At 36.2% G+C, this 57,671-nt stretch carries 60 protein-coding genes, 2 pseudogenes, 1 riboswitch and 1 other annotated feature (2 of these 64 cut by a window edge); of the genes and pseudogenes, 19 read left to right on the top strand and 43 right to left on the bottom strand.

Features of this window, described 5'->3' with window-relative positions:
• From CD003_RS18090 to CD003_RS18075, 4 genes are all read right to left on the bottom strand, one after another.
• On the bottom strand, positions 1–2,114 hold the 5' portion of the coding sequence (locus CD003_RS18090) for a DNA translocase FtsK (RefSeq protein WP_096202643.1). The gene continues 442 nt to the left of window position 1, outside the view; only the first 2,114 of its 2,556 coding nucleotides appear in the window; its start codon is at positions 2,112–2,114; its stop codon lies beyond the left edge, outside the window.
• A gap of 173 nt (positions 2,115–2,287) precedes the next feature.
• Positions 2,288–3,085, bottom strand: coding sequence for a DUF1444 domain-containing protein (locus CD003_RS18085; RefSeq protein ID WP_096202642.1), 798 nt, complete (start codon positions 3,083–3,085; stop codon positions 2,288–2,290).
• 209 nt (positions 3,086–3,294) lie between these two features.
• Positions 3,295–3,615: a thioredoxin family protein gene (locus CD003_RS18080; RefSeq protein ID WP_096202641.1), complete on the bottom strand. Its 321-nt coding sequence runs from the start codon at positions 3,613–3,615 to the stop codon at positions 3,295–3,297.
• A 23-nt stretch (positions 3,616–3,638) separates the two neighbouring features.
• Entirely contained in the window at positions 3,639–4,145 is a 507-nt protein-coding gene (locus tag CD003_RS18075; protein WP_096202640.1) for a hypothetical protein, read from the bottom strand.
• A gap of 188 nt (positions 4,146–4,333) precedes the next feature.
• Here CD003_RS18075 and CD003_RS18070 point away from each other — a divergent pair.
• Positions 4,334–4,463, top strand: a pseudogene (locus CD003_RS18070) (YtoQ family protein); the annotation flags it as partial.
• 118 nt (positions 4,464–4,581) lie between these two features.
• Here CD003_RS18070 and CD003_RS18065 read toward each other — a convergent pair.
• From CD003_RS18065 to CD003_RS18050, 4 genes are all read right to left on the bottom strand, one after another.
• A complete protein-coding gene (locus CD003_RS18065) occupies positions 4,582–5,097 on the bottom strand; it encodes a DUF84 family protein (protein ID WP_096202639.1) in 516 nt (171 codons plus the stop codon).
• A gap of 18 nt (positions 5,098–5,115) precedes the next feature.
• A complete protein-coding gene (locus CD003_RS18060) occupies positions 5,116–6,189 on the bottom strand; it encodes a M42 family metallopeptidase (RefSeq protein ID WP_096202638.1) in 1,074 nt (357 codons plus the stop codon).
• Between the two features lie 177 nt (positions 6,190–6,366).
• Positions 6,367–7,053 carry a 7-cyano-7-deazaguanine synthase QueC gene (queC, locus tag CD003_RS18055; protein WP_096202637.1) on the bottom strand — a complete coding sequence of 229 codons (687 nt, stop codon included), beginning with the start codon at positions 7,051–7,053 and terminating at the stop codon, positions 6,367–6,369.
• Positions 7,054–7,056: 3 nt separating this feature from the next.
• Entirely contained in the window at positions 7,057–7,797 is a 741-nt protein-coding gene (locus CD003_RS18050; protein WP_096202636.1) for a 7-carboxy-7-deazaguanine synthase QueE, read from the bottom strand.
• A 223-nt stretch (positions 7,798–8,020) separates the two neighbouring features.
• Between CD003_RS18050 and CD003_RS18045 the strand changes: the two genes are divergently transcribed.
• Positions 8,021–8,329, top strand: a complete 309-nt coding sequence (locus CD003_RS18045) for a PepSY domain-containing protein (RefSeq protein ID WP_096202635.1) — start codon at positions 8,021–8,023, stop codon at positions 8,327–8,329.
• A 239-nt stretch (positions 8,330–8,568) separates the two neighbouring features.
• Here the strand turns inward: CD003_RS18045 and CD003_RS18040 are convergent, their stop codons facing one another.
• The gene (locus CD003_RS18040; protein ID WP_096202634.1) at positions 8,569–9,423 is read right to left on the bottom strand and encodes a YtnP family quorum-quenching lactonase; all 855 of its coding nucleotides are present in this window, start codon (positions 9,421–9,423) and stop codon (positions 8,569–8,571) included.
• Between the two features lie 173 nt (positions 9,424–9,596).
• Positions 9,597–10,235 carry a tRNA (guanosine(46)-N7)-methyltransferase TrmB gene (trmB, locus tag CD003_RS18035; RefSeq protein WP_096202633.1) on the bottom strand — a complete coding sequence of 213 codons (639 nt, stop codon included), beginning with the start codon at positions 10,233–10,235 and terminating at the stop codon, positions 9,597–9,599.
• A 116-nt stretch (positions 10,236–10,351) separates the two neighbouring features.
• On the opposite strand from trmB, the gene CD003_RS18030 reads away from it, so the two are divergent.
• Both CD003_RS18030 and CD003_RS18025 read left to right on the top strand, forming a co-directional pair.
• The gene (locus tag CD003_RS18030; RefSeq protein WP_096202632.1) at positions 10,352–11,161 is read left to right on the top strand and encodes a hypothetical protein; all 810 of its coding nucleotides are present in this window, start codon (positions 10,352–10,354) and stop codon (positions 11,159–11,161) included.
• A 165-nt stretch (positions 11,162–11,326) separates the two neighbouring features.
• Positions 11,327–11,575, top strand: coding sequence for a YtzH-like family protein (locus tag CD003_RS18025; protein ID WP_096202631.1), 249 nt, complete (start codon positions 11,327–11,329; stop codon positions 11,573–11,575).
• 292 nt (positions 11,576–11,867) lie between these two features.
• Here CD003_RS18025 and CD003_RS18020 read toward each other — a convergent pair whose 3' ends face one another.
• Positions 11,868–12,641, bottom strand: a complete 774-nt coding sequence (locus tag CD003_RS18020; RefSeq protein WP_373558580.1) for a phosphotransferase — start codon at positions 12,639–12,641, stop codon at positions 11,868–11,870.
• 170 nt (positions 12,642–12,811) lie between these two features.
• On the bottom strand, positions 12,812–14,947 hold the full coding sequence (gene pulA / locus CD003_RS18015) for a type I pullulanase (RefSeq protein ID WP_096202630.1): 2,136 nt from the start codon (positions 14,945–14,947) through the stop codon (positions 12,812–12,814).
• A 124-nt stretch (positions 14,948–15,071) separates the two neighbouring features.
• Here pulA and purU point away from each other — a divergent pair, with 124 nt between their 5' ends.
• Positions 15,072–15,944, top strand: a complete 873-nt coding sequence (gene purU / locus CD003_RS18010) for a formyltetrahydrofolate deformylase (RefSeq protein WP_096202629.1) — start codon at positions 15,072–15,074, stop codon at positions 15,942–15,944.
• Between the two features lie 48 nt (positions 15,945–15,992).
• Here purU and CD003_RS18005 read toward each other — a convergent pair whose 3' ends face one another.
• From CD003_RS18005 to thpR, 5 genes are all read right to left on the bottom strand, one after another.
• On the bottom strand, positions 15,993–16,310 hold the full coding sequence (locus CD003_RS18005) for a type II toxin-antitoxin system HicB family antitoxin (protein ID WP_096202628.1): 318 nt from the start codon (positions 16,308–16,310) through the stop codon (positions 15,993–15,995).
• A 152-nt stretch (positions 16,311–16,462) separates the two neighbouring features.
• A complete protein-coding gene (locus CD003_RS18000; RefSeq protein WP_096202627.1) occupies positions 16,463–17,422 on the bottom strand; it encodes an NERD domain-containing protein in 960 nt (319 codons plus the stop codon).
• Positions 17,423–17,515: 93 nt separating this feature from the next.
• Positions 17,516–18,202, bottom strand: coding sequence for an LrgB family protein (locus CD003_RS17995; protein ID WP_096202626.1), 687 nt, complete (start codon positions 18,200–18,202; stop codon positions 17,516–17,518).
• Positions 18,202–18,567: a CidA/LrgA family protein gene (locus CD003_RS17990; RefSeq protein WP_096202625.1), complete on the bottom strand. Its 366-nt coding sequence runs from the start codon at positions 18,565–18,567 to the stop codon at positions 18,202–18,204. The genes CD003_RS17995 and CD003_RS17990 overlap by 1 nt, the downstream gene beginning before the upstream one ends.
• Entirely contained in the window at positions 18,564–19,142 is a 579-nt protein-coding gene (gene thpR, locus CD003_RS17985) for an RNA 2',3'-cyclic phosphodiesterase (protein WP_096202624.1), read from the bottom strand. Before thpR ends, CD003_RS17990 begins: the two co-directional genes overlap by 4 nt.
• Before the next feature lie 227 nt (positions 19,143–19,369).
• Here thpR and cysK point away from each other — a divergent pair, with 227 nt between their 5' ends.
• The gene (gene cysK, locus CD003_RS17980; RefSeq protein WP_096202623.1) at positions 19,370–20,302 is read left to right on the top strand and encodes a cysteine synthase A; all 933 of its coding nucleotides are present in this window, start codon (positions 19,370–19,372) and stop codon (positions 20,300–20,302) included.
• 372 nt (positions 20,303–20,674) lie between these two features.
• Positions 20,675–21,388, top strand: coding sequence for a YwaF family protein (locus CD003_RS17975; protein ID WP_096202622.1), 714 nt, complete (start codon positions 20,675–20,677; stop codon positions 21,386–21,388).
• Between the two features lie 52 nt (positions 21,389–21,440).
• Here CD003_RS17975 and pepV read toward each other — a convergent pair whose 3' ends face one another.
• The gene (gene pepV / locus CD003_RS17970) at positions 21,441–22,838 is read right to left on the bottom strand and encodes a dipeptidase PepV (protein WP_096202621.1); all 1,398 of its coding nucleotides are present in this window, start codon (positions 22,836–22,838) and stop codon (positions 21,441–21,443) included.
• A gap of 284 nt (positions 22,839–23,122) precedes the next feature.
• On the opposite strand from pepV, the gene CD003_RS17965 reads away from it, so the two are divergent.
• Positions 23,123–23,341 (top strand): DeoR family transcriptional regulator, encoded by a 219-nt coding sequence (locus CD003_RS17965; protein ID WP_179295615.1) that lies wholly within the window; start codon positions 23,123–23,125, stop codon positions 23,339–23,341.
• 71 nt (positions 23,342–23,412) lie between these two features.
• Here CD003_RS17965 and CD003_RS17960 read toward each other — a convergent pair whose 3' ends face one another.
• The 4 genes from CD003_RS17960 to ftsW form a co-directional block, all read right to left on the bottom strand.
• Complete coding sequence (locus tag CD003_RS17960; RefSeq protein WP_096202620.1) at positions 23,413–24,126, bottom strand: pseudouridine synthase; 714 nt, start codon at positions 24,124–24,126, stop codon at positions 23,413–23,415.
• Between the two features lie 8 nt (positions 24,127–24,134).
• Entirely contained in the window at positions 24,135–24,800 is a 666-nt protein-coding gene (locus tag CD003_RS17955; protein ID WP_096202619.1) for an NAD(P)-binding domain-containing protein, read from the bottom strand.
• 87 nt (positions 24,801–24,887) lie between these two features.
• Positions 24,888–26,060, bottom strand: a complete 1,173-nt coding sequence (gene rodA / locus CD003_RS17950) for a rod shape-determining protein RodA (RefSeq protein WP_096202618.1) — start codon at positions 26,058–26,060, stop codon at positions 24,888–24,890.
• Positions 26,061–26,266: 206 nt separating this feature from the next.
• Positions 26,267–27,430 carry a putative lipid II flippase FtsW gene (gene ftsW / locus CD003_RS17945; RefSeq protein WP_096202617.1) on the bottom strand — a complete coding sequence of 388 codons (1,164 nt, stop codon included), beginning with the start codon at positions 27,428–27,430 and terminating at the stop codon, positions 26,267–26,269.
• A gap of 422 nt (positions 27,431–27,852) precedes the next feature.
• Between ftsW and CD003_RS22015 the strand changes: the two genes are divergently transcribed.
• Positions 27,853–28,065: a hypothetical protein gene (locus tag CD003_RS22015; protein ID WP_096202616.1), complete on the top strand. Its 213-nt coding sequence runs from the start codon at positions 27,853–27,855 to the stop codon at positions 28,063–28,065.
• A gap of 330 nt (positions 28,066–28,395) precedes the next feature.
• Here CD003_RS22015 and CD003_RS17935 read toward each other — a convergent pair whose 3' ends face one another.
• The 4 genes from CD003_RS17935 to CD003_RS17920 all read right to left on the bottom strand — a co-directional run bounded on the left by CD003_RS17935 (position 28,396) and on the right by CD003_RS17920 (position 31,133).
• Entirely contained in the window at positions 28,396–30,033 is a 1,638-nt protein-coding gene (locus CD003_RS17935; RefSeq protein ID WP_096202615.1) for a putative polysaccharide biosynthesis protein, read from the bottom strand.
• A gap of 125 nt (positions 30,034–30,158) precedes the next feature.
• On the bottom strand, positions 30,159–30,560 hold the full coding sequence (locus CD003_RS17930) for a secondary thiamine-phosphate synthase enzyme YjbQ (protein WP_096202614.1): 402 nt from the start codon (positions 30,558–30,560) through the stop codon (positions 30,159–30,161).
• Between the two features lie 114 nt (positions 30,561–30,674).
• The gene (locus CD003_RS17925; RefSeq protein ID WP_373558579.1) at positions 30,675–30,926 is read right to left on the bottom strand and encodes a spore coat protein; all 252 of its coding nucleotides are present in this window, start codon (positions 30,924–30,926) and stop codon (positions 30,675–30,677) included.
• 18 nt (positions 30,927–30,944) lie between these two features.
• A complete protein-coding gene (locus CD003_RS17920; protein ID WP_096202613.1) occupies positions 30,945–31,133 on the bottom strand; it encodes a hypothetical protein in 189 nt (62 codons plus the stop codon).
• Between the two features lie 220 nt (positions 31,134–31,353).
• Here CD003_RS17920 and CD003_RS17915 point away from each other — a divergent pair, with 220 nt between their 5' ends.
• The gene (locus CD003_RS17915) at positions 31,354–32,613 is read left to right on the top strand and encodes an NAD(P)/FAD-dependent oxidoreductase (protein WP_096202612.1); all 1,260 of its coding nucleotides are present in this window, start codon (positions 31,354–31,356) and stop codon (positions 32,611–32,613) included.
• A gap of 282 nt (positions 32,614–32,895) precedes the next feature.
• Here the strand turns inward: CD003_RS17915 and leuS are convergent, their stop codons facing one another.
• Positions 32,896–35,313: a leucine--tRNA ligase gene (leuS, locus tag CD003_RS17910; protein WP_096202611.1), complete on the bottom strand. Its 2,418-nt coding sequence runs from the start codon at positions 35,311–35,313 to the stop codon at positions 32,896–32,898.
• Between the two features lie 121 nt (positions 35,314–35,434).
• Positions 35,435–35,665: a binding site (T-box leader), on the bottom strand.
• 365 nt (positions 35,666–36,030) lie between these two features.
• Positions 36,031–37,236 (bottom strand): MDR family MFS transporter, encoded by a 1,206-nt coding sequence (locus CD003_RS17905; RefSeq protein WP_096202610.1) that lies wholly within the window; start codon positions 37,234–37,236, stop codon positions 36,031–36,033.
• A gap of 354 nt (positions 37,237–37,590) precedes the next feature.
• Between CD003_RS17905 and ltaE the strand changes: the two genes are divergently transcribed.
• From ltaE to CD003_RS17885, 4 genes are all read left to right on the top strand, one after another.
• On the top strand, positions 37,591–38,622 hold the full coding sequence (ltaE, locus tag CD003_RS17900) for a low-specificity L-threonine aldolase (RefSeq protein ID WP_096202845.1): 1,032 nt from the start codon (positions 37,591–37,593) through the stop codon (positions 38,620–38,622).
• Between the two features lie 23 nt (positions 38,623–38,645).
• Positions 38,646–39,614, top strand: coding sequence for a TIGR01212 family radical SAM protein (locus tag CD003_RS17895; protein WP_096202609.1), 969 nt, complete (start codon positions 38,646–38,648; stop codon positions 39,612–39,614).
• On the top strand, positions 39,611–40,183 hold the full coding sequence (locus tag CD003_RS17890) for a class I SAM-dependent methyltransferase (protein ID WP_096202608.1): 573 nt from the start codon (positions 39,611–39,613) through the stop codon (positions 40,181–40,183). The genes CD003_RS17895 and CD003_RS17890 overlap by 4 nt, the downstream gene beginning before the upstream one ends.
• Before the next feature lie 68 nt (positions 40,184–40,251).
• On the top strand, positions 40,252–40,836 hold the full coding sequence (locus CD003_RS17885) for a beta-class carbonic anhydrase (RefSeq protein ID WP_096202607.1): 585 nt from the start codon (positions 40,252–40,254) through the stop codon (positions 40,834–40,836).
• A 115-nt stretch (positions 40,837–40,951) separates the two neighbouring features.
• On the opposite strand, the gene CD003_RS17880 is transcribed toward CD003_RS17885, so the two are convergent.
• On the bottom strand, positions 40,952–42,004 hold the full coding sequence (locus tag CD003_RS17880) for a tetraprenyl-beta-curcumene synthase family protein (RefSeq protein WP_096202606.1): 1,053 nt from the start codon (positions 42,002–42,004) through the stop codon (positions 40,952–40,954).
• A 13-nt stretch (positions 42,005–42,017) separates the two neighbouring features.
• Positions 42,018–42,800, bottom strand: coding sequence for an alpha/beta hydrolase (locus tag CD003_RS17875; protein ID WP_096202605.1), 783 nt, complete (start codon positions 42,798–42,800; stop codon positions 42,018–42,020).
• Positions 42,801–43,028: 228 nt separating this feature from the next.
• On the opposite strand from CD003_RS17875, the gene CD003_RS17870 reads away from it, so the two are divergent.
• Complete coding sequence (locus tag CD003_RS17870; RefSeq protein ID WP_096202604.1) at positions 43,029–43,544, top strand: gamma carbonic anhydrase; 516 nt, start codon at positions 43,029–43,031, stop codon at positions 43,542–43,544.
• Between the two features lie 257 nt (positions 43,545–43,801).
• Here CD003_RS17870 and metK read toward each other — a convergent pair whose 3' ends face one another.
• Together metK and CD003_RS22095 are read right to left on the bottom strand one after the other, a co-directional pair.
• Positions 43,802–45,007: a methionine adenosyltransferase gene (metK, locus tag CD003_RS17865; protein WP_096202603.1), complete on the bottom strand. Its 1,206-nt coding sequence runs from the start codon at positions 45,005–45,007 to the stop codon at positions 43,802–43,804.
• 261 nt (positions 45,008–45,268) lie between these two features.
• Positions 45,269–45,378: riboswitch (SAM riboswitch) on the bottom strand.
• A gap of 123 nt (positions 45,379–45,501) precedes the next feature.
• Positions 45,502–45,603 carry an HpcH/HpaI aldolase/citrate lyase family protein gene (locus CD003_RS22095; protein WP_218838266.1) on the bottom strand — a complete coding sequence of 34 codons (102 nt, stop codon included), beginning with the start codon at positions 45,601–45,603 and terminating at the stop codon, positions 45,502–45,504.
• Between the two features lie 367 nt (positions 45,604–45,970).
• Here CD003_RS22095 and pckA point away from each other — a divergent pair, with 367 nt between their 5' ends.
• A complete protein-coding gene (pckA, locus tag CD003_RS17860; RefSeq protein ID WP_096202602.1) occupies positions 45,971–47,551 on the top strand; it encodes a phosphoenolpyruvate carboxykinase (ATP) in 1,581 nt (526 codons plus the stop codon).
• Positions 47,552–47,705: 154 nt separating this feature from the next.
• Here the strand turns inward: pckA and CD003_RS17855 are convergent, their stop codons facing one another.
• The gene (locus CD003_RS17855) at positions 47,706–49,154 is read right to left on the bottom strand and encodes an IS1182 family transposase (protein WP_142302866.1); all 1,449 of its coding nucleotides are present in this window, start codon (positions 49,152–49,154) and stop codon (positions 47,706–47,708) included.
• Positions 49,155–49,478: 324 nt separating this feature from the next.
• On the opposite strand from CD003_RS17855, the gene CD003_RS17850 reads away from it, so the two are divergent.
• From CD003_RS17850 to CD003_RS17840, 3 genes are read left to right on the top strand one after another with little or no spacing between them, the layout of a single operon-like run.
• Positions 49,479–50,477 (top strand): ABC transporter substrate-binding protein, encoded by a 999-nt coding sequence (locus CD003_RS17850; protein ID WP_096202601.1) that lies wholly within the window; start codon positions 49,479–49,481, stop codon positions 50,475–50,477.
• 12 nt (positions 50,478–50,489) lie between these two features.
• Positions 50,490–51,257 carry an ABC transporter ATP-binding protein gene (locus CD003_RS17845; protein ID WP_096202600.1) on the top strand — a complete coding sequence of 256 codons (768 nt, stop codon included), beginning with the start codon at positions 50,490–50,492 and terminating at the stop codon, positions 51,255–51,257.
• Complete coding sequence (locus tag CD003_RS17840) at positions 51,247–52,047, top strand: ABC transporter permease (RefSeq protein WP_096202599.1); 801 nt, start codon at positions 51,247–51,249, stop codon at positions 52,045–52,047. The genes CD003_RS17845 and CD003_RS17840 overlap by 11 nt, the downstream gene beginning before the upstream one ends.
• Positions 52,048–52,275: 228 nt before the next feature.
• Here CD003_RS17840 and ytkD read toward each other — a convergent pair whose 3' ends face one another.
• From ytkD to CD003_RS17795, 10 genes and pseudogenes are all read right to left on the bottom strand, one after another.
• Entirely contained in the window at positions 52,276–52,758 is a 483-nt protein-coding gene (gene ytkD / locus CD003_RS17835) for an RNA deprotection pyrophosphohydrolase (protein ID WP_096202844.1), read from the bottom strand.
• Positions 52,759–52,833: 75 nt separating this feature from the next.
• On the bottom strand, positions 52,834–54,027 hold the full coding sequence (locus CD003_RS17830) for an MFS transporter (protein WP_096202598.1): 1,194 nt from the start codon (positions 54,025–54,027) through the stop codon (positions 52,834–52,836).
• 197 nt (positions 54,028–54,224) lie between these two features.
• Complete coding sequence (locus CD003_RS17825) at positions 54,225–54,662, bottom strand: YwpF family protein (protein ID WP_179295614.1); 438 nt, start codon at positions 54,660–54,662, stop codon at positions 54,225–54,227.
• Positions 54,663–54,787: 125 nt separating this feature from the next.
• Entirely contained in the window at positions 54,788–54,931 is a 144-nt protein-coding gene (locus CD003_RS22010) for a hypothetical protein (RefSeq protein WP_179295613.1), read from the bottom strand.
• A gap of 135 nt (positions 54,932–55,066) precedes the next feature.
• Entirely contained in the window at positions 55,067–55,225 is a 159-nt protein-coding gene (locus tag CD003_RS21560; RefSeq protein WP_142302892.1) for a sporulation histidine kinase inhibitor Sda, read from the bottom strand.
• A 174-nt stretch (positions 55,226–55,399) separates the two neighbouring features.
• Positions 55,400–55,591, bottom strand: a complete 192-nt coding sequence (locus CD003_RS17815) for a hypothetical protein (protein WP_096202595.1) — start codon at positions 55,589–55,591, stop codon at positions 55,400–55,402.
• A gap of 143 nt (positions 55,592–55,734) precedes the next feature.
• Positions 55,735–56,241, bottom strand: a pseudogene (locus CD003_RS17810) (PTS sugar transporter subunit IIA); the annotation flags it as partial.
• A 158-nt stretch (positions 56,242–56,399) separates the two neighbouring features.
• Positions 56,400–56,843, bottom strand: coding sequence for a hypothetical protein (locus tag CD003_RS17805; RefSeq protein ID WP_096202593.1), 444 nt, complete (start codon positions 56,841–56,843; stop codon positions 56,400–56,402).
• A gap of 15 nt (positions 56,844–56,858) precedes the next feature.
• Positions 56,859–57,326 carry a DUF2243 domain-containing protein gene (locus tag CD003_RS17800; RefSeq protein WP_096202592.1) on the bottom strand — a complete coding sequence of 156 codons (468 nt, stop codon included), beginning with the start codon at positions 57,324–57,326 and terminating at the stop codon, positions 56,859–56,861.
• 306 nt (positions 57,327–57,632) lie between these two features.
• Positions 57,633–57,671 carry the 3' portion of a MaoC family dehydratase gene (locus tag CD003_RS17795; RefSeq protein ID WP_096202591.1) on the bottom strand. Its footprint extends 420 nt past the window's final position, so only the last 39 of its 459 coding nucleotides appear in the window; its start codon lies beyond the right edge, outside the window; its stop codon occupies positions 57,633–57,635.

The following is a 57,671-nucleotide window of genomic DNA, read 5'->3' as shown; positions in this document are numbered from 1 at the left end:
TCGGTTTGTGAAGAAACTGAAAATGCAATTCTTGTTGGAATATTCGCTTTTATTAAACCTGTAATAACATCTACTGATGGGCGTTGTGTTGCAAGTAGAAGATGGATTCCACAAGCTCTTGCCTTTTGCGCAATACGACAAATCGCTTCCTCTACATCTTGTGGTGATACCATCATTAAATCTGCTAACTCATCGATGACAACGACAATATAAGGTAAGGCAGGTTTACCTTCTTCTTCAGAGTACAAATCATTGTATCTTCCAAGGTCACGCACCCCTCTTTGAGAAAACAATTCATACCTTCGTTCCATTTCCTCTACAACCCACTTAAGTGCAATTGTTGCTTGTTTCGCATCCGTGATAACAGGTGTTACTAGATGAGGAAGTTCATTGTATGGTGCTAATTCAACCATTTTCGGATCAATCAACATTAGTTTCACTTCATCAGGTGTCGCTTTGTACATAAGACTTACTAGTATCGAATTAATACATACACTTTTCCCAGAACCAGTAGCCCCTGCTACTAAGCCATGAGGCATTTTCTTTAAGTCCGTTACAATAGGATTACCTGATATATCAAGTCCTAATGCAACAGTTAACGGAGATTCGTTCTTTTGAAAAACCTCTTGCCTAAGAATCTCTCGTAATCCAACTGCACTACTTTGTAAGTTAGGAATCTCAATACCTATTGCATTCTTCCCTGGTATTGGTGCCTCCATTCGAATATCTTTAGCTGCTAAACATAGTTTAATATCATCAGTTAACCCTGTAATCTTGCTTACTTTAACACCTGGGGCTGGTTGAATCTCAAATCTCGTAACAGAAGGTCCCTTCGTAACATGAACGACTTTAGCATTTACATTAAAATTTTCTAGTGTTGTCTCTAATAGCTTCGACTTTTCCTCTAGCCATTCATGATCATCATCTTCTCTTTTTGGAGGAACATTTAGCATATGCAAACCTGGAAACTGATAACCGCCACCTACTGTTTGCTTTTCTAGCTTTCGTTGCTTTACTTTATCCCTTTGAAACATCATTACATTAAATGGTACTTCCACTTTCTTAATCTTTTCATTCTCATTCGAAGCTGCTCCAGAAGAGTTAGTAGTAGGATTACTTTCAACAGCTTCATTCGATGTTACTTCTTTCTTAGAAGTTCCAAGCTCTTGAACAGACTCTTCTAGTATTGGTTCATCTACAACATGTTTAACAACAGGTTCCACTTTTTCTTCGGAAGGTTCTGATAAAGTTTCTGTGTCAAAATCGAAACCAAGTTCAGTTGAATCTACATTTGTTTCAGCTACAATTGCTTCCTCATTATCCACAGCTGGCTCTTCAAAAATTTCTTCCTCTAAGCTCTCTTTATATTTTTCAACGTTCTCGTCTAAACGTTCTTCCTCAATTAACTCTACATTTTCTTCATATTCTTCTACTACCTTTTCTTGCACGACAGCTTGTTCAATCGGTGCCTCTTCTATTTCAACAGCAGCTGTATCCTCTGGTTTCTCAACAACAAAGTCCTCTTCCTTTTCACTTGGAAAATAGCTAACTGTATTGGCCTTTTCTTCAGCGATATTGTCAGATGTTTGCGAAGGTACCTTTTCTAGAGTCGCAGCTACCTCTTCCTGAACACTAGCAGTAGGTTTACTATTATTTATTGAGAGTATTGGAACGATGTTTTCCTTTTCCTTCTCCTGTTTTTTAGAAAAACCATAGACTGGTGAAGGTATTGAGCTTGGACGGAAATTTGAATTTGAAAACTTCTCTCGTTCACCCGACACATGCTTTGGATTTCTCGGTGGTTCTTCTTTCGTCATACGACTCCTTGAAGGAGATTGTTCATAATTCTCTCCAGATGATTTCTCATACCTTTTAGTCTTTCTCTCTTCTACCTTTGCTTTTCGTTCTATTGAATCATCTACTAGAGGAAAACGAAAATTCCCCTCTGGATACTTATGTATCATTTTAGGGTCAGAGTTTCGATAATCTGACTGAAAGCGCCCAACTTGCTTCTTTGCTACAGGCTTTTCTTTTACTTCAAATACGCTTTCATCTTCTGTGCCTAAGAATAAATTTTGCATTTTTTTTATTAATTGTTGAAAAGTTTGTCCCATCTTATCACTCACCTGCTCTTAACCAATTAAAAATAAAAAAGGACTGACTCAAGTACTTTGTTTAAGTCAAACGACAAGTAGTTTCCTTTGGTCAGTCCACTCTCTTAAATTTTCTCTTATTTTCCATAAAGAAACAAGGTCCTAATAGACCTTTTTCTTTGATAATGTTCAATTTAATTTTTTGGCTTTCGTTGTGCGAGAATAAAGGTAGGATCTAATTCCCCATTTTCATAAATAAACGGTAACGCTGTAATTGGAATTTTTCCTTGACTATAAAATTGAAAAACCATTTGACCAAGAACATCATAGCCTGTGTCATTTACGATGTCTGCAAAAATAAGAACATCCTGATGAGGTACAGCTACAGCCAATACACCTTCTTTAGATTTGTTCATCCGTTCTAATAAGGAGTTATCTAATATACGACTTGCATCATAACCATCATTTGAATTTACAAAATAAAATTTATTTCCTGCGACAGTATCCTCTTTCGGTTGACTTTGTAATGAACGGATATTGAACAATGCCATTTCTTTAACTTTGTTCGATGTAAGATTAGCCTTTTCTACCATATCTTCATCGATTAAAACATACGTACTTCCCAAATCTAAGCAGTAATAGATTCTTGTCTCAGCTGTATGCTCTTCATAGAATAACTTCTTACCCGAAGTTGTTTCAGTTGGAAAAGAAGTAGAACGAATAACTGGGAAAATTCTCTTCTCATTACCACTCAAATTATGCTCCTGCGCCATTGCTGCAATAGCAGACTCAACATAGTGAACAATCTCCGTAACCGCTTCCTCTTTTCTCTTCTCATACTTTGCTAATAGTGGCTTTAAGGCTAATGAAACGCCCTTTTTTGTTTCATTATCTTCAATACGGATCTTTTCCTCTTCTTTATTATATCGAATACTCCATTCCGGCCGTTCTAACCGCTCTTGGACTATTTTTCTTAATTGAATTATACTCATAATCTCTTTCCTCCTGCGTTTCTTATGTGCTTTCTATTGTAACACGACTACTTGGAACATCAAAAAATAATGGACGGAACTGTTTAATTGTTAGTTGGTAATTGTTAATGGTTAATTTTTCGATTTTAGAATTATCCATTAACCATTAATCATTAATCATTAAAAAAAGCCCTTCTACCAACTAGTGGTAAAAGGGAAGTATCTCTAACTTATTTAGCTTCTAATGCTTTATTTAGGAAGTCTTCGATTTGCTCTTTAGACTTTCTATCCTTACTTACAAATCGTTCAATTTCTTTTCCATCATTAAAGGCAATAAAGCTTGGAATACCAAAAATGTTTAGTTCACTACATAAATCAATACCTTCATCTCGATCTACAAACAGAAACGTAAATTCTGGATAATCTGCTTCTAACATAGGTAAAAATGGCTTAATAACAACACAATCTGGACACCAGTCTGCTGAAAATAAAACGGCTGATAAACCTTTTTCGATTTCTTTTTGAAATTCAGTTGATTTAATAGTTTTCATCTTCTTCTCTACCCCTTTATCACTCATTTAAATTCAATCGAATGTAGGATTTCAGTTGCTAAAGTCGTACTCTCCTCAAGAGCTTCTATAGATGTGAGTGTAGTAAGTTTAGTCCCACCTAGTCCTACAATTAACTTCATGTCTTCTGTTTCGTCTGATGATACAATAAGATAGCCCAGTTTCCCTTCTTCTTCTACCACCTCAAAAAGATAAGACTCTTGTTCAAACTCCTTATCTCTTTCTAAATTCAAGTCGCTATCTAATGGCACTGATGGATTATAAAATAGCAAAAATATTTGTCCACCTTTATCTAAGACAATATTATACTCTTCTTCTTCTTCAAGGTTCATTCCTCTAGGTAAATAAAAATTTATTTGGTCTAATTCTTCATTAGGTTCTATTTTTTCTAATGAAAAGCTCTCATAAAATTTTTCAGAAGCTCCTACTAATGCTTCATCCATAGATACCTGACAACCAGTTAGTATAATGGAAAACAATATACCAACTACAATATACTTCAGCCACTTCATTTTCTTTCTCCTCTCTAACTAGGACGAAATTCTATCATTATATTTTAGCTTTTTATCTTAAATTTTAATTTTTGCTTACTCTATCATACATTGAAACAATTTTCCTTGACAAGACAATCTGACAAATTTCGATAAAAACCCTCCTGATGAACAGCAAATATAAATGCTAATTAGACTATTACCTTCAAAAACCATTAATTCTTATACGCCCTGAATCATTGCACCACCCATTAAAAGAATTAGCAAACAAAGCTCAAATTGTTGTAGAACCCTGAACAAGCATTAAAAACGCTTTCTTACGTGTTTGAGACAAAATAAGAAACAATGTGTGAAGGGATTGGCCTCCTTATTCTTGCTTTCAATTAAAATTACTTTTTTATTCATAAAAAAAGGATACGATGAATAGGTTTTCACCCGTTCGCCGTATCCTTACTTTCTACCTATCTTGACTATATTCATATTGCCCAATAAGAAGCTTTACAACATGCGAGAACATTTCATCACGAGTAACCAAGCCGTTCGTAAATACACCAATAGCACCTTGCTTCTTACGTACGTCTGCATCATTCGTTATAATCCCCATTATTTCACCAAGCTCTTTTCCTTCCTTTAAGTGAGAAGAAACGATTTCAGGAAGAAGAATTTTCGCACCACTGGCAACAAATAGCTCCCCACTTCTTGTGGCTAACGCTCCCCAATTACATAGCATCATGCCTAGCTCCGTTTCTAATACGCCACCTTCTAACCCAATTCCTGCATCTACGCTCATATCTATTTCAATGGTTGCCTTCGCTCGTTCAATTGCCCCTTGCCTTGTTTCATCGTCTGAAAAGGGTTGTGCTGAAACTCGAGAGGGAGCATCTATGCTAACGATGGCAGTGTCATTAGTGAATACTGATTGTACAGCTTTAATCTTTACCGGATTGGTTGAACCTACTGCTACTCTCTTCACTACAATCACCTATTTTGATTAGCTATTTTGTAGAATCGTATCAACTGCAGATTTATCAGTTTGTTTAACTAATTTAATAAGTAATTCTTTTGCAGCTGCATAGTCATCTACATGAATGATAGAACCACTTGTATGGATATATCGTGAGCAAATCCCTACAACTACTGACGGCACACCATTGCCTGTTGTATGAACTCGACCTGCATCAGTTCCACCTTGAGAAATAAAGTATTGATATGGAATGTCGTTACTCTCAGCTGTATCTAACACAAAATCACGAATACCACGATGTGTAACCATTGTACGGTCGTAAATACGAAGCAATGCTCCCTTTCCTAAATGACCAAAAGCATCCTTACCACCTGTTGCATCATTTGCAGGACTAGCATCTAATGCATAGAAAATATCCGGCTCAATCATTTGGGCTGCTGTAGCTGCACCACGAAGACCTACTTCCTCTTGAACAGTTGCTCCAGAATAAAGTGTATTAGGTAACGTTTCACCTTGTAATTCTTTTAATAATTCAATTGAGAGCCCAACACCATAACGGTTATCCCATGCTTTCGCTAAAATTTTCTTCTCATTTGCCATCGGTGTAAATGGCATTACTGGTACGATCTGTTGACCAGGTTTTACACCTATTTTTGTCGCATCTTCTTTATCATCAGCACCGATATCAATATACATTTCTTTAATATCCATCGGTTTTGCACGTTGTGAATCTTGAAGTAAATGAGGTGGTGTTGAGCCAATAACCCCGATAACTGGACCATTATCCGTCATGATTTGCACACGTTGTGCTAAAAGTACCTGACTCCACCATCCGCCTAATGTTTGAAAGCGGATAAGTCCTTTTTCATTAATATTCGTTACCATAAAACCAACTTCATCCATATGGCCAGCGACCATAACCTTTGGTCCTTTTTCGTCACCTTTTTTGATACCAAAAATACTACCTAAACGATCTTGTATGATGTCATCTGAATACTTTTCTATTTCAGAGCGAACAAAACGACGAACCTCATGTTCAAACCCAGGTGCCCCCTGTAATTCCGTTAACGTTTTAAATAATTGTAATGTATCTTTGTTCATGATGAACTCCTTTCGCGTTCCGAATAATATGTACATAATACATTCTACATAAAACTAAACAACTTTATCAATCAAAGTCCTTTTCTATCTTAGTTTATACAAAAATGAGCATTACTTGCTAATGGATAATGATTAATGGTTTTCTTATATAAAAATAGAGTGAAAATAAATTCCACTCTACCAGTCAATGCTTATTTCGTATTCAATTGGATCTTTTGAACCTGCTTCTTTAAAACCTTTGATGCGTAGTAAGCAACTTTCACATTTGCCACAGGCTTTCGCTCCACCGTTGTAGCAGGATGTTGTTAAATCGTAAGGTACCTCAAGACGAAGCCCTTCCTCTATTGTTTCTTTCTTTGTTAAATCAATTAATGGCGTTGCAATTTTCATTAGACTACCAGTTGCACCTTGCTTCGTTGCTAAATTCACAGTAGCCTCCATGCTTTGAATAAATTCTGGTCGACAGTCAGGATAGCCACTGAAATCAACAGCCGACACACCGATATAGATAGCTTCCGCACCTATAACTTCCGCATATGCACTTGCTAAAGATAGAAAAATCATATTTCTAGCAGGAACATACGTAGAAGGAATTTCTCCCTCATGAACTCCTTCTGTTGGAACATCTATCGATTCATCGGTAAGAGCACTACCACCAATTTGGTTTAAAAATTGTATATCTACTAATCGATGCTCTTTAACGTTAAAGTAGGATGCAATTTTTTTCGCTTGCTCTATTTCCCGGTCATGGCGTTGCCCATAGTGAAATGTCATTGGGTATAGCTCATATCCCTGTTCCTTTGCAATTCCCATACAAGTCGTACTATCTAAACCACCACTTAAAACAATGACTGCTTTTTTCATTTATTATACCCCCCTTTTATTCGGGTCCCAAATTATTTTATGCAACTGTAAACTTACCTTTACATTTGAAAGCTTTTCAGCCAACACCTTCTCAACAAGTGTAGCTGGTGACATTGTTTCCCACACAGGACTCATAAGTATCTGCCCTAAATCATGATAGGTTTGGATTGTCTCCTTCGCAATCTCAAAATCCTCATCAGACGCTATTACAAATTTAATTTCATCAGACTGCGCTAGTAGGGAAAAATTATCATGATTCATCTTTTCATTTTCCCCCGACGCTGGCAATTTATAATCAATGACAAAACGAACCTTGTCCTTTACAGTCTTTATCGTTTCTCTCATTTGAACAAAAGGTAGTAAGTCAATTGCACCATTCGTCTCTATATGAATATCCTCTATATGTGGTAGTTCTGCCATAGCCAGTAATAAAGCTGCAGACTTTTTCCCATGTATAAGAGGCTCTCCGCCAGTAAAACAAATTCTTTTGCTTGAAAATTCACTAATTTTATCGACAATTTCTTGAATCGTTGCTTCAAACTCTGGCTTAGAGGGAGCATAACTATAAGGGGTATCACACCAAGTACACCTTAAATTGCAATGGAACACACGTACAAAAACTGTTGGGAATCCTGCTCCACTTCCTTCTCCCTCAACCGTTTCAAAAATTTCAACCATTGGAAGTTTCCAATTCAAATAATCAGACTCTAATAATAGGTCTGAATAACAATGTGTAGATTTCATAAAACCACTCTCCCTAGTTTTGTTTTTAGAGGGGAGGGAATTACGAACCCTCTAATGAACTAATTAATAATAACAAAAATAACGGTCACATTAAAGAGGGTACTCAATTATCATACTTATAGTTAAATTTTGTCTATTTTAATAAACTTACGGATTTATTTGGAATATTTATGGGCTTTAGCTATACTATAAGCATAATGATATTGAAAGGGCGGTTTTACAAATGGGAATGAAACGATTTGCACTTGGTATTGGTATTGGCTTAGCAGTTGGATACCTTCTAAGCAATAAGCTAGAGAATGACAACATTACACCAGAGCGCGCACTTAAATTAGTGAAACATAGCCTAGAAAATAACAAGATAAACATAAACGGCTCTTGGATTCACATGATTCCAGAGGACTTTGAGAAGAATAATTTAACATATACGGTCTATCGCGGAGGAGTAACAACGTTAACTGATGATGGCTCAATTCAATACGATTTTATGGTAGATACAAAGACAGGTACGATTATACATTTAGATAGCTAAAGTGTCTGATGAAAAAGTGTGATTTTCACTTTTTTTGTGGCCTTGAAGTAATGTGCGAAGCAGTTGCCTCTTTTCAAAAGCTTGCTATGAGTGATTTTCTCATAGCAAGCGCGCAACGTGCGGAGCCATTACTGCTTCTCTAATCGTTTGGATTGAACTTTTCAGTGCCCTCGTTATGAGTGAGTTTTCTCATAGTAGGCTCGCAACTTATTTATCTAATTAAATGATTTATAGTGCCTCTATTCATAGGAATACTGTTCTCGTAAAATCTCTCCAATTACTTCACCTTGCTCATTCCATTTAATTGCACGGTACTTATAGTCATGATAGAAGATAAACCATGATTCTTCCTTTACTCCATTAATTAGCCATTTTTCCTTTGCAGCTATCGATGTCATAGGATAATCATCGTATGCTAACACCCATAAAACATTGTTATGTGCATGTGTAGGCATAATGTCTGCCATATGGATTAACCTTTCTCCATTTCGCTCAATTACAATAATGCAGTGTCCATCGCTATGACCACCTGTATGAATCATTTCAATTCCTGGTAAGATCTCTAACTTCTTTGTAAAAGTTTTCACTTTCCCCTCTATCGGTTTCCAGTTTTCTTCCCAGTATGTATTTTGAGAACGGATATTTGGATTTCGCATTTCATTCCACTCAATATCAGAGGCATAGATGATAGCGTTTTCAAAAGTAGGAACTAATTCCTCACCTTCATATTTCACTAGGCCACATACATGATCAAAATGCAAATGAGTCATCATCACAATATCGATATCTTTTGTTGTTAATCCTAGCTCTTGTAAATTTTCATTTATAAACGATTCTTCTTTAATTGCATAATTCCGCTTTTGCTTCTCATTAAATCGGTCATTACCAATCCCTGATTCAATTAAGATGTTTTTACCTTCTACTTGTAACAACATTGGATCTGCTCGAAGTTCTACTTGATTCTTCTCATTTACAGGATATTTTTTACTCCACAATGGTCTTGGAACAACACCAAACATCGCTCCGCCATCCATAAACGTTACTCCACCACGTAACCAAGTTAGTGTAAGATCTCCTACTTTCATCTGCTCCATAAATAGTTCCTCCCTTTTGTCTGGTTTATAGAAAGAATTTTCAGTATTTATTTTACCATAGATGGCAAAGCTGAATGAAAATACTTGCTTAAGAGATTTCTTAATTGCCTATTGCTTCAGTAGTTGTCCCAAAAATAAAAGGACTTCTACACTATGTAGAAATCCTTTGGAGTTTATCGGTATTGAGCCTCACAACGATAAATTCTCATTCCCTTTTCAGAGAATTTTTGTTCATATTCTGTCATGATATTTCCTTCAAAATCACTCTTGTGAAGGTCAAGACTGACATTATTTAAAATTAACCCATACTTAGAAAAGCTATGCAGTGAATACTCAAATAACCCTTGGTTGTCAGTTTTAAAGTGAATTTCACCCTTTTCACCCATAACTTGTTCATATAACTTTAAAAATGCTTCATACGTTAAACGACGTTTTTCATGTCGGTTCTTTGGCCATGGATCGGTGAAGTTAATATATACTCTCTCTAACTCACCTTCAGCAAAAAATATAGTTAATTCAGCTACATCTTCATTTAAGAATTTTACATTTTGGATATTATTATCCTTCACACGCTCTAGAGCAGTAATAATGACACTATCGTATTTTTCAATACCAATGTAATTAATATCTGGATTAGCTTGTCCCATCCCAGTTAGAAATTGGCCTTTACCAGTACCAACCTCAATATGAATAGGGTTGTTGTTTTCAAACAAGTACTTCCATTTTCCGGCCATTTCAACAGGGTTTGGAACAACAATAGTTGGATTTTGAGCAATCATATCCTTTGCCCATGGTTTATTACGTAAACGCAAGATCGTTCACTCCTTGTTCAAGTAATTTATACGAGATTTATCTATATCGATCGTTTAATATAATAAATAAAGCTCTTTCATTTATTTAGTATGTTATCAAGAAAGGATGTTTGACCATGTTGAACCAGCCACAACCAGTCTTTAGTTATACAATTCCTTATTATATCTCTGAAATTGGAGAAAGTATAGAGATGTTTGTTTCAGAAAAAACATATGAATTATATTTAGCTTCTCAAAAAAACTACCCTTTAGTCATTATAAGTGGTAGCCTTCATCCATTTGGTGAGGAATTTGGAGGGACTACGACAACTCTATTCGATAAGGAGAAAGCAATTCTATGTATAGGTTTACTCGATTTACAGCAATTATCTAATGAATTAATTGATATAGCCATTGCAACAGAATTAGAAAAAATCGCTACATTTAAACAAGAAGAGTTTTTATACATGTTATACACAGAAGATACACCTGAATACGTACAAACCTTTATCGATGATCTTCAACATACGATAACATCAATTCCAATTGCAAAGCGATTAGAAAAGAAAGGCTATCGAATTCTTGAAAGAGAAGAAGTTGTTATGAAAGACTTAGCTGCAAATGAGCTTGCATTAAAAGAGCTGAGAACAAATGAACCATTAAAAAATAGTACTGGACTCTTTTTATTAGACAGATTGTTATTTATATACCAATTGGATAAAAAAAGGTACCAAATATGGAAAAATCAATTGAAAAATTATTGGCCAGAAGTCTTTATTCAACTTGAGGAATTACAACAAGAAATTAAAAAAATGAACCTTTCCACATACAAAGGGCAAAGACGAGCTATTAACAAACTAATAAAAAAAGTAGGATATGATTTATATACGAAGGAAGTTGACTTAAAAGAAATTGAAAAATGGGAACTCCCAGAAGCAATTTCTTAAAAGAAAAGAATGATTTGTATGTGAATATCACATCCTTATAGAAGGTGCCTACATTGATTATAACTTCTTGTGTTCACCTTCTAGACAATCGTTGATGCTATACGTTAAGGACACTTGAGCGATTACGGTTACTTTTTTCAAAATGTAACGAAAGGATGTGTAAGCATGCCATTAAGTAATGATGATAAATTAGGTCTTTTATATGACATTTTACGTAACAAAGAAGAATTTCAGCGGATATCCCCAGATGAATATGATCAAATTACACGTTTAACAAATAACTTGCTACAAGATCAAAATTTAGATCCTCAATTACATCAAACCTTATTAGATATCCAACAAGTATACGGAGATAATAGTGATCCACTATCCGAACCAAATGTCCAAAGCTGGATAGATGTGTATTATCATTAAAGGTTTGAACAAAAAGGTTGATTTATACCTTTTGGGTCAGATCCGATGCAATTTACGGAGTTGCTATCTCTTTTGTATTCGTCCTAAATAGTTTTTCTAATAATAGGACGAGTAACAAACGGAGCAAGCTATTTAAAAAGGCTCCTTGTTTCCCTCATCTGACAATCATTGCGCTAATTCCCCAGGAAATATTGCCAATTTAGATTAGAAATAATAGAGAAATTGTCAAATGACCACTGATGAAGACTAAAAAAGATGTTCATAAGACTACTAAGCCTTATGAACATCTTTTTTATAACAATGTAGTCAAGAATTCTTCCCATTTCGCTACTTCTACATCTTCTCCACGTTCTTTATGCCAAAGAATGATATAGATTGTTTGTGATACTACGTACCAGTGCATCCTACGATGCAAACTATCTGTTAGTTTTTCACCGTAAATCTCGAGCCATTCTCCCCACTTATTTGGTGGGATATATAAATACAAAAGCAATCCTAAATCAAGAGCAGGGTCTGCTACTGTAGCTCCATCCCAATCTATTAAGAACAAATTCCCATCCTCACCTAACACCCAGTTGTTATGGTGAACATCACAATGACAAACGACCATTTTAGGGTTATTTACTTGTTCTTTTTGATAAGATAGATAAAGTAGCCCCTTTTCAATTATAGGGTCAGTAATATTTCTAAGTTCTAATTGCACTGTTATATGTGCAATAATTGAGCATGGTGTTAGAGGGCGGTTTCCGATCCTCTTAAACATATCCAATAATTCACTTGAACGATGAATTTTAGAAAGTAATTTAGCTACAAGAGATTCATTCATTTCATAGGATTTAAGCTCTCGTCCATTTACCCACCTCTGAGCTGTAATTACATCGCCATTTTCTAACCTTTTGGTCCACAACAACTTAGGAACAATGCCTTCAGCGGAAAGTACAGCTAAAAAAGGTGAAGAGTTTCTCTTTAGAAACAATTTTTGTTCACCATGCTGTGCAATATAAGCTTCACCTGTTGCGCCTCCAGCAGGCTTAACCTGCCAACCTTCCTCTAAAAACATTTCCAAGTAATTCACCCTCAATTTCCTCTGTCTTCCATCTTCTATAAATAACACGCATATATAATCTCTATTATAAAATATTTTCAAGAGTTTATGTTGAAAATTTATCATTCTTCTTAGAAAGGTATTTACTTTACTTTTATTACAATAAGTTGATTCACTTTTTATGGACCTACTTACTCGTATAAAATAGTTGTACTAATTGCTGAAACTGTTATTTTATTATCATGAATATTAGATAATGGTATCAAATCTGCTCTTTTTTCGTCAACGACTATTTTCCACTGAACATTATACGGCAACTCAACTTCTACCTCGCTCCAACTACCATTATGAATAACTACAATCCGTTTCCATTCATCAATTCCTTCTAGATGATTAATCATATAACCGATTACCTGTGATGGTGTATTGATAAATTTGATATGTTTTCTTATCGCTTCAGCAGTTCGTAATCTAAAGGCAGGATGTTGTTTGCGAATCTGTATTAATCCCTTTACATAATGAACGTAATCGATGTTTTCAGATTTCCTTTGCCAATCTAATTGATTGACTAAGTCGGAAGCATTATAACTATTCTCATGTCCGTATTTCGTACGGTAAAACTCTTGACCTGCATGGATGAAAGGGATACCCTGTGATACTAGGATTATTGACGTAGCTAAGCGATGCATTTTCTTCCGAATTTCGTCTAATTCTTTAGGATTGGATAGAAGTAACTTATCCCACAAAGTATGGTTGTCGTGCGCTTCAATATAATTTATTGATTGAAATGGTTGTGCAAACAAGTCTGACTCACCATTTAAAGTAATTCCTCCTGTTATGAATTGCTTTAAAGCTTCTGTATTAATACCGTTGCCATTTATAAAACCTTGTTCATTTGTATCAAAGGTACTCCCCTTTAATCCATCACGGAGCCGGTCATTAAAGTGAGAAATACCTGGCATTCTCTTTGCATTATCAATCATAGCCTTTTTATTATCTGGTATAGGAGTTAGTAAGTTCCACCCCTCTCCAAGTAAAAGAATACTGTCATCAACTTTATCTAGCTCATTCCGTACATTATTCATAGTATCTATATCTAAAATACCCATTAAATCAAAGCGAAAACCGTCGACTTCGTATTCCTTTGCCCAGAATGTCACACAATCGAGAATTAGCTTTCTTACCATAAGTCGTTCAGAAGCAATATCATTTCCAACACCTGTACCATTTGCCGGGGAACCATCATCTAAGAAGCGAAAGTAATATCCAGGCACAATTTTTTCGAAATCCGATTTTTCTAGAATGTACACATGATTGTAGACAACATCAAGAATGACTCTGATACCATTTTCATGTAATGTTGCAATCATCTGTTTTAATTCTATGATTCGTGGTGGACCGTGATAAGGATCGGTAGAGTAACTACCTTCTGGACTAAAGTAATGAATCGGATCGTATCCCCAGTTGTATTCGATATCAGACTTAGATTCATCAACGCTGCCAAAATCATTCACTGGTAGAAGCTCTAAATGGGTTATCCCTAAATCCATTAGGTGATTTAAACCAGTCTTCGTTTGTTGTGGGCCGACTGTTCCTCTCTCACTAACGCCTAAGTACTTTCCTTTATTCGTTACGCCACTTAAAGGATGTATTGTTAAATCCCGAACATGCGCTTCGTAAATAATGGCGTCTCCATTATGAGAAAGGTAAGGGCGTTTTGGCCAATAAGGTGGATTTGTTTTATCTAGATTAATAACCATACCTTTTTCACCATTTATTGATGTCCCCTTAACATATGGATCCACTGCTTCATTCCAGCATTGATTGACAAATACTTTGTAGTTATAATATAAACCGTCTACATCTCCTGGAATTGTCATTGTCCATACACCACGTTCTCTTCGTGACATGGCAATCTCTTTACCATCAATATCATGCCAATCATCGAATAAAACAAGACGGACAGCAGTTGCTGTTGGGGCCCATAAACGAAACGTAGTCCCTTCTTTACGATAATTAGGGCCAAGATCGCCCTTTGGATAATAAAACTTTTCATCAAATTCATTTGTACGAACTACTTTTCCAGTTGTAACGAAACACTGATATTTTTGTTTGTATGTTAATAAATGCTCTTTAGCAAATTCATATACTTCAAATAAATGCAATTCAACCTCATACTCATTATGAAAATGAATCGATAAAATAGGAATTTCCCTATTGGCTATTTTTAATATAAAGTCGTTTTCCTTTACATTTTCTTGTTTTTCCGTAAAGAAAACTTTAATAACTGCCATTTCTTCAACATCTGCATTCATGAATTCACTCACAAAACACCCCTCCCTTCAAAAAGATTCTATATAAAATTTATTTTTTCTTTATTTTTGCAATATTTTTTTATATAGTCTTATATATGATTCATTTGGTTAATTATTAGTTATTGGAGGAAACATCATGCTATACAAAAAAAATCAAAATAGAGCTAAGCTTTTAATTTCTTGCCCGGACAAGCCAGGAATAGTCTCGACCATTTCTAACTTTCTTTTCGAGCATGGGGCAAATATTGTACAATCGGATCAATATACAACTGATCCTGAATCTGGAATGTTTTATATGAGAATAGAGTTTGATTTAGACAGCTTTGACGACTCGTTACATACTATTCGAACTAACTTTGAAAGTGTAGCGACAGAATTTTCTATTGATTGGAAACTAGAAAGTGAGAAACGAACAAAGAGAATGGCAATTTTTGTATCAAAAGAAGACCATTGTCTTATGGAGTTACTTTGGAAATGGCGCTCTGGTGAACTACAAGTAGACATTCCCCTTGTTATTAGTAATCATTTAGATTCTCAACAAGCAGTGGAATCATATGGTATTCCATTTTACCATATACCGGTAACAAAGGACACGAAGCAAGAAGCTGAAGTACAAGCTACAAAATTACTACAAGAGCACAATGTGGACTTTATCGTTCTTGCTCGTTATATGCAAATCTTAACATCAGACTTTGTTGAACAGTTTCCAAATCAAATCATTAACATCCATCACTCCTTCTTACCAGCGTTTATAGGAGCTAACCCTTATAAAAGAGCCTTCGATCGTGGAGTTAAGCTAATTGGAGCAACTGCACATTATGTAACAAATGATTTAGACGAAGGTCCGATAATAGAACAAGAGGTTATGCGAGTGAATCATCGTTATACGGCAGAAGAATTAAAAATTGTCGGAAGAAATGTTGAACGTGTTACACTTTCTCGTGCAGTATCTTGGCATAATGATGACAAGATTATTGTTTACGGGAATAAAACAATTGTCTTTGCTTAGACTACACACAAAAAAACGATCCTACTGGATCGTTTTTTTGTGTGTCTTTTATCGCCATTGTTGTATCGCAAGATTGATTTCGTCAAATTCAGTTTTACTCATTGCTGGCTCTACTTCAACGATGTGAATGGGGTTTAATCTCTGCTGTGGTAAATCTACATTCTTCTCAAGCCACTGACAAAAAGCTTCTACTAAACCTTTCTTTGCTTCTTGATAAGTATCACCATAGCTTAAACAACCGTCAACTTCTTTTAGATATATACTATATCCATTCCCAAACGGCCAATTCATTTCTCTTCTAACTACCCATGTAAAAGCTTCGATCATCTTCAATGAACTGCTGTCTGTTTGTATTGCTTTACTCATGCTTATATCCCCTTCAAATAGGAAAAGAAGCCATTTCAAAAGGTATATCACTAATGAAGTAGCCTCAAAGTCCCTCTTTCCATTCGTTCAATTTTCCTATAAGCTATTATACTTAGTTAGAAAGTCATCTTCAACTACATAATAGTTTTTCATTAAAATTCATGGTCTTCCCCTAATTCAATATCTTGTCTCTTATATGCTCTTGTTTGACAACTAGCCAATAGCGCTTTCGCTACTTTAAGCTGAACACTTTTTATCGGTGAAGGATGTTTCTTTAATTTATCAGTCCAAGATTCAAATGTACGTTTATCAATAAATTCAGCTTGAACACCCTGTGCTTTATTATCTATGATACTGTATGGACACAAAACAATTCTTTTGATCGGTAATTTAGCTTCTGCTTCTTCATATATTCCTTTTATTATTCCTGCCATCCGATTAAGTCCAATTAACGGACTTAGGATACGTTTATGATTTTTATCTACGAATTCTAGCCAAAAACGTTCTGTGCTTGCTTCAAATACACTATGCTCATTCGCTTCAACCATCGTAATACAATATACATCAGTAGGACTGATAATAATAATTTCCATATCAATAGGCGCTTGCTTAATATAAAAAATCGGATAATAAAGCACCAAATAATTGTCAGGCAATTGCTGAAGAAAAAATTTCAGCCATTTATCATATCTATATTTTGGATTCACTCTCGAATGTTCCAGTAATGAAGAACTTGCCCACCGAATTTGAGATTCAAACAGGTCGTCATAAAACATTTTCTTTAATTCTTCAATTGTCTTTGCCTTAAACTTTATCACCTTATCCTCATCAACATGCTCTGAGTCTATAACTTCATTCCTTTTTAAGAAAGGTAGAGCTTTTAACCTTTTAACTGCTTCTGAGAAAAAACCTCTTCCTTCACTATCTCCAAGCGAAGTCTGTGATAAATCTTCTATTATATTAGGTATTCTATAGGTTTGATTTACTCGTTCCCATTCCGATTTCACATAATACCAACGTTCTTTCTTAAGTCTGGTAAATTGGCTTGGATAACGATGAATGTCAACCTCATACCTAGAAATGTAATCTTCTAACTTGATTAAGTGAGCCACAATTGAAGTACCTCCACTCCGTGCTTTACTCTCAATAAATATTTGTTCCAAATAGAATAATACCAGTTATTTCTTCATCCCACCAGCTACGAATTACATAAAAAGAAAAACGATCATCGGTCCAAGGATTGATACAACAATTGCACTAAGAGTCATAGCAATAGAACTTGCCGCTCCTTCCCTTTCACCGTTTTCAAGAGCTTTTGCAGTACCTATTGCATGGGAGGCACTTCCTATCCCTATTCCTTTACCTAAGAAATGATGGATTTTGAACCATTTATACATATAAGGTCCAAGTACAACACCACCAATCCCAGCAACCATGACAAATATTGCTGCTAACGGAGGTGCCCCTCCTAATGTTTGAGCGATGTCCATAGCAACTGGTGTTGTAACTGATTTTGGAACTAAAGAGTAAATAATCATCTCTTCTATCCCTAACCATTTAGCTAATTGCAAACCACTTAAAATTCCGATAACTGCTCCTATTGATACTCCTATTATTATAGAGAAAAAATATTTTTTTAACATTTCCCATTGTTTATATAAAGGATACGCCAAAGCTACAACAGCTGGCCCTAAAAGCATTTCTATCCATTTACCTCCTACCATATAAGTATCATATGGAATCTTGAAAACAACGAGGATAAGTATCATTATAATGGTACCTATTAGAATTGGAAGAGTAAAAGGATTAGGATACTTCTGATAAAACTTCCTCGCTCCGAAATATACCCCAACTGTTAATAGAATGATAGAAATTGAAAGTAGGAATTCCATTATAAATTCTCTTCCTTTCTCATCGCAATAAACTGACTAATCCATCCTGAGCTGACCATGACAATTAATGTGCTAACTAATGCCACGACGATTAATAAAAGTCCTTTACCAGCAAACACATCTAGGAAGTTTAAAATGCCAATCGTTACTGGCAAAAAGAGTAAAGGCATATGTCTTAATAATAATTGAGTTCCTTGTTCAATCCATTTTACTTTTACTAGTTTAGTAGCAAATAATAAGAATAATAAAAACATCCCGATAATACTTCCTGGAATGAACAAGTCAAAGGCACCTTGAATCCAGGTGCCAATCCAGAAAAATAGATAAAGGATGAAAATATGTAATATCACTCGTAAAACTGTCACGTTTCTTCACCATCTTTCCCTAATGGAAACCGAAAGATCGCTTCATATTTTGGCGCCTTATCCATGTGAGTTTGAAAAAGAATCACCTCATTAGCATTCCATCTAGTATTCTTTTCTGTAATTCTTTCCTCCAATAACGAACGAGAAAATGGTTCTTGATTTCCCCATTTCCTTGCAATTGTTACATGTGGACGATATGGACGTTTTTCAAGTTCGAATCCAACTGAGCGACAAGCACTTGCTACAGTCTTCTGTAATTCAAATAACCTCTCTTCCTTGTCTATATCTATCCACAGTATTCTTGGATTGGACTCTTTTCCAAACACCCCTAGATTTGTTACTTCTAAGGAAAAGTACTTATGCGATAAAAGTAGAGGCTTAAGTTTATTTTGTAAATTTTCTAGTCTTTCCTTTTCTGCAAAACCTAAAAAGGATAGTGTAATATGATAATCTTCTGGGTGCACCCACTTTTTAAAGTTTAGTTTTTCTTTAAGTTGTGGTTGTGATGTCCAATCTCCTATTTCTTGTTTTAATTTTGCTTCTAGAGGTATAGCAAGAAAAAAATGCGTACCCATAACTATCCACCACCATTTTTATTGTGTTGTTATTTCGAAATATTTAGTTAATAGTATTATTTATTTTACCGAAATTATTAGCAATTGTCCTTACTCTTTTTGGAAACACTTTTATTGTAACGAAAAATAGTGAAGTATCAAACACGATAATACCAATATATAATGTAGGAATTATACATCCTTTTATGGTAAAATAAAATATAAATTAGTATAGAGGAAGTGACTTTATGCGCGTAGTTAATAATATATCGGAGTTAATCGGGAATACCCCCCTTGTAAAGTTAAATCGTATTGCTGATACAAAAGGGGCACAAGTATATTTAAAACTAGAATTTTTTAATCCAAGTGGCAGTGTAAAAGACCGTGCTGCTTATAACATGATTGTTCAAGCTGAAAAAGAGGGCTTAATAAATGCAAATTCCACTATTATTGAACCGACTAGCGGAAACACAGGAATTGGCCTTGCTATGACTGCAGCTGCTCGTGGCTATCGTTCCATTCTTGTTATGCCTGATACAATGTCTCAGGAAAGAATTAACCTTCTTAAAGCATATGGAGCAGAGGTAGTTTTAACTGATGGAGATAAGAAAATGCCTGGGGCAATCGATAAAGCTCACGAACTTGTAAAGGAAATCCCTGGAGGCTTCATGCCAATGCAATTTGAGAACAGTTCAAACCCTGATGCTCACCGGCATACAACAGCAGTAGAGATTAAAGAGAGTCTTGATAGTATCGGTAAGAAGTTATCTGCATTCGTCGCAGCTTCAGGTACTGGTGGAACAATTACAGGTACAGGAGAGTCATTACGTGAGTTCTATCCTGACGCAACTGTTCACGTTGTTGAACCAGCTGGCTCTCCTGTTCTCTCAGGTGGCAAACCAGGACCACATAAATTAGTAGGAACTAGTCCTGGCTTTATTCCGCCAATCTTAAACGAAAAAGTGTACGATGAAATCTTAAGAATTGAAGATGAAGATGCGTACCGTGTTACAATTGATTTAGCTCAAAAAGAAGGAATCCTCGTTGGACCATCCTCAGGAGCTGCTTGTTTCGCTGCATTAGAAGTAGCAAAGAAACTAACACCAGACGATGTAGTAGTGGCTATCGCTTGTGATACAGGTGAACGTTACCTATCCACAGATTTGTTTGATTTTGAATGAATCAGTAAGTCTTCTAGCAGTTGGAGTGATAAACTACACTCACTGATTAGTCGTATACTAAACAAATAGTGAATAGATAGGGAGGAGTAATTTCAGGGCTCCCCTAGATACTAGTCCGCTGAAAAAGTGATTTCACTTTTTCAGCGGACTTTAAGTAATGCGCGAAGCCGTTGCCTCTTTTCAAAAGCGCGCTATGAGTAGTTTTCTCATAGCAAGCGCGCAACGTGCAGAGCCATTACCACTTCTCGAATCGTCTAGATTGGACTTTTTCAGCGGCCTCCTAAATACTCATCCTTTCTCTTATTATATTTTGTATAACTTCTTATAAGACTTAGAGAAACTATAAAAGAGTCTTTGCAAGGAGGGGACAATATGGCAGAGTTTATTACGAGGGAAGCTTTCATCGATGAGCATTTGTTTTTTTCAAAGGTACATATCTCAACCGTATTAATTTTTCTTTTATCTGTATGGGCATTTTATCTTTGGCGTAATACAAAATCGATTAAAATATATGGACGTATCGTTATACTACTATTACTTATTGTGTCAGAAATTAGCATACATCTTTGGAGTTACTATGTAGGTGTATGGAATTTGGCGTACCATTTACCTTTGCAATTATGCACTATTAGCCTGTACCTCTGCATAGGGATGCTACTTACTAGAATTAAAATCATTTTTGAATTCGTTTATTTTTTTGGATTAGCCGGGGCATTTTTAGCCATTTTAACTCCTGAGCTATTTTACACATTTCCTCACTTTCGCTTCTTTCATTTTTTCATAGCTCATTTTGCTATTATTTATGCTGTGTTATATATGGTTTGGGTTGAAAAGATGAGGATAACGTTTTATTCCCTTATTAAATCATTTCTTTTTCTAAACGGAGTGGCTCTTACTGCATATATAGCCAACCAAATTACTGGAGCAAATTATATGTACCTTGCGCAGAAACCAACTTCTCCTACTGTACTCGACTATTTAGGTCCATATCCATGGTATATTCTCTCTCTACAAATAGTAGCTTTTACACTGTTCCTTCTTCTTTACATCCCCTTTAAGGTAAGAAACAAAAGAGTTGCAAAATAAGAGGTCAATGAAAAAGTATGATTTTCACTTTTTCATTGACCCCTTACTAACTTTATTTACTCAATTCATAAATCGCTTCTGCATAGATAGAAGTTGCCTTTAATAAATCCTCTATCTCAATATACTCATCTTTTTGGTGGGCTACTTCCTCTCTTCCTGGAAATAGAGGACCAAATGCGACACCAGATTCTAATGACCTTGCATATGTTCCCCCACCGATAGAAAGTAATGTTGCCTCTTCACCAGTTTGGTTTTGATAAACCTTTTGTAATGTCTTAATTAACGGGTGATTTTTGTCGACATGGTGTGGTTTAGAATTATCTAGCAAATTACATTCAAATTCTTTTTCGGACGCCTTCTCTTTAATAGTTTTTATTACCGCTTCATATTCAGTTGTTACTGGATAGCGCATATTAACGCCAATTTTTCCAACGTTCTCAGCATATTGGATTGTCCCAATATTAATTGTTAGATCCCCCGTGATCTCATCAGTATAAGCAATACCTAACCCTTTTCCACGAGAATCATTTACAAAATACTCACTAATGAAGGAGAGAAAATCTTTCCCGTTTCCAATAGAGTAGCCACTTAAAAACTTTGCTAGAAAAAGTCCCGCATTCTTGCCTTTCTTCGGTTCCATTCCATGTGCAGACATTCCTTCTAATGTAAAACGGTAGCCATCACTCTCTTTACGACAAGCACCCTTAAGCTGATTGTTAGCTATAAACTGCTCAAATTCTTCCGCAATATTATCCTTAGAAGCGAATTGTACTACTGCCTCAGCTTTGTCTGGAACCATATTAAAACGGCGTCCAGAAGTAAAGGACACTAGAGTACAATCTCCCTCTTCTTCACTTCCCTTATGTATAAGCTGAAAATCACAAATCCCTTTCTCAGCATAGATAATAGGAAAATCAGCATCTGGAGCAAATCCCACTGTTGGCATTTCCTCATGCTTAAAATAATGGTCAACACATTGCCATGTACTTTCTTCATCTGTACCAATAATCATGCGAACTCGTCTATTTAATGATAGGCCTAAATCTTTAACGAGCTTCATTGCATGATACGCAGCCATTGTTGGACCTTTATCGTCAATTGCTCCCCTTGCATAAATTCTTCCTTCACGAATTTCAGCCGAAAATGGAGGGCTTGTCCATCCATCTCCCTCAGGTACGACGTCGACATGACAGAGTATACCAACGGATTCTTCTCCTTCACCAAACTCTATATACCCAGCATAGCCATCAAGGTTTTTCACTTTAAAACCGTCAGCTTCACCCTTTGTTAACAAATAATTTAAAGACTCCATAATTCCTTTACCAAAGGGGGCATTTCGTGCTACTGACTCTTCATCTAACACACTATTAATTCTAAGGAATACCTGTGTGTCACTAATAATTTCATTTTTTCGTTCATCAATTTCTTTTTGCCAGTTTCTATTATTCATATGTAGAATCTCCTTACTGGATTTATTTTACTTTTTCTACTTTGCTAAATTGACACAATTATTGTACAATAAGTACGAAGGTGGGATTGATGTAAAAGTATAACCTTTGCGATAATAATCTAGACATCAGCCCATCACATTTACAACTCTAGGACTACATTGCTATTAAAGGCTATGTCTCATCAATTATTTGATAAATGCAAATAATTGATATGAATGAAATTTATCCCCCTTTAATACAATGGATGTTAAAGGACTATCATCTATCAATAAGGAGTGGTTTTTTGAAAACTTCAACTGATCGTATGCTGACTCGTATTAAGTCCATCTACCTCTATATTAAACAAAGGGGGACCGTCACAACGAATGAATTAGTTGAAGAGTTTGGGATTACTCAAAGAACAATCCAACGTGACCTCAATGTACTTGAGTACAACAAACTAGTCCGCAGTCCTAGTCGCGGAAAATGGACAGTTACAAAAAGAAAAACAAAGGCTTCATAAAGGAACCATTTAAATAGTAACCTGAAACGTTAGGTCTCCACAGCCGCGCTGTGGTCTTTTTTTGCTCCTAACTATTCTCGATTCCTTAGACTTTCTACTTCTTCCTCTGTCAATTCACGATATTCTCCTAATTTTAATCCTTCATCTAAAGGAAGGGGACCGATCCGCACACGCTTAAGCTCCATTACTTTTTTTCCTACTGCTTGAAACATTCTCTTTACTTGATGGAACTTCCCCTCAGTAATCGTTAATCTTATTTCAGAATGATTATCCGATAATAATATTTCTAGTTCTCCTGGTTTTGTCACATATCCATCATCAAGCTCGACTCCCTTTTGAAATGCAATTACATCCTCTTCCGTTACTTTTCCTAAAATAGCAGCCTCATATGTTTTCGGTACATGCTTTTTTGGCGACATCAACTCATGATTTAGTTTTCCATCGTTAGTTAGAAGTACAAAACCTACTGTATCCTTGTCTAAACGTCCCACTGGAAATGGTTCATAAATTGCATGCTCATAAGCTAATAAATCAACGACAGTCTCATGCTCTATGTCTTCCGTTGCTGAAATTACTCCCTTTGGTTTATTCATCATTAAGTAAATGAAAGGTTTATACTCTACGATCTCACCATGAACGGTAATCTCTTCTTTCGTAGGCTCTACATGCACTTTTCCATCCTTCACAACTTCACCGTTTACATGAACAGTCCCACCCTTAAGTAATTTTTTCACGTCCTTACGTGTGCCGTAGCCCATATTTGCTAGTAATTTATCAATTCTCATACTACACCTCAATCTCTTTCTACTTCTTTGAGTACTTTTTGACCAAATCCACCTAATGTATTATTCATATACGATTGAATCACACCTCTTGTCGTAATTTCAATCGATTGGTTAACTACACTTGTGGAAAGCCCTTCTTTTTCTAATTCTTTTTTTAATAATACCGCCATCTTGATTGCAGTTTCCGTTGCTAGTGTATTTGCTAGTATAGCGTCTTCTTCACTACCGACCTCCACCTTAACGTTCGATCCAAACCAGTTAGTTAACCACTTTCGCTCTTTTTCATATTTTTCAGGAACTAGGAACAATCCTTGATTATCTTTCATCATTTGATTCGCTTGGCCCACACATTTACAAGGGATTACTTTTCCTGTAATAAACTCTTCCACCTCTTCTATCTTTTTTGCCGTAGCAAAGTGATAAAATACCACCTTCTTATTAAATAAACTCCCAAATTCTTTGAAGAATGGCTCATATTCATTACTAGGGAGTAGGATAAAAACTCGTGTAGCTTTTGGGATATCCTCTTTCATAGCAACACGCACACGCTGTTCTTTTAATTGATAGTGCCTGACTTTTTCTGGGTTTCGATTTAACACATACAGCAGATCTTCATTCTCTACTAGTGTAATTAAGCTTTTTGCCAATTCACCAAATCCAATAAAGAGGATCATTTCCCCATCTCCTTCCTATGTAAAAACAAGCGAAATCAAAATAATTTCGCTTGTTTTATATATTATATTCTTATGTTATTTAGCTAATTAATCTTCATCTGTCTGGAACATATAATGTCTCGTTCTCATATTGACATTGAGTACAATCCCTATTGCTATCATATTGGTCATCAAAGCACTACCTCCATAACTAATGAAAGGAAGAGCTAAACCTGTAATAGGCATTAAACCAATCGTCATCGCGATGTTTTGGAAAATCTGAAACACTAATAGACCAACAACACCAGAGACAAGATACGTACCAAAAACACTATTACAATTAAAGGCAATGATAATCATTCGGTAGAATAATAAGAAATAAACCACAATTAGAATCGTTGAGCCTAAAAATCCAAACTCTTCACCAATGACAGTGAAAATGAAATCTGTATGAATTTCAGGAACTCGTTCACTTTGTGACTGTGCCCCTTGCAGAAAACCACTACCGTATAGTTGACCAGCACCAATTCCCTTCAAGGCCTCAACCAGCTGATAGCCATAACTTCCTGCGTTTTCATAAGGATTTAACCAGCCATATATTCGTTCCATCTGGTGATCACGAATGATTTTGTTAAAGATCTCAAAATAATTATTATGAAGCCAAACGAGAACTGTAATACCCAGAACAACCAAGCTTCCCAATAACGAGAGCATTTTTATTGAGACACCTGACATGACAATCATTGTAGCCATAATACTTCCGACTACGAGTGCTGTCCCTAAATCAGGTTGGTCTAATATTAGAATAAAAGGTGGCAACCCGACTGCTAATACCTTACCTACAATAATACAATCTGACTTAAAGCTCTTCTCTCTTCTTTCCGTTGTAATCCGGTATAAGAGATGCGCGAGAGCGATAACTAGAAATATTTTAACAAACTCGGACGGCTGAAATAGGATACCACCAAACCCAATCCATCTCTGCGATCCATTTTGTATGACACCAAACATCTTTACTAATATTAGTAAAATGATTCCGAGAACATACAATGGTATAGAGAAATTTTTAAACAGGTCATAATCAACCGTCATAGCTGCAATCATAAGGAAAATCCCTACAACAAACCAAATAACCTGTCTTTTAACAAAATAAGTCGGATCACTCGAAAAATATTGACCCGAACCACTATAAATTGCGAGTAAACTTATACACATTAATAAAAAAAGTAAAAACAACAATGTGTAATCTATTTGCTGTAAACTTGATTTTCTTTCTTCCATTGCTGCCTCCAGAACAAAACCACAAAGCGGTCTTTTGTTGGAAGCAATGAGCGGATACACTACTATGAACATCTAAAATCAAGGGAAGACCTTGTTATTAGACGTGTAGTGTGAGAAGCCATTGCCACCATCTTCAAATAAGCCTTTATCTTTTAATAAAAACTCTTCTTCTAACATACATAGGGATTGTTTAAAAACAACCTCTACTACTGACTAACTCCAAATCCAGTTGGCTTTGTAGAAATGAGTTCCTTTTCTTCTTCCAATCTTTGTTGTTGCCTTTGATTACGCGATATATTAGCTAGAATTCCAATTGATGCCATTGTAACAAGAAGAGATGAGCCTCCGTTACTAATAAAAGGTAATGGAATCCCCGTGATCGGTAATAGCCCTGTAACTGCTCCTACATTAAAGATAACTTGTATCGCTATTTGAAACACAATACCGAAAGCAAGCAAGCTTCCAAAGGAACTCTTACAACGTGTACCTATCGTAACTCCTTTAAAAAGGATGATACCATGACAAATCATAACAAATGCAACACCAATTACTCCTAATTCTTCTGAAATAATAGCTAAAATAAAATCTGTGTGTGGCTCAGGTAAATATAGGAGCTTTTGAACACTTTGTCCAAGACCAACACCAGAAAGACCACCATGAGCCATCGCAATATAAGACTGAATTAATTGATACCCTGACCCAAATGCATCATTAAAAGGATCTCTATACCCCGTAATCCTTTCTAAACGATAAGATGCATTCATAACAGCAAAAATGAATAAAAACACACCAACACCAAGTAGCATTAATAAATGCCTCATCTTTGCTCCTGAAAAGAAAACAATTAATCCTGTTACGATTAAAATCGAAGTAGCAGTCCCTAAATCAGGCTGAGCTAAAATCATGGCCAGTATAGCACCAACAACAATAAGAGGAGGCATGACCCCTTTTACGAATTGGTCAATATAAGCTTGCTTCTGTGAATAAACTTGTGCTAGATAGATAATCATTCCAAGCTTTACAAACTCGGATGGCTGTAATGTCAGAGGACCAAATCGTAGCCATCTTTGAGCTCCATTAATCTCTGTTCCTGCAAAAAGAACCACTACTAACATAATACCTGACCCTAGTATGATAAACGGTGAAAGCTTTTGATAATATCTATACGGAACATGCATTATAAATAGAAATAATACAATTGCGATGAAAAACCAGACTACTTGTCTTTGTATAAAAAAATAAGAATTACTAAAGTGGTCAAATGCCCATACATAGCTCGAACTAAATACCATGATAAGGCCAAAGAGACTTAGTAATAACATTGTAATGATTAAAACCCAATCATTGTCCTTCTTAAAAGAATATTTCATCACGCACCTCTACCGCATATTATTTTAAACATATGCTTGTACAATTATATCAAACCCCTGTATAGAGAGGAAGAGACTTTAGATGGCAATGCTTGTGAAATAAGCATGGATTTTGTCGAGTATGTTAATTATTTTCTAAAGGCTACTAAAAAGTGTGGTTTTCACTCTTTAGTAGCCTTTAAGTAATAAGCGAAACCGTTGCCTCTATCCAAAAGCACACTATGAATGGTTTCCTTATAGCAAGCGCGCAACTTGCGAAGCCATTACCTCTTTTCGAACCTTCTATATAAGACGTTTTCATGGTCCCCCTTTTTTAATCCTTTTCTGCCTATTTTATATAGCATTAGGCATTTTACTTAAACACTTTTCGCCTAGCTTACATAAGGTACTATACAAATACCTAATTCTTAAGGAGCGATATAATGGATTATTACAGACAGCAAGCTCAACCTCAGTTTTTCCCTTTCCCAACACCAGGAATACCCTACCCATTACCCGGACCATCACCGACACCAGGGACAGGTGCGCTAGAAAGACGTTTAGCAAGAGTAGAAAGACAAGTAGAACGTCAGGGTAATGAACTGGAACGTTTACGCCGCCGAGTAAGACGACTAGAACAGCAATTAGGGTATTGAGAATAATTATGAATTATGAATTGCGAATTGTTAATTTATATTATCTAAGTAATACGCAAAACTTTGTCTCAGCACGATGCTACTGACCATCTTTGATAATACTTTCACTTATCCACATCCGAGTATTTTTATAACATCCAACGAACAAAAACCGCAAAGCGGTCTTTTGTTTAAAGCAATGCGCGGATCCTTTGCCCTTCTTTGAATTAGCTTTCACTTATCCACAGCTAAAGTATTTTTTAATTTCCTAAGCCACCAGAAAAGCCTTCTATGAGTGGTTTACCCTTAGAAGGCTTAAATTGTTTCCCGTTTTGGAGGAGTACCTTTTCGCTATTCACTTTTAACTTTTGAAGCTCTTTTTAAAAATCTAAAACGATGTCCTAGTATTTGTCCTGCTAAGTGTGAACGAACGCTAAGAAAGAAATATGTTGCTCCTCCAACAACTACACCAATCACTAACGCAAGCGAATGATTCAACCACGAAGTAAGTGGAAGTAGAGACGTAACTAGTAATTGAGTAATCCAAACAATCACCGCCATTACCGTCACAAATAGTGTAATGAGTAACGCCCTTTTCCCTATAAATTGATAATTGTAATTTGCATATTTTCCAATTGCCCAAACATTAATCACAATTGCAATTGTATAGCCAAGATACGTAGCAAAAATTCCACCCTCAACACCTAAATTTACAACTAATAAATAGTTTAGACTTAACTTAACAACTAAACCTATCAGTAATCCACCTACAGCAAACCGTTGTTGATTCATCCCCTGTAAGATTGCTGCTGTTACAGAAAATAGTGCTAAGAAAATAGCAATCGGAGCATAGTAACGAAGAATATGCCCCCCCATCACCACTTCTTCAAAACCGTATAGTGTCCCAAAGGAAGGATAGGATAATAACGACAATCCTACTGCTGCTGGTAGTGTGAGAAACAAAATAATTTGATAGGTTTGAGTAATTTGTTTTTGCATCAAATCATGGTTATTATCTGTAAACGATTTTGTTATCGTAGGTACAAGTGTAATCGAAAAGGCAGTTGCTAACGCAACAGGAATTAAGATTAATTTATGTGCCGATTGAGAAAACACGCCAAATGCAGCTTCAGCCTCACTTTGTGAAAGTCCCGATGCAGTTAACCCATTAACAAATGTAAATAAATCTATCAACTGAAATAATGGAATAGCCAACCCTACAAAAGAAAGAGGTAACGCATAGGCAATTAACTCTCGATACATATTTGGAAGAGATATTTGGTGGTTCACAGTACTCTCTTCTAATTGACGATTTAAGTATTCTTTTCTTTTAAACCAATAAATTAGTAGGACTCCTAATCCTCCAAGTGCACCAACGAATGCCCCAAACGTAGCAAACCCAACAGCCATGCCTGTTTCCCCTTGATATACACCAACAATGAGAAACGTAATGCTTAAGATAAAAATAATCCTTACAAGCTGTTCAACCACTTGCGAGACTGCTGTTGGCCCCATCGATTGGAAACCTTGAAAATATCCACGAATAATAGACATAAGTGGGACAATAATCAATGCTGTACTTACCATTCGAATTGTAAATACGATGTCCTCCATCGAGTTTCCATTTAATTCACTAGGGTTTCGAATAATCCACGTAGAAATAGTCGGTGCCAAAAGAAAAAGTATGAGAAATGCTATAAAACCTGTAACTGACATAACAAGCATTCCAGACTTAAAAAGTCTTCTACCAGTATGGTAGTCACCCAACGCATTATATTTGGAAACAAATTTAGAGACAGCTAATGGGACGCCTAATGTAGCTATACTTAATAATACCGTGTATGGAAGATAACCATACGCATACAAAGCAACACCTTGCTGTCCAACTAGGGCAACAAAAGGAAATATGTAGATTAATCCAAGTATTTTTGAGATAAACGTTGCACCGGTTAATATCATTGTTCCACGTAATAGTTTTGAATCAGACATTGTTCATCTCCTATAATAAAAATCACAGTAGGGTCTTTTATTAAATATGAGTATATTATTAATGTTGTCAGATTAACTTTCTAACCTCTCAGCATTTTACCACAAAATATGACAAAAGGTAGTTTCTATCCTTCTATCACCTTAATAAAATAATTTCTAGTTCTTGGCCCGTCAAATTCACAAAAATAAATACCTTGCCACGTTCCAAGGATTAATTCACCTTGATGAATAATGATTGTTTGGGAAGTCCCTACAGTGCTTGCCTTCAAATGAGATGCTGAGTTCCCTTCTAGGTGTCGATACTTTGGATGTTCCCACGGATATACTTCATCAAGTCTCATTAACATGTCATGCTTCACGTCTGGATCTGCGTTTTCATTAATCGTTATACCAGCTGTTGTATGAGGACAATATATAATCACAAGTCCCTCTTTGGTCGTTGTTTCATTAACCGCTTTACTTACTTCATTTGTAATATCAATCATTTCATCTCGTTTATTTGTTCGTAGTGATTTTTTTATAACCATATGAGAACTTCCCTTCTAAACTTTGCTTCTGTTTTTCATTTTAGCGCAAATGTAATGAAAAAGAAAAACTGACTTAATGGTTGATTGACCATTAAGTCAGTTCGAATGCTTACTTTATTGTCCACTTAACTCAGAACGAACTTGTTGAATCTCAGTTTGAGGAGCTTGAGCAGCAGGTTTATAATAACCCTTTTGTGCAGCAGCCTGATAAATCTTATATTGACGCGCCTCATCTTGATTACGTAGCTGCTGAAACGTTTGACGTAATTGAGCATTCTCTGTTTGAGCAATTACAGAAGCATAAGTACTCAAGCTCCCGTTAATCATACTTAAATAGTCATTCATCATATCTTTTTCCGTCATCATAACTAGTCCCCCCTATTCTTATTGATTTAAAAATGACATAAGTTGTTGCTTCGCATTTCTAGCATCTTGCGCATCTCCTTGAAGCATCTGCTGCAACTGAGGATCAGTACATTGTTGGGCATATGCTTCAAGCTTATTTGCTACTGTTTCATGACCTCCGATTAAGTGGCGAAGATTTTGTAACTCTAGTTCATTTAATTGTGCCATTAGGAGCTCCCCTTTCATTTATAAAGTCAATGATATTATCTATTTCCACGTGGATTTTTATGCGGAATATTTCAAAAGGTAAATTCTTTTTACCTAAGGCAACTTTTATAACACGTTTGTGAAGTAACAAGAAAAGCACATACTAATTAATAGAAAAAGCTCAGACTCATGATAAAATGATTTAATTGAGATATAAATTACAATGAAAGGTGTTTAGTATATGTATGATGTAATAGTTATCGGTGGTGGACCATCTGGATTGATGGCATCCATTGCAGCAGCAGAACAAAAAGCAAAAGTTCTCCTTGTGGATAAAGGAGACAAGCTTGGCCGAAAGCTAGCAATCTCAGGTGGAGGACGTTGCAATGTAACGAATCGAATGCCTGTTGACGATTTAATTAAACACATCCCAGGAAACGGACGATTTATGCACAGTCCCTTTTCTGTTTTTAGTAATGAAGATATTATTAAATTCTTCGAAGGATTAGGAATTCAATTAAAAGAAGAAGACCGAGGTAGAATGTTCCCTGTTAGTGATAAAGCTACTACTGTAGTTGCAACTTTATTAAATAAAATAAAACAGCTCGGAATCGAAATTCGTACCCATTCATCAGTAAAAGAAGTGCTATTTAATGAAGAGAAAGTTATTGGTCTCAAACTACATAATGGTGAAAAGATAATGGCACATGCAGTAGTTATTGCTACAGGTGGAAAATCTGTTCCTCATACCGGTTCAACTGGTGATGCATATCCTTGGGCGGAAAAGGCTGGACATACAATCACTGAGCTCTACCCAACAGAGGTACCAATTACTTCAAATGAGAAATTCATAAAACAAAAGAAGCTTCAAGGCTTATCTCTTCGCAGCATCGAATTATCAGTCATTAACCCTAAAGGAAAAGTGATTAAAACACACGAAGGAGATATGATATTTACCCATTTTGGCATTTCTGGTCCTGCTGCTCTGAGATGTAGCCAATACGTTGTGAAGGGATTAAAAAAGTTTAAAACCGATTCACTAAGAATGGCTATCGATCTCTTTCCAAATACATCACCTGAGGATGTCTTTCAAGAAATTCGAGGGATGATGAAGGAAGAGCCGAAGAAGGCAGTAAAAAATGTAATGAAGGGATATGTTCAAGAACGGATGCTTACCTACTTACTTGAAAAGCTAGAAATTGAACCAACACTTGTTGCTGCTCAAGTATCAAATGAATGTATCCGTGAATTCGCACAACACTGTAAACAATTTTCTTTTTCTGTAAACGGTACCCTTTCACTCGATCAAGCATTCGTCACAGGGGGAGGAGTTTCAGTTAAAGAAATTGAACCGAAAACGATGCATTCAAAAAAGAAACAAGGACTCTTCTTCTGTGGAGAAGTATTAGATATCCACGGCTATACTGGAGGATATAATATTACAGTAGCATTTTCAACAGGCTATACCGCTGGATTATCCGCTGCTACCTTATTTAAATAAGTAAATTATAAAGTTAGTCACAGGGTTATCCACTTATTCACAATGTTAATCACATTTGTGGATAAGTTTGTACACAACTTATCTGACATTTTCTTAACGTTTTTCTTAGATTCCGACAAGGTTTTCTCATTACTGTGGATAGTGAAACAAGTTATACACAAAGTTATTCACAAAAGTGGCACTTACCCACAACTCAAGTGCAAAAAAAGAGCAAATGGTCTCACAATTCTGTGAATAACCATTTGCTCTTACTTATTTTGTCGAAATCTAAATGACTTTCACTTAATTTGCGACAATATTCACCAGCTTACCTGGTACAGCAATGACTTTACGTATCGTTTTTCCTTCAATTTCTTCTTTAATACGGTCATCTGCTAGTGCGATTTCTTCCATTTGCTCTTTAGTTGCATCTGTTGGAATCACAATTTTTGCTCGAACCTTACCGTTAATTTGGACTACAATTTCAACCTCGTTTTCCACAAGGAATGTTTCATCAAACGTAGGCCAAGCTTCATATGCTAACGTTGATGCGTGACCAAGCTTGTTCCATAGCTCTTCAGCTACGTGTGGCGCAACTGGAGATAATAGCTTCACAAAGCCCTCAACATATTCCTTTGGTAGTGTCTCTTGCTTATAAGCTTCGTTTATAAATACCATCAATTGAGAAATACCAACATTGAATCTGTATCCTTCGTAATCATCACTAACCTTTTTAACTGTCTGATGGTACACACGAGCTAATGTATCTTCTTGTACATCCTGAACTGAGTCTTTAAGCTCTCCAGTTTCTTCGTTAATGAATAAACGCCAAACACGATCTAAGAAACGACGTGCTCCATCTAAGCCATTTTCTGACCAAGCAATAGAAGCATCTAATGGTCCCATGAACATTTCATAAAGGCGTAGCGTATCTGCACCATGACTTGAAACGATATCATCAGGATTTACTACGTTTCCTTTTGATTTACTCATCTTCTCATTGTTCTCACCGAGAATCATCCCTTGATTAAATAGACGTTGGAATGGCTCTTTCGTTGGTACAACACCTAAATCGTAAAGAACCTTGTGCCAAAAACGTGCGTATAGCAAGTGTAATACCGCATGCTCTGCTCCACCAATGTAGATATCCACAGGTAACCAGCGCTTGATTAATTCAGGATCTGCAAGTGCCTTGTCATTGTTCGGGTCAATATAGCGTAAATAGTACCAGCAGCTACCAGCCCACTGTGGCATAGTATTCGTTTCACGACGTCCTTTTCTTCCTGTTTTCGGATCAACAACTTCTAACCAATCTTTCGCATTTGCTAAAGGGGATTCTCCTGTGCCTGATGGACGGATTTCCTGCATCTCAGGAAGAATTAAAGGTAGATCTTCTTCTGCTACAGGCTCCATTGTTCCATCTTCATAATGGATAATTGGAATCGGCTCACCCCAATAACGCTGACGGCTGAATAACCAGTCACGTAAACGGTACGTAATTTGCTTCTTCCCTTTTTCATTCTGCTCTAGCCACTCAATCATTTTGGCAATAGCTTGTCCTTTGTTTAAACCATTTAAGAAGTCAGAATTCACTAGCTCACCATCGCCAGTGTAAGCTTCTTCTTCTACACTTCCACCTGAAACTACCTCTTTAATCGGTAAATCAAATGCTTTCGCAAACTCATAGTCACGCTCGTCATGTGCAGGAACTGCCATAATTGCACCAGTTCCGTAGCTTACTAAAACATAATCGGCAATCCAAATTGGTAACTTTTCACCATTAACTGGATTAATTGCATATGCCCCTGTGAACACACCTGTTTTTTCTTTCGATAATTCCGTTCTTTCTAAATCACTCTTCGTCGCTACTTTTTCTTGATAAGCAGCCACTGCCTCTTTTTGCTCAGACGTTGTGATTGATTCAACAAATTTATGTTCAGGTGCAAGAACCATATATGTAGCACCAAATAGTGTATCTGGTCTAGTAGTGAAAACTGTCACTGTCTCTTTATAACCATCAAGACTAAACGTTACTTCAGCCCCTTCAGAACGTCCAATCCAGTTTCTTTGCATATCTTTAATGCTTTCTGGCCAATCAAGTTCTTCTAAATCTTCTAATAAACGATCTGCATATGCAGTAATCCTTAGCATCCATTGCTTCATTGGACGGCGCTCTACAGGATGTCCACCACGTTCACTTTTTCCATCAATAACCTCTTCATTAGCAAGTACCGTTCCAAGAGCTGGACACCAGTTTACTGCTACCTCATCAACATAGGCTAATCCTTTATTGTACAGCTGTAAGAAAATCCATTGTGTCCATTTATAATAATTAGTATCCGTTGTATTCACTTCACGATCCCAATCATATGAGAACCCTAATGCTTTAATTTGACGACGGAAGTTATCAATATTCGTTTGTGTAAATTCATTCGGATGCTTTCCTGTGTCTAACGCAAATTGCTCAGCAGGCAAACCAAATGCATCCCATCCCATTGGATGAAGAACATTATATCCTTGCATACGTTTCATACGTGATAAAATATCTGTAGCAGTATAGCCTTCAGGGTGACCAACATGTAAACCAGCTCCTGATGGATACGGGAACATATCAAGGGCATAAAATTTTGGCTTATCCCCTTCTTCTTCAGTTTTAAAGGTCTTGTTTTCCTCCCAATACTGCTGCCACTTTTTTTCAATATCTAAATGTGAAAATGACATGTGTTTCCCTCCAGTTTATAAAATCAATTATGAGTTATTAGTTATGAGTTATGAATTTTAAATTCGTAATTCAGAATTCGGCATTCAAAATTATAAAAAACCTCCCACCCCTAGCGTTATCGTTAGGGACGAGAGGTTGAACACAATGTTAATTCCCGCGGTACCACCCAAATTAGCGCACGTGTTGAGTGTACGCTCACTTAAGATCCTTAACGCGGAAAACGTCAACAGCTACTTATATTCACTGTTGCAACTCCAAGGCGAGTTCACAAACATCATTGATTGACTTGCACCATCCGTCAATTCTCTAATTTCAAGATTATCTGCTACTACTCCTCTTCACTGTTTTAGTAAGGTTATGTAGGAAATCATGAATATTCATAAAATACTCTTCACCATTGTATGAATATGTCGAATCAAAGTCAAGAACGTTTCTAACATTTTAGTCAAAAAAGTAGCAAGATATTCTAAATAAACTAAAAAGTGTGGTTTTCACTTTTTAAGTGGGCTTTAAGTAATGTGCGAAGCCGTTGCCTCTTTTCAAAAGCCTGCTATGAGTTGGTTGTCTCATAGTAGGCGTGCAACGTGCGAAGCCATTACTACTTATTGAATCGACTACTTTGGACTTCTTCAGCGCCCTCGTTGTTTTCTCATAGCAAGCGCTCAACGTAAAAACGAAGCCAATACAGCTTCACGATAAGAAAATTAATTTACCACCTACGTCTGCATAACCCTCTCATCGCCAGATTCTGTATTATTTTTAAGAATTCGGTCATAAGTAGCTGTCGTAATAAAAGCAATTAGGAAAAAGCCCATTAAGAAATAGAAAAGAATAGACATTCCATAAAGGTCAGCTAGTACCCCACCTAAAAATGGTCCAATCATTCTTCCACCAGTAGCGACACTATTGACAATCCCTTGATAAAAGCCTGCTTTACCTTCGGGTGCAAGCTGATGAGCAATCGTCGGAATTGCTGGCCAGACAAACATTTCTCCAATTGTTAACACGACCATTGCTACAATAAAAATGGTGAAGGTTTCTGCCTGCGCTACAATATAAAATGAGCAAATGAATATTCCCAAGCCCGTCATGATTTGTGCCTTTAATGTATGAACCCATTTTCTTATAAAAAATGCAATTATCGGCTGAGCTAGAACAATCATCGCACCATTTATCGTCCATAAAATACTATATTGACTTAGCGTAATTCCTAGATTTTGTGTATGGACAGAAATAGTAGATTGCCATTGAACATAGCCAATCCAGCATACCAAATACCCTACACACATAATTAACAAGGCAATAAATCTCTTTCTATATTTAAGAACGTCTGACTGTTCAAAGACATTCGTTGTTGCTCCCTGATTACTAGCTGAAGCCCCCATCTTACGAAATCCAAATATCACAAGAAAAAGAAAAAGAATATACATAATTCCATTTGCAAAAAAGATATAATCAAAACGGAATGAAGCGACAATCCCAGCAAGAGCTGTCCCTAAGGCTACTCCTACATTTTGTGCCACATACATTGCATTAAATGCCTTTCTTCCTCCTTCTGGCCAAACCGAACCAGCTAATGCATAAATCGCTGGAAATGTAATTCCTGAACCTAATCCAATCCCTACTAATAACACAATATAATAAAGAAATGAATGATAAAAGGCCAATATAAAAGCACTTGCTACAGTGATGCAAATGCCGATAATCATTGTTTTATAACCACCTATACGGTCAAAAAGTGTTCCACCAACTAAATTCCCTATCACACCGGCTCCCGCATTCGCCATTAACACCAAGCCAGCAACCGTCAAAGGCTGACCAAGGTGCTGATGAAGATAAATCGTATTCATCGGCCAAATAAAGGATATCCCCGTGACATTCATGATCATACCAATAATTAATAACCACAATGCTTTTGGCATAGCACGACTCTCCTTATTTCGTCTCTCTAAACAAAATAGTAATCGATACAAAAACAATTAGCAAACTATTTTTCTACCATAGTTTTTTAATGATGAATTGCGAATTGCAAATGGCAAATGGTAAATGGTAAATGGTAAATGGTGGTACAGCCACAACATTTTTCAACCTTACATTTAGAAATCGCTTCCCCGCCCAGGCTTTCAACATAAAGTATTGGTTTTAATTAGCAATTCGAAATTCTAAATTCCGCTTTTTTTACCATTGATAATTCTTAATTCATAATTCGAAATTTCCCTTATCTGTGATAGGATTATACAAGCATAGAAACATAGAGAGGTGTGGTAATTATGACGATTATCGATTTACGAAGTGATACAGTAACTAAACCGACAACTGAAATGAGACAGGCAATGTTTTCTGCTGAGGTTGGTGATGATGTTTACCGCGAAGACCCAACAATAATAAAGCTTGAAGAAACAGCAGCACAGTTGTTAGGAAAAGAATCTGCTTTATTTGTAACAAGTGGAACACAAGGGAATCAATTAGCTGTTCTAGCTCACTGCGACCCTGGACAAGAAATTATTATAGATGAAGATGCTCATATTGTTTATTACGAAGGTGCAGCCATTTCTGCTTTAGCTGGTGTGCAACCACGCACAATTAAAGGAAATAGAGGCGCTATAGATCCGATAAAATTAAAAGAAATGATTCGACCAAATGACATTCACTTCCCTGAGACAGGATTAATTTGTATCGAAAATACCCATAATCGTGGTGGTGGGGCAGTTGTTCCTCTTTCATCGATGGAAGCTATGTATCAAGTAGCCGTTGAACATCAAGTCCCTCTACACTTGGATGGAGCTAGACTATTTAATGCCGCAGTTGCTTGCAACCAGCCAATTTCAGCTTTTGCAGATTATACTGATACAGTTCAAGTCTGTTTATCAAAGGGACTTGCAGCACCTGTTGGTTCACTACTAGCTGGAAGTAATGCTTTTATTGAAAAAGCTCGTAAATGGAGAAAACGATTAGGTGGTGGCTGGCGCCAAGCTGGAGTACTTGCTGCACCTGGTCTTATTGCTTTAACAACAATGGTTGACCGTTTATCTGAGGACCATGAAAATGCACAAAGGCTAGCAAACGGTTTTGCTAATATTGATGGTTTATCAATTGAAAACAAAGTAGAAACAAATATTGTTCTAGTTAATGTAGAACAAACTACTCTAACAGCAGAACAGTTTCTATCTGAGCTAAAGGAAAATGGCATTCTAGCTGTCGCCTTTGGACCTTACACTATCCGATTTACAACGCACTATCACATAGGAAAAAATGAAATAGATACTGCAATATCAAACGTCGCTAACATTATTAAAAATCATAAATAAGCTTTCTGGAAAGGGAGATTTACATGAGTAATCAAGAGAATTTAACACCTCTTCTCTTCGGTGAAAAGCGTTACCACTCTTGGAATTACCACTTACGCCAGCAATTCGGTGAGAAGGTATTTAAGATTCCACTTGATGGAGGATTTGACTGTCCAAACCGGGATGGGAATGTCGCAAGTGGAGGTTGTACATTTTGTAGTGAAAGAGGCTCTGGAGATTTTGCCGGGGATCGAAGAGATGATTTAATTACTCAATTCCATACGATTAAAGAAAGAATGCACAAAAAATGGAAAACCGGAAAATATATTGGCTATTTTCAAGCTTACAGTAATACGTATGCACCAGTAGAAGAGCTAAAGGAAATGTATGAGCTTATTTTAGAGCAAGATGGTGTTGTTGGACTATCGATTGCTACACGTCCTGACTGTCTTCCTGATGATGTTGTTGAATATTTAGCAGAACTGAATAAACGTACGTATCTATGGGTCGAATTAGGTCTTCAAACTGTCCATCAACAAACTGCAGACCTCATTAACCGCGCTCATGATTTTCAGTGTTATATTGATGGAGTAAACAAATTAAGAAAGCATGGCATCCGCGTTTGCTCTCATATTATCAACGGCTTACCGTTAGAAACTCCAGAAATGATGTTAGAAACTGCGAAGGAAGTAGCAAAACTAGATGTTCAAGGAATTAAAATTCATCTATTGCATTTAATGAAGAAAACTCCAATGGTAAAGCAGTATGAAAAAGGCCTGCTTGAGTTCTTAGATATAGAAACTTACATTAATCTTGTTGTCGACCAGTTAGAAATTTTACCACCTGACATAATTATTCATCGCTTAACTGGTGATGGACCTGCCGATTTAATGATAGGCCCTATGTGGAGCTTAAAAAAATGGGACTCTCTTAACGGAATTGAAGCAGAACTTGTCCGCCGTAATTCATGGCAAGGGAAACATTATAAACAAGTAGGTGTGATAAACAAATGAAGCTATTAGGCATTCTTCCTTTCGCACGCTTCTTACTTGAAAAATCTGTAGGCCCTGGTGATATTGCAGTTGATTGTACAGCAGGCAACGGTCACGACACTGCTTTCTTAGCTACTCTCACCGGTAAAGAAGGCCATGTCTACAGCTTTGACGTTCAAGAAACAGCTATAGTAGCAACAAAAAAAAGACTAGAAGAACAAGAGTTAGATGGACAAGTTACGTTATTTTGCAAAGGTCATGAAGAACTATCACAATCAATTCCCGAAGACGATTTAAAAAGAATAAAAGGATCTATTTTCAATCTTGGCTATTTACCTGGAAGCGATAAAACAATAGTTACTCAACCGACAACAACGCTGTCTGCCATCAATCAACTATTTGAACATATGCCAAAAGAAGGTTTGATTATTCTAGTTATTTATCATGGTCATGATGAAGGAAAGCTAGAACGAGATGTAGTTCTTGATTACGTCAATAATATAGACCAGAAGGAAGCACACGTTCTTCAGTATAAATTTACAAATCAAACGAACAATCCTCCATTTATTGTAGCAATCGAAAAGAGGTAATATTTTCCTTGACATCACTTTTGACTTCTATGAAACTATTGGTATAGACACCAATAGGGGGAGATTTCTTGTCCATTATCGATTCAATATTGGAATATAATAAATCATTTGTTAATGAGAAAAAATATGAGCCTTATCGAACAACAAAATACCCTAATAAAAAGCTAGTTGTCCTGACTTGTATGGATACTCGCCTAACAACACTTCTCCCTCAAGCAATGAATTTACGTAACGGAGATGCAAAGGTCATCAAAAATGCTGGGGCAGTCATTACTCATCCTTTCGGCAGTGTAATGAGAAGTATTATTATAGCTATCTATGAATTAAAGGCAGAAGAAGTCTGTATTGTCGGTCATCACGAGTGCGGAATGGCTGGATTAAAGCCTGATTCAGTACTAAAAAAAGTAAAAGAAAAAGGAATATCCGATGAAACTATTCACACTTTAGAATTTACAGGGCTAGATATAAATAGCTGGTTAACAGGGTTTACACAGGTAGAAGAAAGTGTTGAACATAGTGTACTTATGGTCAAAGAGCACCCACTTCTTCCAAATAACATTCCCGTACACGGTCTAGTCATTTGTCCAGATACAGGTAAACTTGATATAGTTGTAGATGGATATAAAAATAAAGAAAAGGCAGACCACCGATAGAAGTAAGCTGAAAAAGTGAAAGGCTGATTTTTTCAGCTTACTCACCAATAGTCTGTCTAGATATAAGTAAAAATCAATTTAGTATTGCAAATTATAAATTGCACAGAGCTATATTCTATAACCTTCGAAATATCCAACTATTTAAGTAGAAGAAAATAGTCGGTACACCGCCAAACCGAATCATTTTCTTTGCGGTTTCCTTCACTCTCTTTTGTTTCTGAACTTTTTCGTCTGCCAAATAAATAGCTGTTAGTCCTCTATTTATAAGATAATGAAACTTTTGATTAGGTAATTTTTCAATGCTTTCTTCTGCCTGTTTTGCAAAATGACGAAAACGTCGAATCATTTCATCTTCACTTTCATAATAAAAACAAAAGTTTAAATCTCCACCAATGCGGTCTTCCTCTTGATCTATGAAATAGTCTAATAAAATATGTAATCCTTGAACCCACGGAAAATATCCCTCTTTTACCCTTTTTGCTGTGTCTAAAGACAATCCCTTATCCGTTGCATAAGCAACTAGGCAAAAAACACCTAATGTAGAACCTGCACAAGCAGAAAACTCATACCATGACATTTCAGGTACGCTTTCTTTATGCTTTTCAAACCACTCTTCAAGTAGCGGTACACGGTCTTCTTTTTTTACATGCTTATACACTTGTAAATCACAATAATAACCTGCTAGTTCATGAAGCCCCTCAGATATTATTTCATAAGCAGGAAGGCTCTCTAATACTTCCTGGCATGTACGTACGAGAGATTGTAAATAGCCGGCATCGTCTTGTTCCTCACGATACCGGTAATAATTAGCCGGTTCTGCTCCTGGGGTTAATGCGTGAAGCAACGATTCATGTAATGCTCTAAAATCAACGGGATCAAGCGACGTGCTCCGATCACAAAGGTTATCTAAATAGTCACTAATCGTTTGGTATGCAACTATGAAGCGAATGACCTGGTCGATGTTCTCCTCACCAAGTAATCCATAGATTCCCCCACCTTCACAATGAAAGGTTTTCTTCTCTATGCTATCTAGCGCTTGTGTTCTTAATTCTTCATTTGGAATTTGACTAGCCTTTTCCTTCCAACTATCTAAATAATGATGTACCTTTGGAATGACTTTTTTGTATACACTGAACATCAATGTCCACGGTTGAGTAGGAACTCCCAATCTCTAATCCTCCTTACAGCTTTTGTTGAACGAACCCTTTTGCATAAGTAAAAACATCGTTCCTCTCAGGTTCATTAAACAGCTCATGATATAGCCCTGACCATTCTTTATAAATTTTTTCATGTGATTCAATTGTATTAAACCATTGCTTTGCCGCATTTTTATCTGTAACTAGTTCATCTCCTGCTTGCAGCACTAATAATGGCAGGTTTGAATTCCATTTATCTGTTTCCCTATGACTAATTCTAATAGCCTTTAGTAATTCTTGATACCAACGAATAGAAACCTTTCGGACCCTTAACTCATCTGTTGAATATTGTTCTCGAACCTCTTCATTTCTCGTTGTATTTTGTGAACGAATATTCGATGGCGCACTAAAGCTTGGAGCAACATAATTAAAAGCCTTTGATGCAATGGACACAAACTTTGACGGTGGTTTCGCCAACCCTAAACAAGGAGAGGATAAAATAACGCCACTTACATTAGTTAACTTCTTCTCGATTATTGTTCTAATAACTACGAGACCACCCATACTATGACCAAGAATAAAGATAGGAAGATTAGACTTCTCAGCCTCCTGATACCAACTATAAACGGTATCAATATATTGCTTAAAAGACTGTATATGTCCCCTTTTTCCCCTTGTCTTACCTTGTCCAGGTAAATCACCCATAATCACTTCTACACCTTGTCTATTCCATTGCTCCGCTAACCATTCATAACGGCGATGATGCTCTCCTGCTCCATGTACAATAATCATTGTTGCTTTCGGATTACTACACGACCATGTTTGCATTGTTGTTTTCCCCCTAATCTATGTCGAATCTAGCTACTCATCGTTTCTAAATTTTGTTACACTTACTATAACAGTAGTGGAAATACTTTTCCTACACTAGTTTACTCATCCATGATAAACGTACCCTTTAATCCAAACTCTTTACCCCTATTTTATGCGAAACTATATCAAATTTGTATAAGGTTAGCTCAAAATAATACTGACCAATTAGAAAGGATTGTGACTAACATGATTTACCCTTACGGAGGAAAGACACCTGTCATTGCAGAAAGTGCCTTTATTGCTGATTACGCTACTGTAACAGGAGATGTCACCATTGGCGAAGAGTCGAGCGTGTGGTTCAACACTGTGATTCGTGGAGATGTATCCCCAACAATAATAGGAGACCGCGTAAATATTCAAGATAACTCAATCGTTCATCAAAGCCCACGATGTTCGATGATCATCGAAGACGACGTCACTGTCGGACATCAAGTAATCCTACATAGCTGTACTCTAAAGAAAAATAGTCTCATTGGTATGGGCTCTATCGTATTAGACGGAGCAGAAGTTGGTGAAGGAGCCTTTATCGGAGCAGGAAGTCTAGTACCACAAGGTAAGAAAATTCCACCAAACTCCCTTGCCTTCGGAAGACCTGCCAAAGTCGTTAGAGAATTAAACGACGAAGACCGAAAAGACATGGCAAGAATCAGACGAGAATATGTGGAGAAGGGGCAGTGGTATAAGAGCCTTCAGAAGAAATAATTATGAGTTATGAGTTATGAATTAAATGGCAAAATTCGAATTGCTAATTGCTAATGGCAAATTGGAATTCTTAAAGCTTGGCTGACTTATTTAGCCAAGCTTTTATTTTTTGGCTTCATTCCCTACTCACTTTAATTGTGCTTGAATTGCCATATTAATTTGCAATTCTAAATTTGCAATTTATAACTCATAACTCATCATTCATAATTGAACGAAAAAGAATCCTACCGGCACTATGGTAGGATTCTTTTTCGTTCTTAAGATAGCGCTTGCTCTCTCAATGCTTTTGCTTTATCTGTTTGTTCCCATGGAAGTTCAACATCAGTTCGACCAAAGTGTCCGTATGCTGCTGTTTGCTTGTAAATCGGACGCCGTAAGTCTAGCATTTTAATGATTCCTGCGGGACGTAAGTCAAAGTTATTACGAACAACTTCTACTAATACTTCCTCAGAAACCTTTCCTGTTTCAAATGTATCAATTGAAATTGATACTGGTTGCGCTACACCAATAGCATACGCAAGCTGTACTTCACACTTATCTGCCAGTCCAGCTGCAACGATGTTTTTCGCTACATAACGTGCTGCATACGCTGCTGAGCGGTCCACTTTTGTAGGATCCTTACCAGAGAATGCACCGCCGCCATGACGAGCATAACCGCCATACGTATCAACAATAATTTTACGTCCTGTTAGACCAGCATCCCCTTGAGGTCCACCGATAACAAAACGACCAGTTGGATTAATAAAGTATTTTGTGTTCTCGTCAATTAAATGAGAAGGAACAACAGGATGAATTACATGTTCTTTAATATTACGTTGAATCTGCTCTAATGAGATTTCTGGATGATGTTGTGTAGAAACAACGATTGTTTCTACACGAACAGGCTCCCCGTCTTCATCGTATTCAACAGTCACTTGCGTTTTTCCATCAGGGCGAAGATACGGAAGAATATCCTCTTTACGTACCTCGGCTAAACGACGGGAGATTTTGTGTGCTAATGAAATCGGTAACGGCATTAACTCATCTGTTTCATTATTTGCATAACCAAACATTAACCCCTGATCACCTGCACCGATAGCATCTATTTCTTCGTCTGACATTTGTCCTTCACGCGCTTCTAATGCTTTATCAACACCTTGTGCAATATCAGCTGATTGCTCATCAATTGACGTTAATACCGCACAAGTCTCTGAATCAAATCCATACTTTGCACGTGTATAGCCAATATCCTTTACTGTTTCACGTACGATTTTCGGGATGTCCACATATGTACTCGTTGTAATCTCACCAGCAACAAGAACAAGTCCTGTAGTTACAGATGTTTCACAAGCAACACGAGCATTCGGGTCATTTCTCAAAATTTCATCAAGTATCGCATCTGAAATTTGGTCACAAATTTTATCCGGGTGACCCTCAGTTACTGACTCTGATGTAAATAAACGTCGACTTCTTTTCTTTTCCATTAATTTGTACCCTCCTTTGCACAGTCCTATTATTTTCATTATATAGGATGTACGAAAATTTGATACGGCACTCATTCCCACTAAAAAATTGTGAGTAAACCTGGCAGATGTGTATCATAAAGAAAACAGGAATAAGGATCACTTATCTAAAGTGTTATCTAATATCAGCCCTCTTTATGCGCTAGGGAACCTAAATCTCCCCTTATTCGCGAAAAAACCCTTTTCCATATTGAGAAAAAGGGTAATATAGTCACCTTTCGCCTCTTATCGGTCAAGACAAATGTCTTGCAGGTTAGCACCTTACCATCTATATCTAGATGTAGGTTGCTGGGTTTCATAGGGCCTGTCCCTCCACCAACTCGGGATAAGAGTATCCGTTCGCGACATATCATAACGTAGTTAAACAAAGATGTCAACCTTTACTAGTTGACATCTTTGTAGTTTTAGGATGTGCAATTGGATTGCTAACTCCTAGTGCTACCGATTAATTTAAGTTAATATTTTTTAGGGATATTAAAGGCGTTTCCAAACACAGTCACTAACGCTGAAACTACTGCTGAAACCGTAGCAATATCATACATTGATACGTCAGGCACACCAGTTTCTTCCTTATTATATACATACTTTTTACTTAGTCTTATCATATATCTTCTTTATAGGAAGACACACGGTACCACTCAATTTTTAGAATGAAAGTTTCATATCGTTAATAAAAGTTGCATTACTTATTTATCAAATTTCATAATTAAAAGAACAAGACTTTTTGAACAACCTTTAGTAGACTTAATCTGAGCGTTGTCTACACTCTTTTCTCAATATTTAAGAGTTAGTCACATAAATTCAAATATTAGTATAGACTATTTAATATAATGTGTTATACTAATTCCATTAAGAAATTCATTCATACTATCTAATAATCTATAAATAATAAAAGAAAATTTTTGAAGAAAGGGTTTTGTTGCCATGAGTACAGTTAGTTTTGCAACCGAATTAGAGCAAATTTTAAAAGGAGATAATGTTCTTTTAGATCTTCCAGCTTCAAAATTAGTTGAGAAATCACTAATGAGAGAAGAAGGTACACTTACAGCAACGGGTGCCCTTAGTGTATCAACAGGAACATATACAGGACGTTCTCCTAAAGATAAATATATTGTAATGGAAGACTCTATTAAAGACAAAATTGATTGGGGCGACGTGAACCAACCGATCGAAAAAGAGGTATTCACAAACCTATATCATAAAGTTATTAACTACCTAGGTAACAGAGAAGAGTTATTTGTTTCTCGTGCCTTTGCAGGTGCTGACCCTAATTACCGTTTATCAATTCAAGTAATTAATGAATTTGCATGGCATAACCTTTTCGCTGGTCAATTATTCATTCGTCCAACTGAAGAAGAATTAAAAACACACAATACAGATTTCTCAGTTATCTATGCACCTAATTTTAAAGCAGACCCTGCTGTAGATGGTACTCGTTCTGAAACATTTATCATGGTTTCTTTTGAAGAAAGAATCGTTCTAATTGGTGGAACTGAATATGCTGGAGAAATGAAAAAGTCTATCTTCTCAGTTATGAACTTCCTTCTACCTGAGCAAGATGTTCTTTCTATGCACTGTTCGGCTAACGCTGGAAAAGAAGGAGATGTAGCATTATTCTTCGGTCTTTCAGGAACAGGAAAAACAACTTTATCTGCTGATCCTAACAGACACCTTCTTGGTGATGACGAGCACGGTTGGTCAAACAACGGCGTTTTCAATATCGAAGGTGGATGTTATGCGAAATGTATCAACCTATCTGCTGAAAAAGAGCCAGAAATTTGGAATGCGATTCGTTTTGGGTCAGTATTAGAAAACGTTGTTCTTGATGATAAAACAGCAGTTCCAGATTATGATGATACAACACTAACGGAAAACACTCGTGTAGCATACTCTCTTGATGCGATTCCAAACTCATTAATTCCAAGTGTTGCAGGTCACCCAAATACAATTATCTTTTTAACTGCTGATGCATTTGGCGTATTACCTCCAATCAGTAAATTAACAAAAGAGCAAGCTATGTACCACTTCTTATCTGGATACACAAGTAAATTAGCAGGTACTGAGCGTGGTATTACATCTCCAGAAGCAACATTCTCAACTTGTTTTGGAGCACCTTTCTTACCTCTTCCTGCACGTCGTTATGCAGAAATGCTAGGTGAGAAAATTACACAACACGATTCTCAAGTATTCCTAGTTAACACAGGTTGGTCTGGTGGACCGTATGGTGTTGGAAAACGTATGAACCTTCCATACACACGTGCAATGATTCAAGCTGCTCTACAGGGTGAGCTAAACTCAGCTGAAACGATTGTAGATGATATTTTTGGATTACACGTACCAGTTCATTGCCCAGGAGTACCTGATGAAGTACTTCAACCAAAACAAACTTGGGATAACCCTGAGGAGTATGACGCAAAAGCAAAAGAACTAGCAGGACAATTCAAAGAAAACTTCAAAAAATTCGATGCACCTGATGAAATTAGAAACGCAGGTCCACTAGTATAATAAAAAAACAGTCAAGGCTTTCCGCCGAGGCCACTGAAAAACTTCCGTTTTTTGAGACGAAAGAATGAGAAATAAAAAAGAGACGAAATTATATCCATTAAATGGGTGTATTCGTCTCTTTTTTATTTTATGTAGAGCTAAATTTTTCATTTAGTTAACCTATTAACTTCAAAATCCTTTTCAAATTAACTGTAAATATCGACATAGCTCCTTGTAGTTCCATGCCAATAAGACCCGAAGATGATGCTACATCATACCCGTGTCGGTGTTTTAATTCACTGTTTTTTGCTTCAATTTTATATCTTTCTTTTGATTTTTCTTTAAAATAATCGCTTTCTTGAAAGGCTATTTGTTCTTTGTGTATATTCGATTTAATGCTCACAGAATAAGTCTTACTTTTAGCTCCATCTTTATAACATCCTTCTTTTATAGGACATACCTTACATTTTTCTACATTAAAGTAATATGTGTGTGTTTGATTTGTGGCTACACCTTTTTTTCCAGTTCGTGCTTTCCTAATAGCCATATGTCCAGCCTTACAAACATACATACTAGCATCTTTATTAAACTCAAATTCGTCTTCTTTTTTTCGGTTACCTTGTGTGACAACAGGGTTGAGTTTAGCTATTAACTTCATTTCGTTTGTTTTTGTATATTCAATATTCCCTTTTTCTGAATAGGCGGCATCACCAATCACAGTATCAACTTCCATACCAGCTTCCATACTTTTTTCAATTAAGGTTTCTAATTGCTTTCCGTCATTCTTTTCTCCAGTTGTAACAACAGCCGCAGTAATAATTCTTTCTTCGCTTAAGGCTATGTGTGTTTTGTAACCAAAGAATGAGGAGTCCACTGTTTTATGTCCTGTTTTTGCGTCTTCATCTTTGGATAATTGTAGATGTTCAATATCATCAGCCACAGTTTCTTTAAGCAGGTTTAATTTTTCTTTTACTTTGGGGAATTCACAAATAACCTCTTCTTTTTCAATGACTTTAATCAGCTTTTCACAGTATTCAATTTGATCTTCTAATACATCTGATGTTGTCTTGGTTGGAAATTTACTTTTCATTGTTTCATCTACTTGATAAATCGTCTTTCTTAGGTTTTTAGACCGATCAACCAGCACTTCTTTGGCTGATTTTTGATTGTAACGAGACTGGGTATGGGTAGCATCTACAATAATAGATTTGCTTTTTATAATTTCTTTTTCGATTGCGATCTCAACCGTTTTATTGATTAGCATGTCTAATAAATTTACATCCTTTAATCGCAGTTTTCGAAACTTCGTTAAGGAACTTGGCTCAATAACTGGATCTTCTGGCGCCATATCTAAAAAATATTTGAATGACATATCATATTTTGAGCGTTCGACAATATCAACATCGGATACGTTGTGGATACATTTTAATAATAAGTATTTGAACATGCGAATAGGATGGATCGCATTACGCCCATTATCAAGGCAATATTTATCTACTAATTCTTCATATACAAAAGAAAAATCGACTAAGTCATTTATTTTTCTCAAAACATTATCTTTCGGTACGACTATGTCATAAATCGCCATATAAGGACTTAAATTTACTTGTTGATGTTGAATCAATGTATCCACCCACTCGAATTTGATAATTTAATTATACAGTAAAAAAGATATAGCACTCTCAAATTTTGAGGTACTATATCTTTTTTTTATAATATAGAGACTTTTTCAGTGGCCTCCTTTCCGCCTAGACTGTTTTTTTTAATGAAAAATTTAGAATTGCAAATTGCCAAGAGAAAAGAAAATTCCCACAAATTTAAAAGCACAAATTCATAACTCATAACTCATAATTTTGAATTTCAATTCTCCCCCCTCTGGGCAAACACACATTACTACTCTCTTTCATACACTATCCTATCTACAGGTTTGAAAGGAGAGAAAAGTAGAATGAAACGTAAAATTACATTGTTTTCATTGATCAGTTTATTAATTTTAGGCTCTTTACTTGCTGGGTGTTCATCCTCAAGTAACGATATGGAAAAGGTTAGACTTGCGGAGGTAACACATTCAATCTTCTATGCTCCTTTATATATCGCGATTGGTGAAGGATTCTTTGAAGAAGAAGGAATTGAGATTGATTTAACAACTACTTGGGGTGGAGATCAAACAATGGTTACCCTCCTATCAGGTGGAGCTGATATAGCATTAGTCGGAGCTGAAACCTCTATTTATGTGTATGCTCAGGAACCAAATGATCCCGCAATAAATTTTGCACAACTCACACAAACAGACGGTACATTCTTAGTCGCTAGAGAACAGGTAAATAATTTTGAATGGGATGATTTAAATGGAAGTACATTCCTAGGTCAACGAAAAGGTGGTATGCCACAAATGGTAGGTGAGCACGTGCTACGCCAAAAAGGCATCAATCCTCAAACTGATTTAAATTTAATTCAGAACATCGACTTTGGAAACATTCCTAGTGCATTCGCTTCTGGAACAGGTGAATATGTTCAGTTATTTGAACCACAAGCAACGATGTTTGAGAACGAAGGAATCGGTCATGTCATTGCTTCTTTAGGAGAAGAATCGGGTGAAGTTCCTTATACTGTTTTCATGTCTAAGCAAAGTTATATAGAGGAAAATGAAGATGTTATCGAACGCTTTACTAAAGCTCTATACCGTGCACAGCAATGGGTTGAAGCTAGCTCAATTGAAGAGATTGCCAAAGCAGTTCAGCCATTCTTTGATGACACATCAATTGAAGTCGTAGAGCAGGTCGTTGAACGCTATAAGAGTCAAGGTTCCTACGCAACATCTCCTTTATTAAAAGAATCAGCTTGGTATAATTTACAGGATATTATGGAGAGTTCTGGTGAACTTCCAAAACGTATAGATTATCTTGATTTAGTGAATACAGACATTGCTAATCGAGTAGCTCAATAGGTGGTGAAGCAGATGACTTTTTTATCGGTTGATAATGTGAACTTAACTTACCTAGCAAAAGAGTCGGCTACTAACGCATTAGAAAACATTTCACTAGATATCGAGGAGGGAGAGTTTATCTCTATCCTCGGCCCTAGTGGCTGCGGGAAAACAACGTTACTATCAATTATTGCGGGCTTGCTAGAACCTACTACAGGAAAAGTCACAGTCGACGGACAGTCTGTTGGCGAAAGAAGCTCAACAATTGGTTATATGTTACAACAGGATTATCTTTTCCCATGGTTAACTATTGAAAATAATATTACACTAGGATTGAAAATCAAGGGTACTTTAACTAACGAAAGTAAAGAATATGCTTTTTCTCTTCTTGAGCAAATGGGACTTGGTGATAAAAAGAAAGACTACCCTTCTCAGCTTTCTGGAGGAATGAGACAACGAGTTGCTCTCGTTCGAATGCTTGCAACACAGCCAAAAGTTATGCTCTTAGACGAACCATTTTCAGCTCTTGATTACCAGACAAAATTAAAGCTTGAAGACCTCGTATCTGACACATTAAAGGAACAACACAAAACAGCTGTACTTGTTACTCACGACATTGGTGAAGCAATCGCTATGAGCGACCGGGTAATTATGTTATCTGCAAGACCTGGTCGTATTCATCGTATTTTTACTATACCAAAGCCATTGCGAAAACAGCTCCCTTTCGAAACCCGTAACAGTCAAGAATATACAGAGCTGTTTCAAGAAATTTGGAAGGAGCTGGAGACCATTGAGCAATAACGTCGATAAGCTTCACCAAGACTATGTAAAGAAACTGAAAAAAAGAAAATTCTATATCTTCCTTTGCCAAATAAGCATACTAGTATCTTTTTTTAGTATATGGGAGCTAGCCTCTAGACAACGGTGGCTCGATCCTTTGCTATTTAGTATGCCTACTCGTATTTGGTCTTTATTTATTGAAAAAATTGCAGATGGTAGCTTGTGGGTGCATACGAGTGTTACCTTGTTTGAGACGATATTAGGTTTTATTATCGGTACCGTGGTTGGGACGATATTTGCCGCTATCCTTTGGTGGTCCCCCTTCCTTTCAAAGGTACTTGACCCCTATCTTGTTATTCTAAATTCAATGCCAAAAATAGCACTGGGTCCAATCTTAATCGTTAGTTTAGGTCCTGGTTTTACATCTATCATTGCAATGGGTGCCCTTATCTCCGTAGTTATTACAACAATTGTCGTTTATTCATCCTTCAAAGAGGTTGATGAAAACTATCTCAAGGTTATGCAAACTTTCGGTTCAACGAAAGTCCAGTCGTTTAAAGGAGCCATCTTACCGGCATCCTTCCCTACGATAATTTCAACATTAAAAGTTAATGTTGGCTTATCTTGGGTTGGGGTAATCGTTGGTGAATTCCTTGTATCAAAACAAGGACTAGGATACATGATTATTTACGGGTTCCAAGTCTTTAACTTCAACTTAGTTTTATTAAGTCTAATCGTTATTGCAATTCTTGCAACATTGATGTATCAGGGTGTAGAGTTCATTGAAAGAAAGCTTATTAAACATCATTAAAAAGAAGCTGGAACAAAAGGTACCTTTTGTCCCAGCTTCGCATCGCTACATCTTTTAAAAGCCTTGAAAGGACTGGGTTTCTCCTTTCAAGGCGCATAGCGAACGGAGCCCATTGCACCCTCTATTGAAGACTTGTGTCCCGTCCTCTTCTCTAATATACAGGCGCAACTAGCGAATCCATTGCTTCTTTTCTTCAAACTGTCCCTAGAGACGACATTCCCTTCTAATTTATCTTTCAATTAGTAACTGCCTTTTCCTACATTCCTCTAACGTCCGTGATAAAACATCATCCTTCATAATGAAGCTAAAACGTCCTTCTTCTTTTAGCTCAGATGGAAGAAAATCTACTAAAACCGGTCCCTTAGTTTCAAAATAATTATCCAATTCCTCTATTGTTTCAATCGTCGCAAAGTAAATATTCTTAATTATCGTTCTAGTTTCTTCTTCTACTTTATATTGTCCTATATAAGTTAATTCTTTAACAATGGCCCCTGTTTCTTCATAAACTTCCCTACTAGCTGCCTGTTCAGACGTTTCATCTTTTTCTATTTTTCCTCCTGGAAACTCTAATCCACGCCTTGGATGTGATGTCAGTAACCATTGCTGATGATAACGACATACAACCCACACATGTCCCGCTACCCCAAATGTCATGTCACTTAAAAAAGTAAGTTCTACTTGATGTTGATGAAAATCTAAAAAAGAATATATTTTCATACTTTGCCTCTCCCAACCAAGTTGTCATATATACCATTTTATGCAGAAATGACACAGGTTGTCCATCGCTTACTCTTCACTCGGTTTGATTGCCATAATGGAAATTAGCAAAGCTGCAATACAAACAAGTGTATTAGACAAAAACAGAATGGAATGTGATGTTTTCATTAAGACAGCGAAAATAGGTGGTCCTAATGCAACCCCAACAAAACGCATACTGCTATATATCGATGTAATTGTACCTCTCTGGCCCTTCTCAATCCCTTCTGTAACAAGAGCATCTAAGCTAGGTAAAACAATACCTATTCCTATTCCACTAGAGAATAAAGCAGTAAGGAGTAAATAAATATCCTTTGAAAATGAAATGGAGAAAATTGACGCTGTTAATAATGCTAGACCTAATACTGTCATCCACTTCATTTTAAGCTTTTCTTCTCCAATTCCTTTCCCTGTTACATAGGATGATAAGCATAAAGCAGCCAGTGGAATCGCAAGGATAATCCCTTTTTTAATGCCATCAATTCCGTATTGTTCCTCGAGCATCGTCGATAAGTAGAAAAGAACACCAAATATAACAAACATACAAATACAGCCTATAGCAAATACTGCATATAGCCAACGTCCTTCGTTCGTAAATATATTTTTAATACTGTGAAGAAAATCTTTTAAGGCTAAAGGTTTATCCGTTTTTTTAGGTGTTTTTACTAAAAACATCATCATAATGATTGAAATGACACAAAATACTGGAAAAGCAAAAAATGGCATAAACCATACAATTGCTGCAAGTGCTGCACCGAGAATAGGGCTTAACACTTTCCCAAATGTATTAGATGTTTCAATAATCCCTAAACCTTTACTTACATCTGCTTCTTTCGTAAAAATATCGCCAACTAAAGGCATTACAATTGGTGAAGCTCCCGCAGCCCCAATACCTTGTAGGACACGTCCAAGAATAATCACCGTATAAGGGTCTTCTATTTGCCAGGACGCCATACCACTAATAAGCCCACCGATACCAGCAATGATAAGACTCGGTATTATTATTGGCTTTCTGCCATAACGATCTGATAAATAACCCGCAATTGGTATGAGAATAATCGCCACAATAGAATAGACAGTAATTATCATACTTACTTGTACTGAGGAAATATTCAATTCCTTTTCTATAGCAGGTAAAACAGGAATTAACATTGAATTTCCTAATGTCATAATAAGTGGAATCGAAGCTATTGAGACAAGGTCCCCTGTTTTTTTTTCTTCCATCCCTGCTCCCCCTAGATAGTAACAAATTAAGCATTATTGAGAAAGTTCAACAACTTTTAATAATTTCTTGTAGTTACTACTAGTATGAATGAATTCCTTCGTTCTATTCTACAATAAGCTAATACAAAACTTACCACTTTATTAAAAGACATAAAAAATCCCTAAAAAGCATACGTTCATACTTTTTAGGGATTTACTTATTGTGTACTTTCTTTTTCTATGTTTTGTTTCGGTTCTTTTTCAAGCTCGGGAACGATAGATTCTCCCGAAACATTCTCATCGACCATTCCTTGTAAGACTAAATCAACAATATCGTCTTTTCTATTCACTAATATACCATCAATTAAGACACTAACATTTACAGATAACTCTGTTAGCTTCCTCACTTTTGCCACCATTGTTGCTGGGTGATTATTTTTACTAGTAATTACGACTTCTAATATAAATTTTTCACTTGTTTCTATCTCTTCAAAAACCGATTTCTTATCACTGGAGATTACAGCGTCAAGTAGCCACTTCTTTCCGTTGTCCTCCATATTTATGATTAATCCATCAACCAAAGGGATATCCCTTTGCAGCACACCATTCTCTTTGCCAATCAGTAAACGTAAAGAATACAACCGATAAGTTTTCAACGTTAAAGCCTCCTTGATGTACCTTCTTCTAAATCTAACCTAACTATTCTATTCCATTATATACTATGTAGACTGCACAAAAAAACACATAGCATTATCCCTAGCTACATGTTTTACATTATTTATTATGAACTTTTCATTCTTTTGTAGTTTTCTTCAAATTGACGCTCATTTATCCATGCAATAAAATCTAATTCCTTTTGGGATAACTCTCTTCCCAGTTTATAACGAAATTCAAATAATAATTGCTTATACATTTTTTCCAACATCTGTTTGAGATTCCCCTTTTATAGTAAGCTACAATAGAGGATATATTTCCTTTATTGTGCAAATACACTTTACCATAATAACTCTATTCCATACATAATAGAGTTTCTCCTTTAATTTTTTAAAAATTTATACAATTAATTTTTTACTAATTCACTTTTTATAAAAGTAATGTCATCTTTAATATTTCTTTTCACAATTTCTTTTTCCAAAATTGATACAAATTCTTTATCTAAATTTAATTGAATCGCTGTCCAATAAGCTTCTAATAAAAGCTCATTATTAATCATATTCATAAATTCCCTACTCCCAAAAATCATAATAGTTAGCCACGAATTAATATACATGAGCTTATAGATTATATCAACAAACACTGAAGAACTATACATAATGTTCACATCTTACAATCGTTTTATATTACGTTACAAGCAACTAACAATTAGAACATCATTAGTTGCTTGTACCTACTCTTATAGAGGCGTTTCATGATAGGTGTAAATAACTAATCCACCCTTTTGAGCGTTTCCTCTAAAGTGAGTTTTATCTGGTTGCTTGATTAGAACTGACCTAAAATCCATAAAATCCTCTTTTGTTACTGTTACTTCATTTTCCACACCATTACGGAGCTTTTCAAGTATTTCATTTGCTTTTGATTCATCCATTTTACATCACCTTTAATTCATTTACTTCTTTGTTATTATACCACCAAACGTAAAAGAACTAAGTTATGGTGTTTTACTGCTTTCTTTCCTCAACATAAAAAGCACTCAAATTACCATATTTAGCAACTTGAGTACTTATTAGCTTATGATTGAATTGATATTAATCCTTTATCGCCTCGCTCAACAGAGCCTTCTTTCTCTATTCGAACCATTTCGTTTTCCTTTAAATTTGTAAAGATAATCGGTGTAATTATTGATGGAGCATTCTCTTTTACATAATCTAAATTAACATCAAGAAGTTTTTGTCCCTGTGTTACATGGTCATCTTGCTTAACAAAAGTTTCAAAGCCTTCACCCTTTAAGTTGACCGTATCTATCCCAAAGTGAATTAAAATCTCAGTTCCATCTAATGTCTCAATTCCAATAGCATGCTTTGTCGGAAACACTTGTACAATTTTCCCTGCTACTGGAGCTAAAACAGTTCCATTTGTTGGTTCAATTGCAAAGCCATCGCCCATCATCTTTTGAGAGAACACTTGATCAGGAACATCGGTAATCGGTAATAGCCTTCCTGTAATCGGTATAATAATACCTTTATCAGTAGGAACAGGTTGTGTCTCAGGCTGATTATTTGTCGTTGAAGATTTCTGTTCACTTGTATTCTCGTTTCCACCTAGTGCTTTCTTTATCTTATCCAAAATCCCCATAATAGGCCCTCCTTCATATCAATAAACAGAACTTACTATTGTCTATTTTGTATGAAAGTACCCTTATTATGCATGCTTAAAACGTCTATTATTGATTTTATTTACCTTGTAGTTTTTACTTCAATACTTTCAGTAAAAGCAATCTCATTTCCATTATATATAAATGGTCTATGGTTATGTGTATTAAGTGAAACTTTAATATCATATGTACCTTCTTCTAGTCTGCCTAAGCTGTAATAATTACCAAACACACTATCCACTTTTTGGTTATTAATATACAAATGAGCATGTCCTTCATGATAATCAATATCTTCATGTCCTACCTTTTCAGGCATAAATGTAAAATGTTTGGTATTTAACATAATAAACCACATACCTTTATCATTTTGTCTAATTTCACCATCTATTACAGGAACGACTACTTCCTCTGGTATTTCATATCCAACATGCATATGCCCCGAGGTGAAATGACTGTTTTCATGGTGTAAATGAAGTAAAACAGCAACAAAGCTAAAAATGATCATAAAGCTTTTCATACGATACATATAATCCCTCCTTATCTACGCTCCTAATGACACTGATTCTTTTTGTCCACTTCTTCTTATTAGGTAACCAATTATAAGCAAAATAAGTCCTGACGCAAGAAAAGCAAGATCATATGCTAATGGGTTAGCAGCATCAGGCCGGACGCGGTGAATTTGAAGTATATGGTGATTGATAACGCCCTCAATTAAATTAAATGTTCCACCACCTATCAGGAAGCCTCCAACAAGTAATCTACCCCCCCTTGATAGATCTGATGGATTCCCTGCAAGCCATAATAAGACGCCACCTATGACTAACGTAATCGTTGTTGCAAAATGAAAAATTCCATCGCTTAGTATTTGACCCGAACGATCAGTTTCCATTACAACACTATGCCACTGTAATATTTGGTGAAAAATTACTCCATCCATTGCTCCTAAGAATCCAAACCCAAGCACAAAGCTACCAATGGTAATTAAACGTTTTTTCGTACGAGTTGTCATTTTTTCTCTCCTCTATTAAATTCTGAATACTAGCTAACTTAGACAAAATTCAGAAACTTTATACAAAAGAACAAAAAACCTCAAAGCCATCTTGTTTAAAGTTATGTGCGAAGCCAGTGATATGTTTTAAAGTATAGTGACAAGTGGGTTTCTTGGCGCTATACTCGTAGTGCGCGGAACCATTGCCCTTCTTTGAATAATCTTCACTTATCCACAGCTTAAGTATTTTTTTATTTCCTAAGCAAAAAAAAAACGTCCCACGCATTTCTGCATAAGACGTAAATCCTTCCTACTTTCATTCAATAATTAATTAGTAACTTCCATCTTCATGACAACAGCATTTCC

The organism is Bacillus sp. FJAT-45350 (genome assembly GCF_002335805.1).
GTDB lineage: Bacteria > Bacillota > Bacilli > Bacillales > NISU01 > FJAT-45350.
The sequence above is the reverse complement of the archived record's forward strand: the minus strand, read 5'-3'. Positions and strand labels throughout refer to the sequence as shown.

What these genes read in the sequence shown, in the direction of transcription:
- CD003_RS17915 (WP_096202612.1), top strand. Translation starts at nt 31,354, where the DNA reads ATGTATGATGTAATAGTTATCGGTGGTGGACCATCTGGATTGATGGCA.
- CD003_RS22010 (WP_179295613.1), bottom strand. Translation starts at nt 54,931, where the DNA reads ATGTTGGAAAAAATGTATAAGCAATTATTATTTGAATTTCGTTATAAA.
- CD003_RS21560 (WP_142302892.1), bottom strand. Translation starts at nt 55,225, where the DNA reads ATGAATATGATTAATAATGAGCTTTTATTAGAAGCTTATTGGACAGCG.
- ftsW (WP_096202617.1), bottom strand. Translation starts at nt 27,430, where the DNA reads ATGAAATATTCTTTTAAGAAGGACAATGATTGGGTTTTAATCATTACA.
- CD003_RS18085 (WP_096202642.1), bottom strand. Translation starts at nt 3,085, where the DNA reads ATGAGTATAATTCAATTAAGAAAAATAGTCCAAGAGCGGTTAGAACGG.
- CD003_RS17805 (WP_096202593.1), bottom strand. Translation starts at nt 56,843, where the DNA reads ATGTATCGTATGAAAAGCTTTATGATCATTTTTAGCTTTGTTGCTGTT.
- CD003_RS17800 (WP_096202592.1), bottom strand. Translation starts at nt 57,326, where the DNA reads ATGACAACTCGTACGAAAAAACGTTTAATTACCATTGGTAGCTTTGTG.
- CD003_RS17995 (WP_096202626.1), bottom strand. Translation starts at nt 18,202, where the DNA reads ATGGAATTCCTACTTTCAATTTCTATCATTCTATTAACAGTTGGGGTA.
- CD003_RS17830 (WP_096202598.1), bottom strand. Translation starts at nt 54,027, where the DNA reads ATGGAAGAAAAAAAAACAGGGGACCTTGTCTCAATAGCTTCGATTCCA.
- CD003_RS18040 (WP_096202634.1), bottom strand. Translation starts at nt 9,423, where the DNA reads ATGGAGCAGATGAAAGTAGGAGATCTTACACTAACTTGGTTACGTGGT.
- CD003_RS17935 (WP_096202615.1), bottom strand. Translation starts at nt 30,033, where the DNA reads ATGTCTGATTCAAAACTATTACGTGGAACAATGATATTAACCGGTGCA.
- CD003_RS18030 (WP_096202632.1), top strand. Translation starts at nt 10,352, where the DNA reads ATGTTGAACCAGCCACAACCAGTCTTTAGTTATACAATTCCTTATTAT.
- CD003_RS17815 (WP_096202595.1), bottom strand. Translation starts at nt 55,591, where the DNA reads ATGGATGAATCAAAAGCAAATGAAATACTTGAAAAGCTCCGTAATGGT.
- cysK (WP_096202623.1), top strand. Translation starts at nt 19,370, where the DNA reads ATGCGCGTAGTTAATAATATATCGGAGTTAATCGGGAATACCCCCCTT.
- pckA (WP_096202602.1), top strand. Translation starts at nt 45,971, where the DNA reads ATGAGTACAGTTAGTTTTGCAACCGAATTAGAGCAAATTTTAAAAGGA.
- rodA (WP_096202618.1), bottom strand. Translation starts at nt 26,060, where the DNA reads ATGGAAGAAAGAAAATCAAGTTTACAGCAAATAGATTACACATTGTTG.
- CD003_RS17975 (WP_096202622.1), top strand. Translation starts at nt 20,675, where the DNA reads ATGGCAGAGTTTATTACGAGGGAAGCTTTCATCGATGAGCATTTGTTT.
- CD003_RS22015 (WP_096202616.1), top strand. Translation starts at nt 27,853, where the DNA reads ATGGATTATTACAGACAGCAAGCTCAACCTCAGTTTTTCCCTTTCCCA.
- CD003_RS17905 (WP_096202610.1), bottom strand. Translation starts at nt 37,236, where the DNA reads ATGCCAAAAGCATTGTGGTTATTAATTATTGGTATGATCATGAATGTC.
- CD003_RS17875 (WP_096202605.1), bottom strand. Translation starts at nt 42,800, where the DNA reads ATGCAAACATGGTCGTGTAGTAATCCGAAAGCAACAATGATTATTGTA.
- CD003_RS17960 (WP_096202620.1), bottom strand. Translation starts at nt 24,126, where the DNA reads ATGAGAATTGATAAATTACTAGCAAATATGGGCTACGGCACACGTAAG.
- CD003_RS17890 (WP_096202608.1), top strand. Translation starts at nt 39,611, where the DNA reads ATGAAGCTATTAGGCATTCTTCCTTTCGCACGCTTCTTACTTGAAAAA.
- CD003_RS18025 (WP_096202631.1), top strand. Translation starts at nt 11,327, where the DNA reads ATGCCATTAAGTAATGATGATAAATTAGGTCTTTTATATGACATTTTA.
- purU (WP_096202629.1), top strand. Translation starts at nt 15,072, where the DNA reads ATGCTATACAAAAAAAATCAAAATAGAGCTAAGCTTTTAATTTCTTGC.
- CD003_RS17920 (WP_096202613.1), bottom strand. Translation starts at nt 31,133, where the DNA reads ATGGCACAATTAAATGAACTAGAGTTACAAAATCTTCGCCACTTAATC.
- thpR (WP_096202624.1), bottom strand. Translation starts at nt 19,142, where the DNA reads ATGGGTACGCATTTTTTTCTTGCTATACCTCTAGAAGCAAAATTAAAA.
- CD003_RS17930 (WP_096202614.1), bottom strand. Translation starts at nt 30,560, where the DNA reads ATGGTTATAAAAAAATCACTACGAACAAATAAACGAGATGAAATGATT.
- CD003_RS18050 (WP_096202636.1), bottom strand. Translation starts at nt 7,797, where the DNA reads ATGAAATCTACACATTGTTATTCAGACCTATTATTAGAGTCTGATTAT.
- CD003_RS18060 (WP_096202638.1), bottom strand. Translation starts at nt 6,189, where the DNA reads ATGAACAAAGATACATTACAATTATTTAAAACGTTAACGGAATTACAG.
- CD003_RS18005 (WP_096202628.1), bottom strand. Translation starts at nt 16,310, where the DNA reads ATGAGTAAAGCAATACAAACAGACAGCAGTTCATTGAAGATGATCGAA.
- pepV (WP_096202621.1), bottom strand. Translation starts at nt 22,838, where the DNA reads ATGAATAATAGAAACTGGCAAAAAGAAATTGATGAACGAAAAAATGAA.
- CD003_RS18080 (WP_096202641.1), bottom strand. Translation starts at nt 3,615, where the DNA reads ATGAAAACTATTAAATCAACTGAATTTCAAAAAGAAATCGAAAAAGGT.
- queC (WP_096202637.1), bottom strand. Translation starts at nt 7,053, where the DNA reads ATGAAAAAAGCAGTCATTGTTTTAAGTGGTGGTTTAGATAGTACGACT.
- leuS (WP_096202611.1), bottom strand. Translation starts at nt 35,313, where the DNA reads ATGTCATTTTCACATTTAGATATTGAAAAAAAGTGGCAGCAGTATTGG.
- CD003_RS17925 (WP_373558579.1), bottom strand. Translation starts at nt 30,926, where the DNA reads ATGATGACGGAAAAAGATATGATGAATGACTATTTAAGTATGATTAAC.
- CD003_RS17845 (WP_096202600.1), top strand. Translation starts at nt 50,490, where the DNA reads ATGACTTTTTTATCGGTTGATAATGTGAACTTAACTTACCTAGCAAAA.
- CD003_RS18045 (WP_096202635.1), top strand. Translation starts at nt 8,021, where the DNA reads ATGGGAATGAAACGATTTGCACTTGGTATTGGTATTGGCTTAGCAGTT.
- metK (WP_096202603.1), bottom strand. Translation starts at nt 45,007, where the DNA reads ATGGAAAAGAAAAGAAGTCGACGTTTATTTACATCAGAGTCAGTAACT.
- CD003_RS17895 (WP_096202609.1), top strand. Translation starts at nt 38,646, where the DNA reads ATGAGTAATCAAGAGAATTTAACACCTCTTCTCTTCGGTGAAAAGCGT.
- CD003_RS17850 (WP_096202601.1), top strand. Translation starts at nt 49,479, where the DNA reads ATGAAACGTAAAATTACATTGTTTTCATTGATCAGTTTATTAATTTTA.
- CD003_RS18075 (WP_096202640.1), bottom strand. Translation starts at nt 4,145, where the DNA reads ATGAAGTGGCTGAAGTATATTGTAGTTGGTATATTGTTTTCCATTATA.
- CD003_RS17955 (WP_096202619.1), bottom strand. Translation starts at nt 24,800, where the DNA reads ATGATCCTCTTTATTGGATTTGGTGAATTGGCAAAAAGCTTAATTACA.
- CD003_RS17870 (WP_096202604.1), top strand. Translation starts at nt 43,029, where the DNA reads ATGATTTACCCTTACGGAGGAAAGACACCTGTCATTGCAGAAAGTGCC.